Source organism: Bacillus sp. (in: firmicutes) (genome assembly GCF_031983925.1).
GTDB lineage: Bacteria > Bacillota > Bacilli > Bacillales > Bacillaceae_G > Bacillus_A > Bacillus_A pacificus.
This window is the reverse complement of sequence record NZ_DALYZR010000003.1, coordinates 572,546-629,276: the sequence shown is the minus strand read 5'-3', so window position 1 is coordinate 629,276 and position 56,731 is coordinate 572,546. Positions and strand designations below refer to the sequence as shown.

66 protein-coding genes and 1 pseudogene (1 of these 67 only partly in view) are annotated in these 56,731 nt (G+C 36.6%); 21 read left to right on the top strand and 46 right to left on the bottom strand.

Annotation, left to right across the window (positions count from 1 at the left end; all coding sequences use genetic code 11):
- Positions 1 to 341 precede the first annotated feature (341 nt).
- Both RTP99_RS14860 and RTP99_RS14855 read left to right on the top strand, forming a co-directional pair.
- Positions 342 to 1,022, top strand: a complete 681-nt coding sequence (locus tag RTP99_RS14860; RefSeq protein ID WP_000386681.1) for an MgtC/SapB family protein — start codon at positions 342 to 344, stop codon at positions 1,020 to 1,022.
- 94 nt (positions 1,023 to 1,116) lie between these two features.
- On the top strand, positions 1,117 to 2,112 hold the full coding sequence (locus RTP99_RS14855) for an ion channel (protein WP_000842332.1): 996 nt from the start codon (positions 1,117 to 1,119) through the stop codon (positions 2,110 to 2,112).
- Here the strand turns inward: RTP99_RS14855 and RTP99_RS14850 are convergent.
- Entirely contained in the window at positions 2,099 to 2,512 is a 414-nt protein-coding gene (locus RTP99_RS14850) for a YugN-like family protein (RefSeq protein WP_000612339.1), read from the bottom strand. The genes RTP99_RS14855 and RTP99_RS14850 overlap by 14 nt on opposite strands.
- A gap of 106 nt (positions 2,513 to 2,618) precedes the next feature.
- Entirely contained in the window at positions 2,619 to 3,971 is a 1,353-nt protein-coding gene (locus RTP99_RS14845; RefSeq protein WP_000103652.1) for a glucose-6-phosphate isomerase, read from the bottom strand.
- Positions 3,972 to 4,245: 274 nt separating this feature from the next.
- On the opposite strand from RTP99_RS14845, the gene RTP99_RS14840 reads away from it, so the two are divergent.
- On the top strand, positions 4,246 to 4,479 hold the full coding sequence (locus tag RTP99_RS14840; protein WP_000105788.1) for a DUF378 domain-containing protein: 234 nt from the start codon (positions 4,246 to 4,248) through the stop codon (positions 4,477 to 4,479).
- Positions 4,480 to 4,590: 111 nt separating this feature from the next.
- Here the strand turns inward: RTP99_RS14840 and yugI are convergent, their stop codons facing one another.
- From yugI to RTP99_RS14825, 3 genes are all read right to left on the bottom strand, one after another.
- Entirely contained in the window at positions 4,591 to 4,935 is a 345-nt protein-coding gene (gene yugI, locus RTP99_RS14835; protein WP_000003767.1) for a S1 domain-containing post-transcriptional regulator GSP13, read from the bottom strand.
- A gap of 253 nt (positions 4,936 to 5,188) precedes the next feature.
- Positions 5,189 to 6,379, bottom strand: coding sequence for an aminotransferase (locus tag RTP99_RS14830; RefSeq protein ID WP_000808514.1), 1,191 nt, complete (start codon positions 6,377 to 6,379; stop codon positions 5,189 to 5,191).
- Positions 6,376 to 6,873, bottom strand: a complete 498-nt coding sequence (locus RTP99_RS14825) for an Lrp/AsnC family transcriptional regulator (protein ID WP_000255699.1) — start codon at positions 6,871 to 6,873, stop codon at positions 6,376 to 6,378. Before RTP99_RS14825 ends, RTP99_RS14830 begins: the two co-directional genes overlap by 4 nt.
- 265 nt (positions 6,874 to 7,138) lie before the next feature.
- Between RTP99_RS14825 and RTP99_RS14820 the strand changes: the two genes are divergently transcribed.
- Complete coding sequence (locus RTP99_RS14820) at positions 7,139 to 8,131, top strand: 2-hydroxyacid dehydrogenase (RefSeq protein ID WP_312366066.1); 993 nt, start codon at positions 7,139 to 7,141, stop codon at positions 8,129 to 8,131.
- 109 nt (positions 8,132 to 8,240) lie between these two features.
- Positions 8,241 to 9,080, top strand: coding sequence for an alpha/beta fold hydrolase (locus tag RTP99_RS14815; RefSeq protein ID WP_001016512.1), 840 nt, complete (start codon positions 8,241 to 8,243; stop codon positions 9,078 to 9,080).
- A 31-nt stretch (positions 9,081 to 9,111) separates the two neighbouring features.
- On the opposite strand, the gene RTP99_RS14810 is transcribed toward RTP99_RS14815, so the two are convergent.
- On the bottom strand, positions 9,112 to 9,363 hold the full coding sequence (locus tag RTP99_RS14810) for a DUF1871 family protein (RefSeq protein WP_000537635.1): 252 nt from the start codon (positions 9,361 to 9,363) through the stop codon (positions 9,112 to 9,114).
- A gap of 117 nt (positions 9,364 to 9,480) precedes the next feature.
- Between RTP99_RS14810 and RTP99_RS14805 the strand changes: the two genes are divergently transcribed.
- Complete coding sequence (locus tag RTP99_RS14805) at positions 9,481 to 10,632, top strand: MalY/PatB family protein (protein ID WP_001175871.1); 1,152 nt, start codon at positions 9,481 to 9,483, stop codon at positions 10,630 to 10,632.
- A gap of 206 nt (positions 10,633 to 10,838) precedes the next feature.
- Here RTP99_RS14805 and sodC read toward each other — a convergent pair whose 3' ends face one another.
- Together sodC and RTP99_RS14795 are read right to left on the bottom strand one after the other, a co-directional pair.
- Complete coding sequence (gene sodC, locus RTP99_RS14800; protein ID WP_000746511.1) at positions 10,839 to 11,378, bottom strand: superoxide dismutase [Cu-Zn]; 540 nt, start codon at positions 11,376 to 11,378, stop codon at positions 10,839 to 10,841.
- Positions 11,379 to 11,446: 68 nt separating this feature from the next.
- Positions 11,447 to 11,623: a hypothetical protein gene (locus RTP99_RS14795; protein WP_000982762.1), complete on the bottom strand. Its 177-nt coding sequence runs from the start codon at positions 11,621 to 11,623 to the stop codon at positions 11,447 to 11,449.
- Positions 11,624 to 11,788: 165 nt separating this feature from the next.
- On the opposite strand from RTP99_RS14795, the gene kapB reads away from it, so the two are divergent.
- A complete protein-coding gene (kapB, locus tag RTP99_RS14790; protein WP_001209341.1) occupies positions 11,789 to 12,172 on the top strand; it encodes a kinase-associated lipoprotein KapB in 384 nt (127 codons plus the stop codon).
- 41 nt (positions 12,173 to 12,213) lie between these two features.
- Here the strand turns inward: kapB and kapD are convergent, their stop codons facing one another.
- Positions 12,214 to 12,837, bottom strand: a complete 624-nt coding sequence (gene kapD, locus RTP99_RS14785; RefSeq protein ID WP_001005369.1) for a 3'-5' exonuclease KapD — start codon at positions 12,835 to 12,837, stop codon at positions 12,214 to 12,216.
- Positions 12,838 to 13,126: 289 nt separating this feature from the next.
- On the opposite strand from kapD, the gene RTP99_RS14780 reads away from it, so the two are divergent.
- Entirely contained in the window at positions 13,127 to 14,452 is a 1,326-nt protein-coding gene (locus tag RTP99_RS14780) for an ArsB/NhaD family transporter (protein WP_000545221.1), read from the top strand.
- Positions 14,453 to 14,506: 54 nt separating this feature from the next.
- Here the strand turns inward: RTP99_RS14780 and RTP99_RS14775 are convergent, their stop codons facing one another.
- On the bottom strand, positions 14,507 to 14,974 hold the full coding sequence (locus RTP99_RS14775) for a hypothetical protein (protein ID WP_000390059.1): 468 nt from the start codon (positions 14,972 to 14,974) through the stop codon (positions 14,507 to 14,509).
- A 118-nt stretch (positions 14,975 to 15,092) separates the two neighbouring features.
- Here RTP99_RS14775 and RTP99_RS14770 point away from each other — a divergent pair, with 118 nt between their 5' ends.
- On the top strand, positions 15,093 to 15,806 hold the full coding sequence (locus RTP99_RS14770; protein ID WP_000553297.1) for a DNA alkylation repair protein: 714 nt from the start codon (positions 15,093 to 15,095) through the stop codon (positions 15,804 to 15,806).
- A 347-nt stretch (positions 15,807 to 16,153) separates the two neighbouring features.
- Positions 16,154 to 17,530, top strand: a complete 1,377-nt coding sequence (locus tag RTP99_RS14765) for a glycine--tRNA ligase (RefSeq protein ID WP_000287154.1) — start codon at positions 16,154 to 16,156, stop codon at positions 17,528 to 17,530.
- Positions 17,531 to 17,570: 40 nt separating this feature from the next.
- Here RTP99_RS14765 and RTP99_RS14760 read toward each other — a convergent pair whose 3' ends face one another.
- Complete coding sequence (locus tag RTP99_RS14760; RefSeq protein WP_001140611.1) at positions 17,571 to 17,954, bottom strand: hotdog fold thioesterase; 384 nt, start codon at positions 17,952 to 17,954, stop codon at positions 17,571 to 17,573.
- A gap of 95 nt (positions 17,955 to 18,049) precedes the next feature.
- On the opposite strand from RTP99_RS14760, the gene RTP99_RS14755 reads away from it, so the two are divergent.
- Complete coding sequence (locus tag RTP99_RS14755) at positions 18,050 to 18,793, top strand: DUF3298 and DUF4163 domain-containing protein (protein ID WP_000810316.1); 744 nt, start codon at positions 18,050 to 18,052, stop codon at positions 18,791 to 18,793.
- Between the two features lie 50 nt (positions 18,794 to 18,843).
- Positions 18,844 to 19,437 carry a biotin transporter BioY gene (locus RTP99_RS14750; RefSeq protein WP_001252147.1) on the top strand — a complete coding sequence of 198 codons (594 nt, stop codon included), beginning with the start codon at positions 18,844 to 18,846 and terminating at the stop codon, positions 19,435 to 19,437.
- 41 nt (positions 19,438 to 19,478) lie between these two features.
- Here RTP99_RS14750 and galU read toward each other — a convergent pair whose 3' ends face one another.
- On the bottom strand, positions 19,479 to 20,366 hold the full coding sequence (gene galU, locus RTP99_RS14745) for a UTP--glucose-1-phosphate uridylyltransferase GalU (RefSeq protein WP_011040800.1): 888 nt from the start codon (positions 20,364 to 20,366) through the stop codon (positions 19,479 to 19,481).
- 107 nt (positions 20,367 to 20,473) lie between these two features.
- Positions 20,474 to 22,198: a phospho-sugar mutase gene (locus tag RTP99_RS14740; protein ID WP_001104186.1), complete on the bottom strand. Its 1,725-nt coding sequence runs from the start codon at positions 22,196 to 22,198 to the stop codon at positions 20,474 to 20,476.
- Between the two features lie 143 nt (positions 22,199 to 22,341).
- Between RTP99_RS14740 and cdaS the strand changes: the two genes are divergently transcribed.
- Entirely contained in the window at positions 22,342 to 22,947 is a 606-nt protein-coding gene (cdaS, locus tag RTP99_RS14735) for a sporulation-specific diadenylate cyclase CdaS (RefSeq protein WP_001158738.1), read from the top strand.
- Between the two features lie 81 nt (positions 22,948 to 23,028).
- On the opposite strand, the gene pepA is transcribed toward cdaS, so the two are convergent.
- The 5 genes from pepA to RTP99_RS14710 form a co-directional block, all read right to left on the bottom strand.
- Positions 23,029 to 24,513, bottom strand: a complete 1,485-nt coding sequence (gene pepA / locus RTP99_RS14730; protein WP_000469184.1) for a cytosol aminopeptidase — start codon at positions 24,511 to 24,513, stop codon at positions 23,029 to 23,031.
- 125 nt (positions 24,514 to 24,638) lie between these two features.
- Complete coding sequence (locus RTP99_RS14725) at positions 24,639 to 25,265, bottom strand: 3D domain-containing protein (RefSeq protein WP_000920108.1); 627 nt, start codon at positions 25,263 to 25,265, stop codon at positions 24,639 to 24,641.
- Positions 25,266 to 25,351: 86 nt separating this feature from the next.
- Positions 25,352 to 25,669, bottom strand: a complete 318-nt coding sequence (locus tag RTP99_RS14720) for a YuiB family protein (RefSeq protein WP_000027013.1) — start codon at positions 25,667 to 25,669, stop codon at positions 25,352 to 25,354.
- Positions 25,666 to 26,172, bottom strand: a complete 507-nt coding sequence (locus tag RTP99_RS14715; RefSeq protein ID WP_000415312.1) for an NUDIX hydrolase — start codon at positions 26,170 to 26,172, stop codon at positions 25,666 to 25,668. Before RTP99_RS14715 ends, RTP99_RS14720 begins: the two co-directional genes overlap by 4 nt.
- A gap of 123 nt (positions 26,173 to 26,295) precedes the next feature.
- The gene (locus RTP99_RS14710; protein ID WP_000856615.1) at positions 26,296 to 27,504 is read right to left on the bottom strand and encodes an NAD(P)/FAD-dependent oxidoreductase; all 1,209 of its coding nucleotides are present in this window, start codon (positions 27,502 to 27,504) and stop codon (positions 26,296 to 26,298) included.
- Positions 27,505 to 27,966: 462 nt separating this feature from the next.
- Here RTP99_RS14710 and RTP99_RS14705 point away from each other — a divergent pair, with 462 nt between their 5' ends.
- From RTP99_RS14705 to RTP99_RS14695, 3 genes are all read left to right on the top strand, one after another.
- The gene (locus RTP99_RS14705; protein WP_000829779.1) at positions 27,967 to 28,956 is read left to right on the top strand and encodes an NAD(P)/FAD-dependent oxidoreductase; all 990 of its coding nucleotides are present in this window, start codon (positions 27,967 to 27,969) and stop codon (positions 28,954 to 28,956) included.
- Positions 28,957 to 29,080: 124 nt separating this feature from the next.
- The gene (locus tag RTP99_RS14700; RefSeq protein WP_000662716.1) at positions 29,081 to 29,557 is read left to right on the top strand and encodes a GyrI-like domain-containing protein; all 477 of its coding nucleotides are present in this window, start codon (positions 29,081 to 29,083) and stop codon (positions 29,555 to 29,557) included.
- 330 nt (positions 29,558 to 29,887) lie between these two features.
- The gene (locus tag RTP99_RS14695; RefSeq protein WP_000391919.1) at positions 29,888 to 31,135 is read left to right on the top strand and encodes an MFS transporter; all 1,248 of its coding nucleotides are present in this window, start codon (positions 29,888 to 29,890) and stop codon (positions 31,133 to 31,135) included.
- 17 nt (positions 31,136 to 31,152) lie between these two features.
- Here RTP99_RS14695 and RTP99_RS14690 read toward each other — a convergent pair whose 3' ends face one another.
- Complete coding sequence (locus RTP99_RS14690; RefSeq protein WP_000535266.1) at positions 31,153 to 32,034, bottom strand: helix-turn-helix domain-containing protein; 882 nt, start codon at positions 32,032 to 32,034, stop codon at positions 31,153 to 31,155.
- An 80-nt stretch (positions 32,035 to 32,114) separates the two neighbouring features.
- On the opposite strand from RTP99_RS14690, the gene RTP99_RS14685 reads away from it, so the two are divergent.
- From RTP99_RS14685 to RTP99_RS14665, 5 genes and pseudogenes are all read left to right on the top strand, one after another.
- The gene (locus RTP99_RS14685) at positions 32,115 to 32,576 is read left to right on the top strand and encodes a 2-thiouracil desulfurase family protein (RefSeq protein WP_000635476.1); all 462 of its coding nucleotides are present in this window, start codon (positions 32,115 to 32,117) and stop codon (positions 32,574 to 32,576) included.
- Positions 32,577 to 32,896: 320 nt separating this feature from the next.
- Positions 32,897 to 33,718, top strand: coding sequence for a helix-turn-helix domain-containing protein (locus tag RTP99_RS14680; RefSeq protein WP_270691789.1), 822 nt, complete (start codon positions 32,897 to 32,899; stop codon positions 33,716 to 33,718).
- A 92-nt stretch (positions 33,719 to 33,810) separates the two neighbouring features.
- Positions 33,811 to 34,056, top strand: a pseudogene (locus RTP99_RS14675) (LexA family protein); the annotation flags it as partial.
- Entirely contained in the window at positions 34,034 to 34,291 is a 258-nt protein-coding gene (locus RTP99_RS14670) for a hypothetical protein (RefSeq protein WP_270691790.1), read from the top strand. The pseudogene RTP99_RS14675 and the gene RTP99_RS14670, both read left to right, overlap by 23 nt.
- 75 nt (positions 34,292 to 34,366) lie before the next feature.
- A complete protein-coding gene (locus tag RTP99_RS14665) occupies positions 34,367 to 34,876 on the top strand; it encodes a hypothetical protein (RefSeq protein ID WP_270691791.1) in 510 nt (169 codons plus the stop codon).
- Between the two features lie 57 nt (positions 34,877 to 34,933).
- On the opposite strand, the gene RTP99_RS14660 is transcribed toward RTP99_RS14665, so the two are convergent.
- The 27 genes from RTP99_RS14660 to RTP99_RS14530 all read right to left on the bottom strand — a co-directional run.
- The gene (locus RTP99_RS14660; RefSeq protein WP_236837904.1) at positions 34,934 to 35,767 is read right to left on the bottom strand and encodes an N-acetylmuramoyl-L-alanine amidase; all 834 of its coding nucleotides are present in this window, start codon (positions 35,765 to 35,767) and stop codon (positions 34,934 to 34,936) included.
- Positions 35,767 to 36,186: a phage holin family protein gene (locus RTP99_RS14655; protein ID WP_270691792.1), complete on the bottom strand. Its 420-nt coding sequence runs from the start codon at positions 36,184 to 36,186 to the stop codon at positions 35,767 to 35,769. The genes RTP99_RS14660 and RTP99_RS14655 overlap by 1 nt, the downstream gene beginning before the upstream one ends.
- A 65-nt stretch (positions 36,187 to 36,251) precedes the next feature.
- Positions 36,252 to 36,413, bottom strand: a complete 162-nt coding sequence (locus tag RTP99_RS14650) for a hypothetical protein (protein ID WP_270691793.1) — start codon at positions 36,411 to 36,413, stop codon at positions 36,252 to 36,254.
- Positions 36,413 to 37,081 carry a hypothetical protein gene (locus RTP99_RS14645; RefSeq protein ID WP_270691794.1) on the bottom strand — a complete coding sequence of 223 codons (669 nt, stop codon included), beginning with the start codon at positions 37,079 to 37,081 and terminating at the stop codon, positions 36,413 to 36,415. Before RTP99_RS14645 ends, RTP99_RS14650 begins: the two co-directional genes overlap by 1 nt.
- 14 nt (positions 37,082 to 37,095) lie before the next feature.
- The gene (locus tag RTP99_RS14640) at positions 37,096 to 38,121 is read right to left on the bottom strand and encodes a BppU family phage baseplate upper protein (protein WP_270691795.1); all 1,026 of its coding nucleotides are present in this window, start codon (positions 38,119 to 38,121) and stop codon (positions 37,096 to 37,098) included.
- 59 nt (positions 38,122 to 38,180) lie between these two features.
- Positions 38,181 to 41,315 (bottom strand): phage tail spike protein, encoded by a 3,135-nt coding sequence (locus RTP99_RS14635; RefSeq protein ID WP_396161041.1) that lies wholly within the window; start codon positions 41,313 to 41,315, stop codon positions 38,181 to 38,183.
- Positions 41,315 to 42,793, bottom strand: a complete 1,479-nt coding sequence (locus tag RTP99_RS14630) for a distal tail protein Dit (protein WP_270691796.1) — start codon at positions 42,791 to 42,793, stop codon at positions 41,315 to 41,317. Before RTP99_RS14630 ends, RTP99_RS14635 begins: the two co-directional genes overlap by 1 nt.
- A gap of 41 nt (positions 42,794 to 42,834) precedes the next feature.
- Positions 42,835 to 46,662 carry a phage tail tape measure protein gene (locus RTP99_RS14625; RefSeq protein WP_270691797.1) on the bottom strand — a complete coding sequence of 1,276 codons (3,828 nt, stop codon included), beginning with the start codon at positions 46,660 to 46,662 and terminating at the stop codon, positions 42,835 to 42,837.
- Positions 46,663 to 46,929: 267 nt separating this feature from the next.
- On the bottom strand, positions 46,930 to 47,274 hold the full coding sequence (locus RTP99_RS14620) for a hypothetical protein (protein WP_270691798.1): 345 nt from the start codon (positions 47,272 to 47,274) through the stop codon (positions 46,930 to 46,932).
- Between the two features lie 41 nt (positions 47,275 to 47,315).
- Complete coding sequence (locus tag RTP99_RS14615) at positions 47,316 to 47,879, bottom strand: major tail protein (protein WP_270691799.1); 564 nt, start codon at positions 47,877 to 47,879, stop codon at positions 47,316 to 47,318.
- Positions 47,880 to 48,197 carry a hypothetical protein gene (locus RTP99_RS14610; protein WP_270691800.1) on the bottom strand — a complete coding sequence of 106 codons (318 nt, stop codon included), beginning with the start codon at positions 48,195 to 48,197 and terminating at the stop codon, positions 47,880 to 47,882.
- Entirely contained in the window at positions 48,194 to 48,556 is a 363-nt protein-coding gene (locus RTP99_RS14605; protein ID WP_270691801.1) for an HK97 gp10 family phage protein, read from the bottom strand. Before RTP99_RS14605 ends, RTP99_RS14610 begins: the two co-directional genes overlap by 4 nt.
- Positions 48,549 to 48,893: a hypothetical protein gene (locus RTP99_RS14600; protein ID WP_284994716.1), complete on the bottom strand. Its 345-nt coding sequence runs from the start codon at positions 48,891 to 48,893 to the stop codon at positions 48,549 to 48,551. The genes RTP99_RS14605 and RTP99_RS14600 overlap by 8 nt, the downstream gene beginning before the upstream one ends.
- Positions 48,880 to 49,173, bottom strand: a complete 294-nt coding sequence (locus RTP99_RS14595; protein WP_270691803.1) for a hypothetical protein — start codon at positions 49,171 to 49,173, stop codon at positions 48,880 to 48,882. Before RTP99_RS14595 ends, RTP99_RS14600 begins: the two co-directional genes overlap by 14 nt.
- Positions 49,174 to 49,183: 10 nt before the next feature.
- The gene (locus RTP99_RS14590) at positions 49,184 to 50,362 is read right to left on the bottom strand and encodes a phage major capsid protein (protein ID WP_270691804.1); all 1,179 of its coding nucleotides are present in this window, start codon (positions 50,360 to 50,362) and stop codon (positions 49,184 to 49,186) included.
- Positions 50,355 to 50,930 (bottom strand): HK97 family phage prohead protease, encoded by a 576-nt coding sequence (locus RTP99_RS14585; protein WP_270691805.1) that lies wholly within the window; start codon positions 50,928 to 50,930, stop codon positions 50,355 to 50,357. The genes RTP99_RS14590 and RTP99_RS14585 overlap by 8 nt, the downstream gene beginning before the upstream one ends.
- Complete coding sequence (locus tag RTP99_RS14580; protein WP_270691806.1) at positions 50,920 to 52,101, bottom strand: phage portal protein; 1,182 nt, start codon at positions 52,099 to 52,101, stop codon at positions 50,920 to 50,922. The genes RTP99_RS14585 and RTP99_RS14580 overlap by 11 nt, the downstream gene beginning before the upstream one ends.
- A 12-nt stretch (positions 52,102 to 52,113) precedes the next feature.
- The gene (locus RTP99_RS14575; protein WP_270691807.1) at positions 52,114 to 53,832 is read right to left on the bottom strand and encodes a terminase large subunit; all 1,719 of its coding nucleotides are present in this window, start codon (positions 53,830 to 53,832) and stop codon (positions 52,114 to 52,116) included.
- Positions 53,829 to 54,215, bottom strand: coding sequence for a P27 family phage terminase small subunit (locus RTP99_RS14570; RefSeq protein WP_270691808.1), 387 nt, complete (start codon positions 54,213 to 54,215; stop codon positions 53,829 to 53,831). The genes RTP99_RS14575 and RTP99_RS14570 overlap by 4 nt, the downstream gene beginning before the upstream one ends.
- Before the next feature lie 114 nt (positions 54,216 to 54,329).
- On the bottom strand, positions 54,330 to 54,566 hold the full coding sequence (locus RTP99_RS14565) for a hypothetical protein (protein ID WP_270691809.1): 237 nt from the start codon (positions 54,564 to 54,566) through the stop codon (positions 54,330 to 54,332).
- Complete coding sequence (locus tag RTP99_RS14560; RefSeq protein ID WP_270691810.1) at positions 54,553 to 54,864, bottom strand: HNH endonuclease; 312 nt, start codon at positions 54,862 to 54,864, stop codon at positions 54,553 to 54,555. The genes RTP99_RS14565 and RTP99_RS14560 overlap by 14 nt, the downstream gene beginning before the upstream one ends.
- Complete coding sequence (locus RTP99_RS14555) at positions 54,842 to 55,438, bottom strand: hypothetical protein (protein WP_270691811.1); 597 nt, start codon at positions 55,436 to 55,438, stop codon at positions 54,842 to 54,844. The genes RTP99_RS14560 and RTP99_RS14555 overlap by 23 nt, the downstream gene beginning before the upstream one ends.
- Before the next feature lie 137 nt (positions 55,439 to 55,575).
- The gene (locus RTP99_RS14550; RefSeq protein WP_042513454.1) at positions 55,576 to 55,962 is read right to left on the bottom strand and encodes a phage protein; all 387 of its coding nucleotides are present in this window, start codon (positions 55,960 to 55,962) and stop codon (positions 55,576 to 55,578) included.
- Between the two features lie 37 nt (positions 55,963 to 55,999).
- Positions 56,000 to 56,122 (bottom strand): DUF3983 domain-containing protein, encoded by a 123-nt coding sequence (locus tag RTP99_RS14545; protein ID WP_270691812.1) that lies wholly within the window; start codon positions 56,120 to 56,122, stop codon positions 56,000 to 56,002.
- Entirely contained in the window at positions 56,109 to 56,297 is a 189-nt protein-coding gene (locus RTP99_RS14540; protein ID WP_284994717.1) for a DUF6877 family protein, read from the bottom strand. The genes RTP99_RS14545 and RTP99_RS14540 overlap by 14 nt, the downstream gene beginning before the upstream one ends.
- The gene (locus tag RTP99_RS14535; RefSeq protein WP_270691814.1) at positions 56,294 to 56,470 is read right to left on the bottom strand and encodes a hypothetical protein; all 177 of its coding nucleotides are present in this window, start codon (positions 56,468 to 56,470) and stop codon (positions 56,294 to 56,296) included. The genes RTP99_RS14540 and RTP99_RS14535 overlap by 4 nt, the downstream gene beginning before the upstream one ends.
- 197 nt (positions 56,471 to 56,667) lie before the next feature.
- Positions 56,668 to 56,731: the final stretch of a hypothetical protein gene (locus tag RTP99_RS14530; protein WP_270691815.1), read on the bottom strand. Its footprint extends 182 nt past the window's final position; 64 of the gene's 246 nt are visible here — the last part of the coding sequence; the start codon falls outside the window, past its right edge; its stop codon occupies positions 56,668 to 56,670.

The following is a 56,731-nucleotide window of genomic DNA, read 5'->3' as shown; positions in this document are numbered from 1 at the left end:
TTCAAAGAACTACTTGGTCGCTCATTTGCGACTTCCTTATGTTAACATCTTCGTTTTTCGATGTCAACTAAGTTTTTCAATTTCTTTTTTGTCGTTTTCTGCGTTTCCGCATCAGCGACGGTTATTAATATATCATGCAAAAAAATGAAATGCAACACCTTTTATAAACTTTTTTTAAATTAACTACATTTCTTTTTTAATATCATATACTTAAACGAAATATCTCTTTCATTTCTAAGAGATTCCTACATATATTCTATATAAAGTCACTCTATCCAAAAACGTTTCTTTCTATAATAAACGTTTTATTTATATACGATACCATACAAGGAGGAATATATATGGACTATACCGATTTATTAATCAAACTAGGTCTCTCGGCTATTTTAGGGTTCGCCATCGGTTTAGAGCGCGAATTAAAACGTAAACCACTTGGTTTAAAAACGTGTTTAGTTATTTCTATAATTAGTTGCCTCCTGACCATTGTTTCTATTAAAGCAGCTTACAATTTACCACATACTGATCATATGAATATGGACCCACTTCGACTTGCCGCTCAAATTGTATCAGGGATTGGTTTTTTAGGTGCCGGTGTTATTTTACGTAGAGGAAACGATAGTATTGCCGGATTAACAACTGCTGCTATGATTTGGGGCGCATCTGGTATTGGTATTGCTGTTGGAGCTGGATTTTATATCGAAGCGATTTTCGGAATGTGTTTCCTTATGATTAGCGTTGAACTTATACCGTTAACAATGAAATTTGTAGGACCTAGGTCATTTCGTCAACGTGATATCGCAGTAAAACTTGTTGTACGAAATATGGACAATATCCCGGTTGTAATTGAAGAAATAAAAGAAATGGATATAAAAGTGAAGAATATGAAGCTTAAAACGTTAGAAAATGGTTCTCACTATTTGCATCTTAAATTATGTATCGATCAAAAAAGACATACTGCTGATGTTTACTATGCTCTCCAGCACCTTGAAAGTGTTCAACAAACTGAAGTGGAAAGTATGTAACGTAAAACAAACTCTCTTTTTAATTAGAGAGTTTTTCTTTTTTCTATAATGGCAACAATGAATGTAGTCTTGCAAAGTAAGGAGGAATAGGCAATTGAAATCCCGTCCAAATTTAGTAGATACATTTCGTGATTCCATTATTTTCCGTTTAATTTGCTTTATTGTTATACTTACTGCTTTTTCCGGCTTTCTTATACATAGATTAGAACCATCCCACTTCACTACATGGTTTGATGGAGTTTGGTGGTCAATCGTTACCATTTTCACTGTTGGCTACGGTGACTTTGCCCCTCATACACTAATGGGCAAACTTATCGGTATAGGTATTATTTTATTAGGAACCGGATTTTGTTCTTATTATATGGTACTGTTCGCTACTGAAATGATTAGTAAACAATATATGAAGATTAAAGGAGAAGAAGCTGCAACTTCTAACGGTCATATGATTATCGTCGGCTGGAACGAACGGGCAAAGCACGTTGTAAAACAAATGCACGTATTACAGCCGAACCTTGATATCGTTTTAATTGATGAAACACTTTCTTTACTGCCAAAACCATTTCATCATTTAGAATTTATAAAGGGGTGCCCCCATCACGATCAAACGCTATTAAAAGCTAATATTACAACGGCTCACACTATATTAATAACAGCTGATAAAGAAAAAAATGAAAGCCTAGCAGATACACAATCCATTTTAAACATTTTAACTGCAAAAGGGCTCAACCCAAACATTCACTGCATCGCTGAACTTCTTACTTCTGAACAAATACAAAATGCAACGAGAGCTGGCGTGTCAGAAATTATAGAAGGAAATAAATTAACGAGCTATGTATTTACCGCTTCTCTTTTATTCCCTTCCATTTCAGGTGTACTATTTTCACTTTACGACGAAATCTCTGATAATAAATTACAACTGATGGAGCTTCCCCCATCCTGTACCGGACAAACTTTTGCAAATTGTAGCTATACTCTTTTAAAGCAAAACGTTCTCTTACTAGGTATAAAGCGCGACGAACAATATATGATTAACCCAATTCATTCTTTTGTTCTCATTGAAAGCGACATACTCATTGTTATTCACCATTAGTAAAATGACGCTCTAGTTCCTGCATGAGCACTTTCCCAATATTGATATATTTTCTTTTTACATCTCCATCTGGATCTTTCGGCTCAGCAAATTGATCCAATCCACTCGTGCCGGCTGTTAACGTATTTACATGATCATCTAGTTCGTTTTGATATACGTGCGAAAGAATATACGGCGTTTCAAGACGGACTATTACGCCTGGCACATCTAATTCACCATTCACCGCTGTAAATGGCACTCGCAGAAATTGATAGCCATCTTCTTCACCAATTTTATAATCAAAGCATCCTTTATCATAATCCCAATTGCCACCAATGCTATATCCGAGTGGCTTCATTATTTCTTCTAACTTATATAACGCATATGTACGTCCTTCTAAATTTGATTGAATCGGAATCAAGTCCATCCCTCCTAGACTTTTTCCTTAGCATACCCACTCTAGTTTGAATATACTGATGGATTTTTCGATGAAATAATAAAAAGCGGCCGGATCCGGCCGCTTTTTATTATTTTAAACGCTCTTCTAATTCTGCTTTTAATTCTTCAAATCCTGGTTTACCAAGTAAAGCAAACATGTTTTTCTTGTATGCTTCTACTCCTGGTTGGTCAAATGGATTTACGCCTAATAAGTAGCCGCTCATCGCACATGCTTTTTCGAAGAAGTATACAAGGTAACCAAATGTGTACTCATTTAATTCAGGAATATTTACGATTAAGTTTGGTACTCCGCCATCGCTATGTGCAAGTAATGTACCTTCGTATGCTTTCGTGTTTACGAAGTCTACAGTTTCACCAGCAAGGTAGTTTAATCCATCTAAATCGTTTTCTTCTGATTCGATTGTTAGTTCATGTGTAGGTTTACCTACTTTTAGAACTGTTTCAAATAAGTCACGACGACCTTCTTGAACGTATTGACCTAATGAGTGTAAGTCAGTTGAGAAGTTTGCTGAAGATGGGAAAATACCTTTTTGATCTTTTCCTTCACTTTCACCAAATAACTGTTTCCACCACTCAGCGAAGTATTGAAGTGCTGGCTCATAGTTAACAAGCATTTCAATTGTTTTTCCTTTATTGTATAAAGCGTTACGAACTACTGCATATTGGTAAGCTGGGTTTTCTTCTAGTTCTGATGTTCCGAAGTCATCATGACCAGCAGCTGCACCTTTCATCATCTCTTCAATATTTAAGCCACTCACTGCGATTGGTAATAAACCAACTGGCGTTAATACAGAGAAACGTCCTCCAACATCATCTGGAATAACGAATGTTTCGTAACCTTCATTATCAGCTAATGTTTTTAATGCACCACGCGCTTTATCTGTCGTTGCATAAATACGTTTGCGAGCTTCTTCTTTTCCATATTTTTCTTCTAACAACTTACGGAAAATACGGAATGCTAGTGCAGGCTCTGTTGTTGTACCTGATTTGGAAATAACGTTAATAGAGAAGTCTTTACCTTCTAATACATCCATTAAATCTTTCATGTAAGTGGAGCTAATGTTTTGTCCAACAAATAGCACTTGTGGAGTTTTACGTTGTTCTTTAGAAAGTGTGTTGTAGAAAGAATGGTTTAACATTTCAATTGCTGCACGTGCTCCTAGGTAAGAACCACCGATACCTACAACAAGTAAAATGTCAGAGTCATTTTTAATTTTTTCTGCGCATTTTTGAATGCGAGCAAATTCTTCTTTGTCATATTGAAGCGGAAGGTCTACCCACCCAAGGAAATCGTTCCCAGCTCCAGTTTTTTCGTGGATTGCGTGATGTGTTACTTTCACTGCATCACGTAAATAAGTGATTTCATGTTCACCGATGAAGGATAACGCTTTAGAATAGTCGAACGTTACATGTGTACTCATCTTTTTCCCTCCAATTATGGATATGTATTTCTGTATTCACTTTAGCGAAACTGAAGTTGTAAATCAAGCGATTAGCCAATTGTAAACGTAACCAATATATATTTTTTAAAAAAAGTTCATTTTTTGCATAAAAATTCGCATTTTTCGGTATAGATGTATATACATCCTGTTTCAAACATTTTTTATGTATAAAAACAACATAACTACACCATTCTATAAAAGAGTTAATTAACTCATCGCTTGCTCATGCTTCACAATTAAGGGGGGCTTTTTCATGAGTACACTGCAACGTATCGCATTAGTCTTTACTGTAATTGGCGCTGTAAACTGGGGATTAATCGGGTTCTTCCAGTTTGACTTAGTGGCAGCCATTTTCGGTGGACAAAACTCAGCTCTTGCACGTATTATTTACGGCATCGTCGGTATTTCTGGGCTGATTAATCTTGGTTTACTCTTTAAACCATCAGAAAATCTTGGTACTCACCCAGAAACGAACGAAATTCGCTAGTCAGTATGTCCTTACTCACCTTCGACATACGAATATGATTGCATGCAATCATATTTGCAAATATATATCATAAGAAAAAGTAAAAGAGGAACGCTCATATGCGCTCCTCTTTTACTTTGTTAACTCGGACTCTTCAATCCATTCTGTTAGCTTTTCTCGCAGCGTATTAAATCCGTCCTTAGATGGATTCGGTATAAGAATCCGTCCTTGTTTTCTTTTCGCCGCTTTTAACGATAAACTCATTTTTCTGTGTTCTTCATCAATTGAAAGTACTTTTACTTCTACTGTATCGCCGACTTTTAAAAAGTCATGAATATCCTTTACATATCCATTTGTAATTTCTGATATATGCACAAGTCCTTGTGTTTCTGCATCTAACGCTACAAATGCACCGTAATCTTGAATCCCAGTCACTTTCCCTGTTACAACCACTCCTGTTGTATATTGTTCTGACATATGAAACACTCCCATACGTTTACCATTTTCTCTACAATTGTAGATAGCAAAGCAGATGATTTATTGTTAAATATCCGATTAGTTAATACGTACCCTAAGTAAAGCAACTCAGGATACGCATACCTTATATTAGTAAATTATACCACTATGACAGAGCTCATTCAAAATTCATGAAAAAATTTCCTTAAGTAAGTATAATTCTCCAATATTAGGATAGAATACTAACACATGGCTTTCTAGTATTCCCCCCCTTTTATGGACAAAACGTATTGTGTTTTGTCCTTTTTTTATTCTCTATAAACCGTTCCATTCTCTTCATTGCTTCCATAAGCTGTTCAAGCGATGTTGCATACGAACAACGAATAAACCCTTCGCCACTTTCGCCAAATACACTTCCAGGTACAACAGCCACTTTTTCTTCTAATAATAACTGTTCTGCAAATTCCGCTGAAGATAGTCCAGTTGAAGCGATTGAAGGAAAGACATAAAATGCTCCACCCGGCACATGACACGTTAATCCCATGTCATTGAAAGATGTCGTCATAAAATTACGGCGTTTCTTATAACTATCTCTCATCCGAATTACTTCATCATTCCCCGCACGTAACGCTTCAAGTGCTGCGAACTGAGACATCGTCGGGGCACACATCATAGAATATTGGTGAATTTTGAGCATTAATTCTGAAAAATGAACAGGAGCTGCAATCATACCAAGACGCCATCCTGTCATTGCAAATCCTTTTGAAAATCCTGAAATTAAAATCGTATGCTCACGCATATTTTTAATACTCGCGAAACTTGTATATGCTTCGTCGTATACAAGTTCTGCATAAATTTCATCAGATAATACGATTAAATTGTACTTCTCAACAATCACTGCTATTTCTTCAAGCTCGGACTTGTTTAACATTGCACCTGTTGGGTTATTTGGTGAACAAAGTAAAATTGCCTTTGTCTTCGCTGTAATAGCTGCTTCAATTTGTTCTGGTTGTACTTTAAATTCATTTTCTAAAGTAGTCGCCACAGGAACTGGAACGCCTCCAGCTAATGTCACAAGTGGGGCATAAGAAACGAAACTTGGCTCAATAATAAGTACTTCGTCATCAGGATTTATAATGGCGCGCATCGCTACATCTAACGCCTGACTTGCTCCAACTGTAACAATGATTTCATCGTTTGGATCATAAGAAACTGCAAATTGTTTTTTTAGATACTTTGCTATTTCTTGACGGAGCTCCAATAATCCTGCATTTGCTGTATATGACGTATATCCTTGTTCTAAAGAACGAATACATGCTTGCCTCACGTTCCAAGGTGTAACAAAGTCAGGCTCCCCTACCCCAAGAGATATAACACCTTTCATATTAGCTGCTAAATCGAAAAACTTTCGAATACCAGATGGTTGTAACGATTCTGCCGCTCTAGATAGTTCAAATTGCTTCATGGTGTCACCACAATTCGCTTATCATCATCGTTTTTTTCATAAATAATTCCCTCATGTTTATACTTCTTCAAAATGAAATGTGTTGTCGTAGAAACAACAGATTCAATTGTTGCTAATTTCTCAGAAACAAACATCGCTACTTCTCCCATTGTCTTTCCTTCTAACGTAATAGAAAGATCGTATGTCCCTGACATTAAATACACAGACTTTACTTCTGAATAACGATAAATTTGTTCCGCAACCGCATCGAACCCAACGCCGTGCTTTGGCGTAACCTTCACATCAATCATTGCCGTTAAACCTGTATGTTCTTTCACCTTCGTCCAATCGATATGTGTTACATAATCCACAATAATCTTTTCCGCTTCTAATTTTTCAACCATTTTCTTTACTTCTTCTACTTCTATATTTAACAGCTTCGCTAATGTATCTACAGATAATCGACTACTTTTTTCAAGACAAGCTAATAATTCTAATTCCTTTTCTGTCACCATATAAATCATCCTTCCTTTTCGTTTGTGTCTAAATTATACAAATAGCCTTTCCAGTTTGAAAAGAAGATTTTTTTAGTGAATTATGTCAAAATAAAGTGAAACTTTAATCAGCGGAATGCTTCACCCCGCTGATTATTAGTTGAACCAATCGGGCTTTTACGAGCAGTTGATCTCCCACCTCGCTTCTTTGTCTCAACCTTCTTTTTAGGTGGGAGTCTTACTGCTCGTTAAAGCGGGGTAAAGTGAAACTTTAATCAGCGGATAAATGCGTGATAAAGCGAAAGGGGATGGAACCGTGAAACCAAAAGTTTATATTGCTGAACCAGTTCCAACATTTGTAGAAAACTATTTATCAGAACACTGTGATTATGAAAAATGGGAGCAAAATGAGAAGGTACCTCGTGATGTTCTACTAGAGAAAATACAAGATAAAGATGGTTTATTAAATTTTGGATCTGCTATTAATGAAGAATTATTGGAGGCGGCTCCTAACTTAAAAGTAGTAAGCAACATTTCTGTCGGTTACGATAATTTTGATTTACAAGCGATGGAAAAACGCAATGTAATCGGAACAAATACACCTTACGTACTAGATGATACAGTAGCTGACCTCGTTTTTGCTCTTATGTTATCTGCTGGTCGTCGTGTTTGTGAACTCGACTCCTACGTAAAAAATGGTGAATGGAATGCCGAAATTGGAAAAGAGCACTTTGGGCTAGATGTACACCATAGTACAATCGACATTATCGGTATGGGCCGAATTGGTGAAGCTGTTGCAAAACGAGCGAAATTCGGATTTGATATGGATGTTCTTTATTATAACCGTCGCCGAAAAGAAGAAGCTGAACAAAAATTCGATGCTACATATTGTGATTTACAGACGCTACTCAAACAGTCTGACTTTATCGTTCTTCTTACTCCATTAACAGATGAAACGTACCATCTTATCGGAGAAAAGGAATTTTCATTCATGAAAGAAACAGCTATCTTCATTAATGCTTCTCGCGGGAAAACAGTAGATGAAGAAGCGTTAATCCATGCGTTAACAGAAAAGAAAATCTTTGCAGCAGGCATCGATACGTTTACACAAGAGCCGATTCAAAAAGATAATCCGCTCTTATCATTACAAAATGTTGTGACCTTACCACATATCGGATCTGCAACATTAAAAACTAGGCAACAAATGGCTATGACCGCCGCTGAAAATTTAGTTGCAGCGTTACAAGGAAAAACACCGCCTCATATTGTTCGCGGGTAATACTGAATATACGAAAGGCAAGATGACATCGTCATCTTGCCTTTTTTTGTTAACATATTTTTTTCTGCCTTGGAGATGATATGAACAAAAATCAATGGAGTGACAAAAAATGAATCACCAATATACTTGTCCTTATTTCACTTTTTCCACTCGCGGCACTACGATTCATTACGAATTGTATGAACATGATAATAAAACAACACATCCGACTTTCGTGCTCGTTCACGGTTTTTTATCTTCCTCATTCAGTTACCGCCGTCTTATTCCTTTACTATCGAAAGAAGGCACAGTCATTGCTCTTGATTTACCACCGTTCGGAAAAAGTGATAAGTCTCATCTATTTAAGTACTCTTATCATAATTTAGCAACGATTATAATCGATTTAATTGAACACTTATCTCTCTCAAATATTGTGTTAGTTGGACATTCTATGGGCGGCCAAATTTCACTTTACGTAAACCGTATACGTCCTGAATTAATTTCAAAGACAATTTTACTATGTAGCTCGAGCTATTTAGCACGCGCAACTTTACCTTTACTGTACTCTTCTTATTTACCGTTCTTTCATTTATACGTAAAGAACTGGATTATACGGCGTGGTATTGTTCATAACTTAATGAATGTCGTTCATGATCACTCATTAATTGACGATGAAATGAAGGAAGGTTACTCTGCTCCTTTTTATGACGACCGTATATTCCCCGCTTTAACTCGTATGATACGAGATCGTGAAGGTGACTTATCTTCAACTGAATTACAAAAAATCGAAACACCTACGCTACTCATTTGGGGTGAAAAAGATCGGGTCGTCCCTGTACATGTAGGTCATCGTCTGCACAAAGATTTACCGAATTCGAAATTTATTTCTTACGAAAACACAGGGCATTTACTACCTGAAGAAAAACCAGAACATGTTTATGAAGAAATTATCGCTTTTTCTGCGCAATAATGTAAAAAAGGCTGTCGGAATTTCCGACAGCCTATATTGAACAACTTCCGCCTTCTTTTATTACAAGTAATTCCACAGCTAACTTCTCACATTTTTCAAGCGCAGGTACTTCCTCAAAAGACATAAAGTATATATGTTGAATCTTCTTTGCGATGTATTTTGAATCATCAAACACACTTGCGACGTTCACAACATCGCTCGCTTCTGTTTCATAAAACTCCGGTCCCATTTGAAACGGATCCCAATTCTTCACAACCTCTATCATCTTTTCATATGTACCCATTCGCTTCCCGCCTTTTCACTTTTTAATACTTTTCTTTATCCTATCACATCAGCTATTCTATAAGAAGAGAGAGAACATTCATAACTTAACGGTTTTACAGAAGAAGGGAGCAAACTTATGCAACTATTTCATAACGCAGTCAATCGCCGTGGAACTCATAGTACAAAATGGGATACATATAAAAACGAAGAACTTATCCACGCTTGGATTGCTGATATGGATTTTGAAGTACCACAACCAATTCAAACTGCTTTAAAGCAACGTATCGAGCATCCTATTTTCGGCTATACACTTCCTCCCGAAAATATTGGCGATATTATTTGTAATTGGACAAAAAAACAGTACAACTGGGATATTCAAAAAGAATGGATTGTCTTTAGCGCCGGAATCGTTCCAGCTCTTAGTACGAGCATACAGGCCTTCACAAAGGAAAACGAATCCGTTCTCGTACAACCACCTATTTATCCCCCATTTTTCGAAATGGTCACAACAAACAATAGACAATTATGCGTAAGTCCATTACAGAAACACAATGATACATATGCGATAGATTTCGAACATTTAGAAAAGCAATTTCAACAAGGCGTCAAACTTATGCTTCTTTGCAGTCCTCACAACCCGATAGGTCGTGTTTGGACGAAAGAGGAATTAACAAAACTTGGATCTTTATGTACAAAATATAATGTAATCGTTGTCGCAGATGAAATTCATTCCGATATTATTTATGCAAATCATACACATACACCGTTCGCTTCTTTATCTGAAGAACTAGCAGTGCGCACGATAACTTGTATGGCTCCAAGTAAAACATTTAATATCGCTGGATTACAAGCATCGATTATTATCATTCCAAATGAAAAACTCCGTCAAGCCTTTACATCTATCCAATATAGACAAGGCTTCCACGGATTAAATACATTTGCCTATACAGCGATGGTAAGTGCCTATACAGAATGTAACGATTGGCTAAATGAAATTCGATTATATATAGAAGATAATGCTCAATTTGCTTGTAAATATATGAAAGATCACATACCTTCTCTTTCCGTAACGAAGCCAGAAGGTAGCTTTTTATTATGGATTGATTGCTCTCGCCTACAACTGTCTCAAGATGAGCGCACTAAATTGCTCGAAGAAAAAGGAAAAATTATTGTTGAACCTGGTGAGAAATACGGATTAGGCGGCGAAGAACATATTCGAATTAACATCGGCTGTCCAAGGTCTGTTTTAGAAGAAATTTTAAATAGGCTGCGCCATACGTTTTCATAATAAGAAAGGAGGCTATTTTGGACAGCCTCCTTTGTCATATTTTGTCGGTAAGTCGATATATTTTAAAAATCGCCGATATATTTTGAGTTACGGTCGATATATTCCAATAATCGCCGATATATTTTAAGTTACAGTCGATATATCCCAATAATCGCCGATATATTTTCACTTACACTACACATAAAAGCTACCGCGCACGGTAGCTTTTATTTTTTCTTCATATCCGACGCTTTTTTTACAATAACCCCACAAGCAATTCGATCACCTGATTTACCTGTCGGTTGTGTCATACCATCATCAGCATTTTCTGTAATAATAATAGACGCTCCATCTTTTCTATGAATCGTCGTTTTCCCTTCTTCAAGCGTTATATGTGGCGCATCAATTTCTGCTTTAATTTTCCCGGAACCGTCTGCAATTACGTTCGGTAAATCACCGTTTTCTGCACCCTTCGGATTAAGGAGTCCATGCTTTTTATTATCAGGGTTAAAATGATTCCCAGATGATTCAAAACGCGGTGCTTTACACTCACCAATTTCATGTACATGTATGCCGTGTGGGCCAGGTGTGAACCCTTCCCCTTTAATCTTAATTTTTACTCCGCTTGTTTGCTGCACTACTTTCGCAGTCCCCACTTCATCACCTGAAGCATTATGTAATTTCACGTCAATTTCTTTCGGCTTTCCTTGGTCACAACCTGCCATCAGAAATAGTAAACAACAACTGAAAAAAAGCCGTTTTTTCATTTTATTCCCTCCAAAATACATTCTGCCCTTAGATTGTCCGAGCATAGAGGGAAACATACAAAAATGAGTTACTGTTTCTTTTCAGCTAACAGCTTTTCTTCAACTTTCTGTAATCGATCTGCTTCTCGTTTTGATACACGAATGAACATACGCCACGTGGCAACCGCACCGATAATAAATAGAACACAAACAATCCCTGGAATAATATATTCTGTTTTATCTTCCGGAAAATATAATGGCATCATATAAATCACTCCTTATTATAGGATTCACAAGTCATCAGAATTTTCTGTTATATTATCTTAAATTATAGTGGAACCTATCCACATTCTCAAGGGGGCATTCCGAACGCGAATGATTTCTTTGACTCCTTCTTCTACTTTCCTTACTATAAACTTGAGGTGAAAAATATGAGAGAAACATTTGAAATTGGCGAAATCGTTACTGGTATTTATAAAACGGGAAAATACATTGGCGAAGTTACAAATAGCCGCCCTGGCAGTTACGTCGTAAAAGTATTAGCTGTTTTAAAACATCCGGTGCAAGGTGACTTACATAACGTAAAACAAGCTGACGTACCATTTTTCCACGAAAGACGTGCTTTAGCTTTTCGTGAACAGACGAACATTCCAGAGCAAATGGTGAAGAAATATGAAGGAGAAATTCCAGATTATACAGATTCACTCAAATTAGCATTAGAAACTCAAATGAATTCATTTTCTGAAGATGATTCACCTTTTGCAGTTCGTAGTCTAGAAACATTAGAGCAATTAAAAAAAGACTACAAACTTTAAAAAAACAAAACGACCAAATTACATACTGTGCAATTTGGTCGTTACTGTGTACTCACTTTCTTTAACACTTTTGAAAAATCAACGAGTTCCCCTAATGTTGGAGGTGCTGGTTTCACTAAATACTCTTTATCTTTTTCTACTAACTTAAAAATATTATACGTCGTCATCGCATCATCTAGCGCACAATGATGCTTACCCGTCCCTACTTTTCCATACGCCTCAATTGCTTTCCACAGTCCTGTTTGATTTCTCTCACCAAAAAACTTCTTATACTCAAGTGATAAATCACGACACTGTCCTTGGAAAGGAAAATCTACTCCCGCTTTTTCACAATTATGCTTCAACACTTTCATATCCATATTTCCCCACGTAACAATGGTCGGTTTACATCTCTTTTCATATTCTGCAAGTTTTTCAACGAGTTCTGGAAACGAAATTCCTTTATCTACGACTTCTTGTTTAATCCCTAAAAATTTCTTACATCGATCCGTTAAAGAAGGAAAAGTCTTCGGCCTAACATGAGCTGAATACGTATCTTCTACCTTACAGCCAACAACCGAAACGAGTCCTACCTCAATAATCTCCGGGAAAAATCCTTTTGGTTTTTTTCTGTGCTGGGGCATCGTAAACTCAAAATCCAAAAATAAAAATTGTTGTTCATTCATACGATCCCTTCCTTATCATCTTTGTCATTCCTTTCTATTTGACACTCCTACACGAACAAGCTCGAATGCTAATTCCATTTTAAATATTCAGATTGGATGTATCTTATATATATGTCAAATGCCCGCAAATATTTTTAAAAATAAGAAAAAGTAACAGTTGCAGAAAATATAACAAAATAAGCCCTTTCATTTACATCCGACATTTTTCTACTTTATAATGACGTTATGTGTGTTTCATCTAGTTAATTTTTGACACACTAAGAAAAGTGAATGAAAGGAGATGAGAGTTTTGCACGAAACAACGCAAGAGCTCGCAAACTGGCAGTATTATTTTGCTATCGCAGTCTTTTTAATTACATATGCCATTATTATTTCTGAAAAAATTAATCGCGCTGTCATCGCACTTCTTGGTGCAGCACTCATGGTAATTATGGGGGTTGTTGATTTACACAATGCCTTTACGAAACATATTGAATGGGGGACGATTACACTACTCATCGGTATGATGATTTTGGTGAACATTACGAGTAAATCGGGTGTCTTCCAATACGTTGCCATTAAAGCAGCAAAAGGAGCGCAAGGAAATCCAATTAAAATTTTAATTTCACTTTCCTTACTTACTGCACTTGGTTCCGCGTTTTTAGATAACGTTACAACTGTACTTCTTGTTGTTCCAGTTACTTTATCTATTACGCGCATACTGCAAGTAAATCCTGTTCCTTATTTACTTTCTGAAATTATTTTTTCAAACATCGGGGGAACAGCAACATTAATTGGTGATCCACCTAACATTATGATTGGTTCTGCCAATAAGCATTTAGATTTCAATGCTTTCTTGCTAAACTTAGCGCCAATCGTAATTATTATTATTGCTGTGACAGCAGCAATACTTTACTTCATGTACCGCAAACAATTAATCGCTGATCCTGTACAAGTTAAAAAATTAATGAGTTTAGATGAAAAACAATACATTAAAGATCCAGTATTAATGAAAAAGTCTTTAACAGTACTTGGACTTACAATTGTAGGTTTCATGACCCATTCCATTTTCCACGTTGATGCAGCTATCATCGCTTTAACTGGTGCTACTGTACTTATGTTAATCGGTGTGAAAGAACATGAAATTGAAGAAGTATTCGCAAGTGTAGAATGGGTAACAATCTTCTTCTTCGCAGGACTATTCGTACTCGTTGGAGGACTTATCGATATCGGTCTTATTAAAATGTTAGCTCAAAAAGTAATTGGCATAACAGGCGGAGATATTTCTTACGCATCTATCCTTATTTTATGGGTATCTGGTATCGCCTCTGCAACGATTGATAACATTCCATTCGTTGCAACAATGATTCCTCTTATTAACGATATGGCTGTCGGATTAGGTTTATCACCTGCTGACGCGCAAATCGACGTATTATGGTGGGCATTAGCATTAGGTGCTTGTCTAGGCGGAAACGGAACATTAATCGGCGCTTCTGCTAACGTAATCGTTGCAGGTATCGCAAGCCGAGAAGGACATAAATTTAGCTACATGGACTTCTTAAAAGTCGGTTTCCCAATTATGATCGTTTCATTAATCATTTCTCATATTTATATTTATGTACGCTACCTTATGTAGCACAAAAAGCGCCCTGCTTTCAGGGCGCTTTTTCTATCTCAAATATTACATATACTACTCGTTATACCTCACCGGCTCATTTCGAATAATGAACAAGTGAATCGGCAAGAACACCGAAAATGTGATGACATGAATAATTGTAAATAATATAGAGTTCGTTCCATATCTGTCTAAGATAGCGTAGATGAGATAAATGGATAACACAATCGATACAGCTGTTGCTAGTATACTTATAATTGGTACGAAATTAAAAATGAAACACGCGACATATATGCCGAATACTTTCCATCCTGCTTCTTCTTTCAAGAAATCTGGTAATTTATCTTTTGCTAAATCGCCCCACGTTTTACTATTTATAAAAGGAATAAAAGCAAGAACCCCATCCGTTGCACCATCATTTTTCGCCATCGTATACAGTGCAAAAGCCGTTAACAAATACGAAATAATTGCCCAAATTATGATAACAAGAATAAACGCAAAACTAAGAGCAAAGAAACCTGCTAGTACGCCTTGATCTTCCATCTTATCCTCTCCTCTCTACTTTCAACATATTTCGTTACATGGCAAGTTATGTTTTAAAATTCAACCAAACTCTCTGTATAATGAAATAAGCAAGATAATAAGAGAGGAGAATGTACTTATGCACCCATTTGTAAAAGCATTACAAGAGCACTTCATAGCAAATCAAAACCCAGAAAAAGCAGAACCGATGGCACGTTATATGAAAAATCACTTCCCGTTTCTTGGTATTCAAACTCCCGAGAGAAGACAATTATTGAAAGACGTCATTCAAATACATACTCTCCCAGACCAAAAAGACTTCCAAGTTATCGTACGTGAGCTTTGGGATTTACCAGAACGAGAATTTCAGGCAGCCGCACTCGATATGATGCAAAAATATAAAAAGCATATAAACGAAACGCATATCCCCTTCTTAGAAGAACTCATTGTAACAAAATCTTGGTGGGACACTGTCGATAGCATCGTCCCTACATTTTTAGGTAATATCTTTTTACAACATCCCGAATTGATTTCTGCCTATATTCCAAAATGGATTGCATCAGATAACATATGGTTACAACGCGCCGCTATTTTATTCCAGCTAAAATATAAACAAAAGATGGATGAAGAACTTCTTTTTTGGGTTATTGGACAACTACATTCTTCGAAAGAATTTTTCATTCAAAAAGCGATTGGATGGGTACTTCGCGAATACGCAAAAACAAAGTCCGATGTCGTTTGGGAATACGTGCAAAATAACGAACTTGCCCCGCTCAGCAGGCGTGAAGCAATTAAGCACATTAAAGAAAATTACGGAATAAATAACGAAAAAATAGGTGAGACTCTATCATAGATAGACGCGTTCCTCTATTGAGATTTAAAAAAGAACGTGTTAGAATATGTTCATTATTATTAATATAAGTAGCGATGACGGACTTATAAGTACTTGCACAAAAAGCGATTCAGGGATAGTGAAAGCCTGAAGCCGCAAGGAAACGGCAGTCTCGAGCAATACGTGATAAAGTGGATGCACCTTTTGTGTATCAACTAGGGTGGAACCGCGGGCAAACGCTCGTCCCTAGGCAATAAAGCCTTGGGATGAGCGTTTTTTTATGTTTTTTAAAGCATATACTGCTCGTTTCACAAGTTACCTGAGCACGTCATCGCCAATACGTTAACTTTCAAAAGGAGGATTTTATTATGTATTCAATGGAACAAGTAGTAAACTTAGCGAAACATCGCGGTTTCGTTTTCCCTGGTTCTGAAATTTACGGTGGTCTTGCAAACACTTGGGATTATGGTCCACTTGGAATCGAATTAAAAAATAACGTTAAAAAAGCTTGGTGGAAAAAATTCATTCAAGAATCTCCATACAACGTTGGTTTAGACGCAGCTATTTTAATGAACCCAAAAACTTGGATCGCTTCTGGTCACGTTGGTAACTTCAACGATCCAATGATCGACTGTAAAAAATGTAAAGCGCGTCATCGTGCTGACAAATTAATTGAAGATGCATTAGATGCAAAAGGCATCGAAATGGTTGTTGATGGTCTTACTTTCGACCAAATGGCTGACTTAATGAAAGAACATGAAGTAAAATGTCCTGATTGCGGTAGTGAAGAATTCACTGAAATCCGTCAGTTCAACTTAATGTTCAAAACATTCCAAGGTGTTACAGAGTCTAGCACAAACGAAATCTTCCTTCGTCCTGAAACAGCACAAGGTATTTTCGTAAACTTCAAAAACGTACAACGCTCTATGCGTAAAAAACTTCCATTTGGTATTGGCCAAATCGGTAAGAGCTTCCGTAACGAAATCACGCCTGGTAACTTCACATTCCGTACACGTGAATTCGAACAAATGGAACTTGAATTCTTCTGTAAGCCTGGTGAAGATTTAGAGTGGTTCGCATTCTGGCGTGAAACTTGTAAGAACTGGTTACTTTCACTTGGTATGACTGAAGAAAGCATGCGTCTTCGTGACCACGGTGAAGAGGAATTATCTCACTACAGTAACGCAACAACTGACATTGAATTCAAATTCCCATTCGGTTGGGGCGAACTATGGGGCGTTGCATCTCGTACAGACTTCGATTTAAAACGTCACATGGAACACTCTAACGAAGACTTTAACTATATCGATCCACAAACGAATGAGCGTTACGTACCATACTGCATCGAGCCATCTTTAGGTGCTGACCGCGTAACATTAGCATTCTTATGTGATGCTTATGAAGAAGAGCAATTAGAGAACGACTCTCGTACAGTTCTTCGTTTCCACCCTGCTTTAGCACCATATAAAGCAGCAATCTTACCATTATCTAAAAAGCTATCTGAAGGTGCTACTGAAGTATTCGCAGAACTAGCTAAAGACTTCATGGTAGACTTTGACGAGACTGGTTCTATCGGTAAACGTTACCGTCGTCAAGACGAAATCGGTACTCCATTCTGTATCACATACGACTTCGACTCTGTTGAAGACAAAGCTGTTACAGTACGTGACCGTGACACAATGGAACAAGTTCGTATGCCAATTAGCGAACTAAAAGGTTTCTTAGAGAAGAAAATCCAGTTCTAATTATAAGAAAAAGAGGCTGCTCTAATGAGCGCCTCTTTTTTTACTTTTCACGTTTTTCTTTAATTGCTACTGTACATCTTGAAATACATAATAAATCGTCATTCTCATCAATGATACGTACATCCCAAACCATCGTTGAGTTTCCTCTATGTATCGGTGTTCCGATCGCTGTTACAATTCCATCTTTCTTTGAGCGAATATGATTTGCATTAATTTCTAGACCGAAACAGATGCATTTTTCTTGATCAATTAAATTGTATGAACCGACACTTGCTACTGTTTCCGCCAACGCAACAGAAGCACCACCATGTAAAAATCCAAATGGCTGATGCGTACGCTCATCTACGGGCATCGTAGCAACCACCTTATCTTCTGTCATCTCTAACAACTCAATTCCAAGTGAATCCATTAAAGTTTTTGCCATATCGTTTCCCCCTTCTCTTACTTTAATAAAATGTATAATTTTACCTATTTATTTTCAAACTACTTATAACACTTATATAAGGAGGTTTCACCTAAATGAAACAGAAATTTTGTATATTACTGCTTATGTGCTCCTTGCTGACTATTGTACCAAATTGTGCACTAGCAGCCAAAGCATCCAACCTGACAATCGATGTTCAGACTGTCACACAAAAAGGTAAGAAACCTTATATAGAATATCAAATTAACAGACCTTCTTTTCATAACTTTTCCGATTCTAAATTTCAAAATAAGCTCAATTTCTATTACAAAAAATCTACTGACAAATTTAAAACCAAATTAGAAAAAGACGCAAAAAAATATTATAAAGAAACAGAAGGATCAAGTACACCATTTCATCCGTACGTGGCGAATGTTGATTATAAAGTCTCTTTAAATAAACCACCTTTTCTTAGCCTATATTTGAATTACTATCAATATACAGGCGGAGCACATGGTCTTTATACGTGGAAGGCAAACACATTCGATTTAAACGAAAAAAAGTTACTACACTTAGACGATTTATTTCAACAAAAAGATGCATACAAAGAAGTAATTCGTGCTGAGATTGTAAGACAAATTAAACAAAATGAAAGTATTTATTTTCCTGATGCATCTGAAAAAGTCATGAGCACGAAAAAGTTCCACTTCTTTTTAGAACCGGACAATCTCGTCATTTATTTCCCTTTATATGAAATTGCCCCTTATTCAAGTGGAATTCCGCAATTTCGTATTCCTTATACGTTGTTAAGAGACTATTTGAAGCCTTCTTATCAAAATATTTTAATTGACAACAAGTAAATCTTTTCGCTACGATAATGTTAACCTAAAAACAACAGGAGGTTAACATTATGAGAAGATTTCATGTTTTAGATTTAGCATTAGCTGCCATGTTCGTTGCTCTTATGGCCATTGGTGCAAATATTGTATCTTGGGCACCATTCTTACAAATAGCGGGCGTCCCACTATCTATGCAACCATTTTTCGCAATTTTAGCAGGGCTTCTTCTTGGAAGTAGACTTGGTGCATTATCAATGACCGTTTACATGCTCGTTGGAGTAGCAGGTGCGCCAATCTTCGCTAACTTCAAAGCTGGATTTGGAGCACTTTTAGATCCTACTGGTGGCTTTATTATTGCATTTATTATCGTTGCTTACGTATCAGGAAAACTAGTAGAACAAAAAGAACGACCGACATTCAGTACATTTACAATTGCTTCGTTCACAGGAATCATTTTAACGTATATTATCGGTACTACTTACATGTACGGAGCAGTCAATCTCTTCATGGGTGGTAATATGAGCTATAAAGCGGCTTGGATGATTATGATGTGGTTCGCAGTAAAAGATATTGCATTTACCATTATCGGTGCTATTATCGCACCTCGTATATACTATGCTGTACGTCGTTCCGCTTATCAGCATTCTCATTCGACGATTTCATAAGAAAAAGGAGTTGTTCCTACTGGAACAACTCCTTTTTTATATTAAGACTCTTGATTCGTTTGTTCTTCTAAAATTTTCTTCATCATCGTAACCATGTCATCACGTAATTCTGGGTGTTGCAGTGCCATTTCGATTGTTGTTTGAACAAATCCTAACTTTTCACCTACGTCGTAGCGCTTTCCTTCGAAGTCGTAAGCGAATACACGTTGAATTTCGTTTAAGCTTTGAATCGCATCTGTTAACTGAATTTCGCCACCAGCACCAATATGTTGCTGGTCTAAGAACATGAAGATTTCAGGTGTTAAAACGTAACGTCCCATAATTGCTAAGTTTGAAGGTGCTGTACCTGCTGCTGGTTTCTCAACGAAATTGCGAACTTGGTAACGACGTCCTTCCTGCTCTAACGGATCGATAATTCCGTAACGGTGTGTTTCATCTTCTGGAACCGTTTGTACACCAATAACAGAAGAAAGCGTTTTATCATATTCTTCAATTAATTGACGTAAACATGGTTTTTCAGCTTGAACGATATCATCACCTAATAAAACAGCGAATGGCTCATCACCAATGAATTTACGCGCACACCAAACAGCATGACCCAATCCTTTTGGTTCTTTTTGACGAATATAGTGAATGTCTACCATTTTTGAAGAAGCCTGTACTTTTTCAAGTAACTCATACTTTTTCTTTTCTAATAAGTTTTGCTCTAACTCAAATGCATTATCAAAATGATCTTCAATAGAACGCTTCGTTTTACCAGTAACGATAATAATATCTTCGATTCCTGATTTTACTGCTTCTTCTACAATGTATTGGATAGTTGGTTTATCAACAATCGGTAACATTTCTTTCGGCATCGCTTTCGTTGCTGGTAAAAAACGTGTTCCTAATCCAGCTGCTGGGATTATCGCTTTTCTTACTTTTTTCATCACAAAATACCCTCTCTCCTGTCGGAATTCATAGCAATCATTTCCTACATAAAACAAAAGGGAGGTTTCGCTCCCTTTTGTTCCTTACTACTTAAAATTACTTTATATTATAAACGATTCATAATATCTTCTTTAATAGTAAGTAACTTTTGTTCACTATTTTGTAAAGAATTATCTTGAACACCGAAGTAGAACTTAATCTTCGGTTCAGTTCCAGATGGACGTAGGCAGAACCAAGAACCATCTTCTAATTGATATTTTAACACATTTGATTTCGGCAAGTGAATCTCTTCTTTATGTCCATCTTGTAAAGATGTAATCATGCTCGCTTTATAGTCTTCAACTGCTACAACTGTTAAGCCCGCTACTTCTTTCGGAGGATTTTCACGGAATGTTGCCATCATTTCTTGAATTTGTTCCGCTCCATCTTTTCCTTTTAGCGTTAACGATACAAGATCTTCACGGAAGAAACCGTACTTCTCAAACACTTCTAATAGACCATCGTATAACGTTTTACCTTGTGATTTGTAGTATGCAGCTACTTCACATGCAAATAGAACAGATTGTACTGCATCTTTATCACGGCAGAATGGACGGATTAAATAACCATAGCTTTCCTCATAACCGAATTGGAATTCGTATTGTCCGCTTTCTTCATACTGTTTAATTTTCTCACCGATAAATTTAAATCCAGTTAACGTATCAACTGTATCTAAACCGTATGCTTTCGCGATTGTACGACCAATTTCAGACGTTACGATTGTTTTTAATACAACACCGTTCTCTGGTAGTGTTCCGTTTTCTTTCTTTTGAGATAATAAGTAATCAAGCATTAATGCACCTGTTTGGTTACCAGTTAATACTTGGAACTCACCATCGTGATTACGAACTGCTACACCAAGGCGGTCTGCGTCAGGATCCGTTGCGATTAACACATCTGCGCCTACCTTCTCACCGTCACGAATTGCATATTCAAATGCTGCATGCTCTTCTGGGTTCGGTGATTTTACTGTAGAGAAGTTCGGATCTGGTAACTCTTGCTCTTTTACAACTGTTACATCTGTAAATCCAACTTCTTTTAAACCACGGCGTACAGAAATATTTGATGTTCCGTGTAGTGGTGTGAAGACGATTTTTAAATCTTTCCCAACCTTTTGTACCATTTCTTTATTAATAATGACATTGTTCAATTCTGCAGCATATGCATCATCGACTTCTTGTCCAATAATATGTAATAAACCGTCAGCTTTTAATTGCTCCACATCAGCAACCTCAACTGTTAATTCATCTTCTACTGCGTTTACGTAGCTAATTAATTCATCAGCTTCTTTTGGAGGCAACTGCCCACCATCTTCACCGTATACTTTATAACCGTTATATTCAGGCGGATTATGACTTGCCGTAAGAACGATTCCACTCACTGTATGTAAATGACGAACTGCGAAAGAAAGCACTGGCGTTGGACGTAAGCTTTCAAACACATATGTTGTAATGCCGTGTGCACCTAGTGTAGCAGCAACTTCCATTGCGAACTCAGGTGATTTATGGCGAGAATCATACGCTACAACAACACCACGCTTCTTCGCTTCTTCACCTAACTTTTCAATAAACTTCGCTAATCCTTGTGTCGCTTTACGAACTGTGTATACGTTCAGACGGTTCGTACCAGCACCAAGTTCACCACGCATACCACCTGTGCCGAATTCTAGATTTTTATAAAAGCTGTCCTCGATTTTTTTCTCATCTTGCTTCATGTTTTCTAACTGTTCTTTTAGTTCTGCATCTAACTCTGCATATGAAAGCCAGCGACTAAATTCTTGTTTCCAGTTCATACCTCTATCCCCTCTCGCTTGTCATACCTTTATTATATGAAAAAAACAACCTGTATCTCAATATTTTTTACAATCTAACAGGATTTTACTAGGAATATTTGTATACACTATGATTAAATACTCCACTAAAGGGAATGAGGATTATGCAAGAATGGGGCTTGTCAGAAGAGCTCAAAATACAAACAAAGCAAATGATTGAAATTGCTGAAAAAGAATTATCAATTATGAGGCAGGCAATTGATAAAGAAGATGAATGTATTTTGTGCAAGATGGAAGATATTCATCATATGTTAGCAAATGTACAAACACTGGCAGCTACATACTATATTCAAGCGTATTTATCACCTTATACAGAAAGCTCACAGTTCATTACAACAGCTGTTCAACATTTAAGTGCCAGAAAACATGGTGCTCTTATTGTTGTGGAACGAAACGAGCCACTTGAATCTTGTATTCAAACTGGAACAACATTACATGCTCATTTAACCGCACCACTGCTCGAATCGATTTTTTATCCAGGGAACCCTCTTCACGACGGAGCCGTTCTCGTTAAAAATAACCATATTGTTTCTGCTGCTAATATTCTTCCATTAACGAAAAGTACAGAAGTTGATCCTGAACTCGGAACACGTCACAGAGCTGCAATTGGCTTATCAGAAAAAAGCGATGCCCTTATTTTAGTTGTCTCTGAAGAAACGGGCCGCACTTCCTTTGCTTTAAACGGGACTTTATATACAATTTCTCTATAAAGTAAAGTTACATCGGCCGTAACACCATATATCAATAAAAAAGGCTGTTCCAAAATGTAGGAACAGCCTTCTCTTATTATCCTATTCTTCTCCGAAACGTTCAACAAGCGTTGCAAGTGTACGTACCATTGCACCTGTCGCTCCAGCTGGTCCTAAATCATGCGCTCCTGATGATTCAGATGTTCCAGCGATGTCTAAGTGTACCCAAGGTGTATCTTCAGCGAATTCACCTAGGAATGTACCTGCCATAACCGCATGTCCTTCGCGGCCTGGTGAGTTATTTAAATCAGCAAACTTACTGTTTCTCACGCGCTCTTTATCACGATCAAAAATCGGTAATTGCCAAATTGATTCATCTGTTTCCATAGATGCCTCTAGTACTTGCTCGAATAACTCTTCATTGTTTGTCATTGCACCTGTCGTATGATTTCCAAGTGCAACAATTACTCCACCTGTCAATGTCGCAACATCAATAAGGTAGTTTGCACCTAATTTTTTCGCATACGTAATACCGTCAGCTAATGCTAAGCGACCTTCTGCATCTGTATTTAATACTTCAATTGTTTTTCCGCTCATAGATGTGATTACATCGTCTGGCTTAAATGCTGTACCACTTACAACGTTATCTGTTGATGGAATAACAGCGATCACATTTTGCTCTGGGCGAAGTTCACCGATAATTTCCATCGCACCTAATACAGCAGCCGCACCGCCCATATCACCTTTCATACCGACCATGCCTTCACGTGGTTTTAAAGAATAACCGCCTGTATCGTATGTGATTCCTTTTCCAACGAATCCAATAACATCTGTCCACTCTTCTTTTCCTTTATAAATAAGAGCGATCATTTTTGGTGGCTCTACACTACCTTGGTTTACTGCAAGTAGCGCACCCATACCAAGCTCTTCCATCTCTTCTTTCTCAAGAACTTTATAATCCATATCATACTTCTCAGCTAACTCAACGGCATACTCAGCAAGCTTCGTCGCTGTTAATACGTTTGGCGGCATATTTACAAGTGTACGAGCTGAATTTGTTGCACGTCCATGTACGTAGCCAACTGTTAATGCGGCTTCAATTTCTTGTGTATCTTCCGCTGTAATAGCCGTGAACTTCTCTAGCTCCACACGATCCTTTTTATCTGATTTATACGTTTGTAACTCATATGTACCAAGGCCTTGTACTTCTGCTGCGATATGAGCGACATCAATCGCGTCTAATTTCTCTGTTACGAAAGAATCAAGCAAGATTGCTGCATCTTGTACTTTTGCTGCTTGCAATGTTTTAAATGCCTTACCAAGAGCTGCACGTAATATTTCTGTCGTATAAGATTCTTTCTTACCTAAACCAACGAAATAATAGCGTTTCACATTTGTTTTTCCTAAACTATGTACTTTTGAAATAGCTTTCTTCTTCGTAGAAAGTTCTTTCTCTTCTAATAAAACTTGTAATTGTCCTTCAAACGCTTTGTCCAGTTCTTTTACAAAACTACTCGTTTTCTCTTCTTCAAATAAGGCAACAATCACCGCTTCATGGCTTCCTAATTCTTTTTGTACGTGAAACATGTTCAGACCCCCTAAATTTCTCTACTCTATCTTTATTATAACTTTATTTTCGATAAAATGCGACAATTCTAACTTCTGTTACATCCGATATAAAATTAAAAAAGTCTAGGGTAATTACCACTAGACTATCTTTGTTTTAAATATTGACCACGAAACACTTGCATCGTTTCGTCTTGATTTAACATCGTTAACTCTTCTTCTGAAAACTTACCATTTCCTAGCTTAACTATATACACATTTACTTTTTTCTTACCCCATTGGCTATAAACATCTTTCACCGTATCATAATACAAATCAAGACGGTTTCCTTTTATTGCACCGCCCTTATCAGCTACTACACCATACCCATAACCTGGTATGAATAAAATTGTTCCAATCGGGAATACGCGTAAGTCCGCTGCGATTGTGGAATATAAATCCCTTTTCGCCTTAACACCTGAATATGTAATACCATACTCCGGATGTCCCGGCCTCTTACCAGTTGACTCAATTCCCGATGTATAACCTGTTGCAGTCATTTCAATTGAACGATATTTAGACCAGTCATTTGCCTGCTCTAAAGCATTTATCACTTCTTTACTCGGAGCAACATTTCTCTTAACTTCTGCTGCATGTACTTCTTTTGCACTCGTTCCCTCATATTTCTTTACAATCTCTAATAAAGAAACTCCTGTGAAAGCATTCCATGTTACGCATAATGCGGATACAAGTAAACAAGTCATCATAATGCGAATACAATATCGTTTTAACATTTTTATATTCCACACTCCTTCATCGTTAATCATTCCCTATACGATGAAAGAATATGCAAAAAAATAATCTCCAATTGCATTGGAGATTAAAACATTTGATATCCGCTTTTCCGAAGTTTCTTAATGACGATTCCTGCTAAAACAGCACCAACCAATCCAGTAGATAAAATAAACAAATCTGCTTGTCCTAAATGCGATACACTTGTCCCAAATGAAGAGAATGTTTCTTTTGGCTTTGAAAAATAATCCCACATACTCGCCTTATTAATAATAAGCATACAAACAATCGGATATACAATAACCATTACCCATGTCGCTCGCAATATCATGTTGAGTAAAAATCCAATTCCAAAAAACAAAATGAAAAATAACATCATTGAAATAAGTAATACCGGTATACTCACTCTTTCTCCCTCTCCTTCGTACGTGCCGTAAATACGTGATAGGCTGTATAACCAAATTGCTCTCCTGGATTTAATGTTTTGTCCATTTCAAGATGTAATTCTGATTGTCTTTCTAACAAATATGTAATAAGCACAGACGTATTTGGATCGTCCGCAATCGTATCCGGATGTAGAAACGCTACTTCAGACAATTCCTTCTCCTGTACAATAATCTCTTCCCCTTCAGGCTCCAAAAGGAAAATAATCATATTATCACTAATCTCATTGCGAATCACACCCGATCTAACACCAATGATCCCCTTCACATGAGCGACAATACCTGTCTCTTCTAACACTTCACGCTTCACAGCTTCATCAACGGTCTCACCTTCATTTACAAAACCAGCCGGTAAAGACCATTTCCCCTTTAATCCACTGTATTTCTTCTTAACGAATAGCCACCTGCCATCTTTTGTAGCTACTAGGCCACTGACAGCTAACCATACTTTTCCTCGCTTCTCCATGATGTAATAACCTCCTCCATTAGAACGGACAGAATATTCTTTCTTTTTTATATATTATACTATATTTTTTAAATGAAAAAAGCAGAAACAGCTCTTAGCCGTTTCTGCTTTTTCTACTATATATTAAAAGAACTTTAATTTACCTTTTTTAAGAACTAATAAAGGTCCACCTAATAAGAATAGGTAACGGTTATCGATAACTTTCTTCATGAAGGAAGCTTTCCAACCTGTTAACTTTTTGCCCATAACAACGCCCATTGCATCGTCATGACCTAAAGAACATACAGATCCTTTATTGTCGAATACGAATTTCTTCATTTCGCCTTTACCACGAACTAACACAGTTAAGTTGTGCGCAATGTTGTAACCTTGTTGAATTGCGATCTGTGCTGTTGGTGGGTATGGACGGTTAATTTCTTCGTTAATGATTAACGCTGCGTCACCAACCATGAATACATCTTCGTATCCTGGAGCGTGCATGTACTCATCAACTTTTACACGTCCGCGCATTGCTTCAAAACCAGACTCTTCCACAATACCGTTACCACGAACACCTGCAGCCCAAACTACTGTTTCAGACTTAATTAATTCAGTGTCATCGCCATTCGCAACGATAATACCTTCTTCAGTTGCTTCTTTAATTGCTGTACCGATGCGGAATTCTACACCTTTTTTCTCAAGTTGTTTCACAGCGTATTCTACTAACGCTGGATCGAAACCTGGAAGTGCTGTTGGAGCAGCTTCTACACAGATAATACGTGCTTTTTCACGTGGTACATTGTACTGTTTACAAAGTTCAGGAACGCGGTTTGCAAGCTCACCTACGTACTCGATACCAGTAAATCCAGCACCACCAACAACGATTGTTACTAACTCATCGCGCTTTTCATCTGCATATTTAGCGAAGCTAGCTTCCATATGCTCACGAATTTGACGAGTTGCATTAATGTTAGCGATTGAGAATGCATGCTCTTTTAATCCTGTAATTCCGAATGTTTCTGATTCGAAACCAAGACCGATTACTAAGTAGTCATATTCTAACTCGCCGTCTTTTAAGATAATGCGTTTTTCAGCAGCTTTAATTTCTACTACTGTATCTTGTACAAAGTTCACTTTATTTGTATCAATAACGTCTTGAATATCTAGACAGATTTTTTCATCTTGTAATGTACCAGCTGCGCTCTCGTGTAACCAAGTCGCTTGGTAGTGATAGCTGTTGTTGTTTACTAACGTAATTTCAGCTTCATTTACAGATAATGCTTTTTGCAGACGAACAGTCGTAATCATCCCGCCATAACCTGCACCTAAAACTACGATTTTTGGAGTCTTCACCAAATCACAACCCTTTTCTTTATATAATAGTAATGAAAAATAATACCAAGTACTAAAAACTCTATTTGTCAAGAATGTGGAATTTATCACATTCTATATCATAACAAAACACAGTCAAAAAATCGTACGAATTTTGTCATAGAAATTTAACATAATACTTCCCTATATTAGTCGGTTTTATTCCAGAATTCAAGCGTCTGGAGAATTATCAATATTTTAAAATAACATAGCGTTTTCAAGGGTTTTTCAGCCTTTTTTTCATGTATTTTCCTTTCTGTATATTTTATACAATGTAAAAAACATCTATGCGAAAACTTACACACAATTCAGTCGTTTTCAGAAGTATTATGAACTCAAATATGCTATCATTTATTTGAAAGTGTCATCATTTGCAGGATTTTCGTGTACATATGAACAATATATGAAATCAATATCAAAATTCCATCTATAGGGGGAATGAAAGTGGCAGAAAATCAAAAAGTTTACGACATAACAATTATTGGTGGTGGTCCAACAGGACTATTCACAGCATTTTATGGTGGTATGAGACAAGCAAGTGTAAAAATTATTGAAAGCTTACCTCAGCTTGGAGGACAATTATCCGCACTCTACCCTGAAAAATACATTTATGATGTAGCCGGATTCCCGAAAGTGCGTGCACAAGAATTAGTTGATAACTTAAAAGAGCAAATGAAGAAATTTGATCCAACCGTTTGTTTAGAAGAAGCTGTTGATACGCTTGAGAAACAAGCTGACGGTATATTTAAACTTGTTACAAATAAGCAAACTCACTATTCTAAATCAGTAATTATTACTGCTGGCAATGGTGCTTTCCAACCACGCCGCTTAGAATTAGAAGGAACAGCAAAGTATGAAAAGAAAAACTTACATTATTTCGTTGATGATATGAATAAATTTGCTGGTAAGCGCGTCGTAGTATTTGGCGGCGGCGATTCAGCTGTTGATTGGACAATGATGTTAGAGCCAATCGCCGACAAAGTTACAATCGTTCATCGTCGTGATAAATTCCGTGCGCATGAACATAGCGTAGAAAGCTTAATGAACTCTCGTGCAGAAGTAAGCACACCATACGTTCCAGTAGAACTCATTGGTGATGACAAAATTGAACAAGTCGTTCTTCAGCATGTAAAAACGGAAGAAAAAATTATCATCGATGTTGATGATGTAATCGTAAACTACGGCTTCGTTTCTTCCCTTGGCCCAATTAAAAACTGGGGCTTAGATATACAAAAAAACAGCATTCTCGTGAACTCGAAAATGGAAACAAATATTCCTGGCATTTACGCTGCTGGTGACATTTGTACATATGAAGGAAAAGTAAAACTCATTGCTTGCGGCTTCGGTGAAGCACCGACAGCAGTAAACAATGCAAAAGCTTACTTCGATCCAAACGCAAAACTTCAACCGATGCATAGCTCTAGTATGTTTTAATATAGAAATGAAAAGAACTCCTTTTATGCGAAGGAGTTCTTTTTTATTACGCTATCGTTCCCTTCCAAAATATGTTACAATAAATAAGAACAAACGTTCTATCTAATAAGGGGGATATTTAAAAATGAAAGAACCTACTATCGTAAAAAAAGAAGCTTTCCAAGCAATCGGCATTTCGATTACGACGACCAATGAAAAAGAGGCATCTACTGAAGGAAAAATTCCCGGGCTTTGGAATCGCTACTTCCACGAACAAATCATGCATCACATCCCAAATCAACAAACGAAAGAAACATTCGCTTTTTACTCAAACTACGAATCAGATGAAACTGGTACATATCAATTCACAATTGGTATGCCCGTTTCTTCATTAGAAGACGTTCCTGAAAATATGACAACTTTAACAATACCTGCCGCTACGTATGCGGTATTTACAACGAGAAAAGGACCAGTTGCTGAAGTCGTTTGCGAAGCTTGGGAATATATTTGGAAATGGTCAAAAGGAAACAAACGTGCTTTCACAATAGACTTCGAGCTATACGATGAAAAAGCAACAGATCCAAACAACGCACAATTGGATATTTATATTGCATTAGCCTAAACGACAAAAGAGAAGATACCAAATGGTATCTTCTCTTTTGTCGTTAAATAGCCACTGTGCAAATCCAGCATAATTGTCTACAATGAGAAAGTGCAGTATAGAAATATTAGAAACTGTATAAAGTGAAACTATACTCAGTGGTGGGGGGGATTCATCCCCCACCACTGAGTATAGTTGAACCAATCGGACGTTTACGGGCAGTTAGTCTCCCACCTAACTTCTTTGCTCGAGCCAAATTTTGAGGTGGGAGTTTTACTGCCCGTTAACGCGGGATAAAGTGATTGTTAACAAGTTTTTTAGTTTAAATTTGTCGCATAGAAAGGAAGCAATATGGAGGAACTACAACAAAATAAATCTGCTTTAGAAGGAAGCGGAAAACCGTTATTAAAAAATACGAATTTCCTTTTTCTTTGGGCAGCTACTCTTTTTTCAAGTTTCGCTTTAGCCTTTTTTACTTTTTCACAAACGTGGTACATAGCAAAAACATTAAACCTTGAGGCATCACTCGGTGTTGTTTTCGTAGCTCTTAGTGTTCCAAGGCTTATTTTTATGATTATCGGCGGCGCTGTAGCTGATAAATTCCCGAAAAAAAACATTATGTTTTATTCTAATATTGTTCGTGCTATTCTTGTCGCAACCATCCTTACATGGTTTATCGTAGGTGATGTAACACTATATACATTTGCTTTATTCGCTCTATTCTTCGGGCTTGCTGATGCTTTTTTCTGGTCAGCTGATGGATCTATCTTGCCTGAACTTGTAGAAAAAAGCCGTTTAACACAAGCAAACTCACTTACACAAATGACAAACCAAGCATCGGTCATCTTAGGCCCTGTACTTGGCGGCATTCTTATCAAATTTACGAACTATGAAACGATTTTCTCAATTACAATTTTATTACTCATTATCGCAGCGATACTCGTTCAAAAAATACAATTTACGATGCCAGAGCAGCAAAATACAGACAAAGGCATGTTCACTTCTATTAAAGAAGGAATTTTATATGTAAAGGAATCGCCATTCCTTTCAACTTTCCTTATTTGTAGCGCCTTTCTAAACTTATTTTTAATCGGTCCGATGCAAGTCGGTTTCCCGCTTTTCGTTAAAAATATTCTGCATGGTGACTCGCTTCAGTTTAGTTACTTAGAAGCATCTGTAGGTGGCGGTATGGCGATAGGTGCTGTCATTGTCGGTTTAAAAAATATTAATCGTAGACGCGGTCTATTTTGCATTATCATGATGCTACTGTCTGGTGTATTCTTCTTATCCATCAACTTTAGCACTGTACTATGGCAAGCATTATTAGCTGGCATGTTTTATGGTATTACAATCGCAATGGCTATCGTTCCACTTATGGCGATGATTCAATCGACAGTAAAAGAAGAAATGATGGGACGCGTAATGAGTTTGCTTATGCTATCATCAATGGGCTTTATCCCGCTTTCTTATGCATTCACATCCATCGCACTTGCAATTGGAATTCCAATCGTAACCGTTATGAAAAGTGGTGCAATCGCCGTTATCGTCTTCGTACTATTTGTAGCGATTCGTGTTCCAGTTGTAAGAAAGTTTGATTAACTACTTGGAGTCATGTGTTATACGCATGGCTCTTTTTTAAACGGATCAAATAACGGTATCCCCTTACTTCTTCTCACGGCTGCTCCCCATTCTAATCCAACTTCTAAAAATAAATCCCGCACTGTACTATATAAAAGAGCCTTCACATTTTTACGGATTTCCCCGTATTTATAAGCTCTCACAACACTTTTCACGCGCCAAATGAAATTTCCATACACTTCTTCATCAGCTAATATTTGCTCCAGTAAAACACCTCGCTCTAGTAACCCACTCTTTTTATATGCAAGTTCCACCTTACTCCAAAATATATTAATCTTCTTCGGATTACTCGTCATCGGTAGAAGTGCATATATAAAAGGCTTCGGTATATCATGACGGCAATACGTCTCATCAAGCTCGTACGTTCCTTTTCTATTCTCTTTTATTTGTGGAAAGTTTTTAAAAAGAATTGTTTCCCCCTCATTTTTTTGCTCATTTTTACTACAGCTAGCTGCATCATTCTCACTTTCACATGCGGACATTTTCATACGGTCATCCATGCGGTCAATTGCAGATGTAAGAAAAACATATAAGTTCGCACTATATCCGCCTCGCCTATGTCTTTCTTTTGTTGCAACACGCTTTATAATTCCTAATTCCTCTAACTTTGCAATGGAGCGACGTACTGTACGAATACTTTTTCCAACATTTGTAGCAATTGTCTCCATTAACGGACAAGCAACTCCCACTGTTTTCTGTTTCTCATTCACTGCATACTTTCCTAAAAAATGAATAATGATAGCATCCGTTTTATTTAATTGAAATTGATAATGTTTCAAAACTTGTTTTTGATATGTATTAAACTCTTCTTTACTTCGAAATTCACTATATGGTTTCATTAAGTTATATAAGCTGCCCATTTTTATCACCTCATTTATAAGTAAGAGGCAGGAAGGGAATTTGGCGTGCTATTTAATATTTTTTTAGTGGAGATGAAAATATGATCGTAATTAGCGCTTGTTTAGGTGGTATTGCTTGTCGGTATGATGGAAATGACAATCTCGTTTCAAAAATAGAGGATTTGCTGCAACAAGAAGATACAGTCCTCATTTGTCCTGAAGTATTAGGAGGATTACCGACGCCTCGTCCTTCGGCTGAGATTATCGGCGGGAATGGCGATGACGTTTTGGATGGAAAAGCAAAAGTGATGACAAAAGACGGTGAAGATGTCACGGAATCTTTCGTGAGTGGCGCTTATAAAGCGCTAGAACAAATTAAAAATTTACAACCAGAATATATTATTTTGAAAGAACGTAGTCCCTCTTGTGGTAGTTCTACAATTTATACGGGAGAATTTAACGGAAATAAACAAACTGGTTACGGGGTAACAACCGCTTTATTCAAAAGACATGGATTGAAAGTCATTTCAGAAGAGGATTTTGAGAATATAAAAAGGAATTGACCCTGTTCGTCAATCAATACAGTTTGATATTGTATTATAAGATACTAAAAACGCATATATATCAACGGTTTGTACTACATGAGGAATCACGAATAAATTATAAATTTTATTCGTTTGTTACCAAAATGTGACCACAAAAACAAAAGAGCACAGCGTGTATATAAGGTGCTACCAACACTCTATATACCGTCCACCTGATTACGCCAGGTAAACACTTGCTATACTCTCATGGGTTATTTTACATCATGTAGGGTCTATTAAGCAACGTTTACCAAATTGGTGACGTTGCTTTTTTGTTTCCAAAAAGGAGACAAACCGTTATGAAAAAAGGAATCACAATTATTGCAGGGAATGAAACATACGAAAACCTAGCAACATTTAAAACAATCGATGAATTAAATAATACTGTTCGTGCATACAAAGAGAAATTCGCAGATCAGTTAAACAAAACTCAATTAGCTGTATTAAATAAACTACACAACTATTCTTCTAAGTTTTTTGGTGTATCTTTCAGAGCGAAAAAGAACATCGCTGAGGACCTTAATATTAGCCGTAGAACAGTTATTAGAGTATGCCTACACTTAGAGTCTCTAGGTATTATTAAACAACTAGAAATGAAGCGTAATAGCGATATGAGACAAACAAGTAATGCGATTGTTATTCAACCAATTATTGTGGAAGAACAGGTTGTCACACAAGCATCTATTAAAAATGATAAAAAGTGTCACACCAATAAAACAACTACTAAAACCTTAAAACAAAATATAAAAGATAAAAACAAACGTAATAGTAATGAGAATAGCAATATACCTAAAGAGAATATTGAACAAGCTGATTTTGTTGCTCATTGGGTACCAAAACGTTTTGTTTCTTTAGTTAGCTCTTTTTATCATGAATCAAAAACAATTCAAGAGTTTTGGAAGGTCGTAAGACAGTGCAATAAAGTTACAAACTTCTCTACAGGTGAGAAAGCATTTACTAAAGAACAGGAGCTCACTATCGGCTTAAATGCTATTAAAGAATTCGTTATGAAAATTAAATCCGGAACAAAAATGAACAAGGGTAAATTCGCTTATTTTAACGGGATTGTAAATAACTTAATGGACAAGTTCTACTTTGATAAAGAATTTATGGGAGCATAACACCTCTGAAAATACGAACAAGTGTTTGATTTATTTTCAACATCTTGGTATTATATGGTTAGATATTACATACATAAATCGGGGGATACACCATGAAACCATTAACAAGTAGACAAGCTGAAATTTTAACTTTTATCCAAGCAAAGGTCATAGAAAACGGATTCCCTCCTACTGTTAGGGAAATATGTAAAGCGACTGGACTTGCTTCTAGTTCCACCGTTCATGGACATTTAATTCACTTAGAAGAGAAAGGTTATATTCAGCGAGATCCATCTAAACCTCGTACAATTAAAATTTTAAAAGGAGGATTTAAACATGATTACCAATCCAGTAGCATCTGAAAAAGACAAATTGATTAGGAATGTTTATTCTAAGCAAAAAGATATTGCGGCTTTATTATTAAAGCATGGAAACCATCAAGAGGTTGCGCACCTTGTTTATAAATGGCATTCTCATAAAAACTTTCTTATCCAAAACGCTGCCATTACAAAAATACCTTTAGATGAGCTTAAAGAAAGACATAAGCAAGTTACTCAATTACTTGAGCAAGTAGAACTGTATACAATTCAGTAAAATATTGATAAATAATCCCAACATCTCCAATGTTTGATATAATGATGTAGTTATTACATCCATGGAGGTAAACAAATGAAAAAACCATTCTACAAAAAGTGGTGGGTTTGGCTTATTGCTATCTTTGTCTTATTTATTATGATTGGTGCTTGCAGCAATAAAGATAAAGATAAAAAGACTTCTGAACCTACTAAGACAGAAACAAAAAAATCTGATAGCAGCAACCCAAAAGATAAGATTACAAATGAAGCTGAATCAATTGCAAAAGGATTAATGGGAACATCCATTAAAAAGATTGAAGTAAACGAACATGCAGGAACTGATAATCCTGATGATTATATCCTTTTACTTCACTTATCGTTTGATACTAAAAACACTAAACAAACAACTAAAGAAATGATTGAAGACCATAACAATGAGATTGGTGTTAAAGTTGCGAAGGAATTGAAAAATGTTCAGGAAGTAGCAGTATTCTGGGAAGCACCATATATCAAAAAAGGAGATAATATCGTTAAAGCTAACTTAGAACGTTCTGGCGATAAAATGATGTTTAAAGAAAATTGGATTGCTCCTGTTCTAAAATAGAAAAAAGCCGACTCCTTAATTGGAATCGGCTTTCTGTTTTTCAAATATAATATCAAACTATTCTTTTGTATAGAAGTATTTAAGTCCTTTCGCATCTAACCACGTTGTTGCTCTATCTAGTTCATTCCCTTGGCGATATGCTGTTTCAAATCTAACTAATCCTTGTTTATCTCCATATGAGATAATACGAGATTCATACCCAAGAGCATCCATCATTCCTAACATCTCAGGTACTAACGCTGTACCGAACTCATAAGTAACTACTTTGCTAAATTTATTCACTGTAATTCCAACTCCTTGATTATTATTTGCGCTTCCGCTTACTGTAAAACCGAATACTTTAGCAAATGCTCTTGCATATGCTGCTGCTAATTGATCTAAGAATCCACCTTCATTAAATTGAGAAAGAAGCTTTACATGCTCCATATTATTCATAAAGCCATTCTCAAATAAGCAAGCATCCATGCTTGTATCGCGTAATACTGCATAATCTGCTTCACGTACTTCACCGTTTGTGAATACACCAAACTTAGAATAGAAATTATTCCACATTTCATTATGAAGCTTTTGAGATAAATCTCTTGTTCTTTTTGGAGCGTTTGGATGAATATACGTTGTAAACCTCTTTCCCACTGCACTGGCATCGTCCACATGAATTGAAGCAAAGAATGACGCTCCATAACGATTAGCAATATTACAACGTTCTCCTAAAGGAATGAATACGTCGGTACTACGTGTTGAATTGTGGACGACACCTTGGCACGTATCAAGGATTTGCCCTAACTTATTTGAAACATGTAATACAACTGCCTTTTCAGTTAATTTGGTTTGACCATTAACTGTACCCGAATCTTTTCCACCATGCCCTGGATCTCTAGTTAATTTAAACACTATTCAACATCTCCTTTTTTCTCTTTTTGTTTACCACCTAAAACTTCAATTGCATTCATAAATACTGAAGGTAGCTTGATACCCATTGAACCCGCATTTTCTAATAGTGATAACAACTCATTACCGATAAACAAAAATAGTGTCGCTTCACGAACTGAATTTTTAGTTCCCATAACAATATCTACTTGTGTAGCTGCTGCTACCAAAAGAAAAAGCATTACCTTTTTGGCAATGCCTTTGAATCCTATTTTGCTTTTTAATGTACCGTTAACACCTGCAGCAAGTACTCCTGTTAGATAGTCAATTACTGTCATGATTACTAAGACTTTCAATGTTGCATCCCATCCTCCCAAAAAGTACCCGCAAAAAGCTCCAAAGGTAGCTATAAATGTTTTCATTAACACATCAATACGATCCATCTTTCCACTCCTTTATGCAAAATAAAAAAGCCTGCTGCTGCACGCTTGTCTTTAAAAGCCATATTTTATACTAAATAAGCCGTTACTACGTTATCTACAATTAAATCTGCTCTTCCATTGTCAATTAGATATTTATCTATTCGCTCTTTATACGCCTTCATTTTGATTATGATGAATGTATACTTAAAAGCTTCATCAATAATACGTTGTGCCATATATTCAGCCATTAGTTACTACCTCCTTCTAGTGTTTCTGGAGTATTAGAAATGATGAGATCATCAATCGCCGATTGCATAAGGACCAAGCGTTTCTTTAACTCTGCTAATTCATCTGGAGTTGGATTTTGTATAATCATTTCATCTATAGCTTGCTGCATTAATTCCTGCTGTTTCTTAATTTTTTCTAATTCAGACGGTTCTTGTGGTTGCGGTTCTTCAGGCTTAGGTTCAACTGTTTTCACCCATTTACCTTCCTTGAATACAGGCTCGTAAGCTAACCACGGACAAACCTCTAAAGTACAGTTAGGAGGGATGTCAGGCTCATAGCCTACAATGACATCCTCCTCGTATGGTACTTTAATCGTTTCGTATTCTACCCCAAACATTACACAGTCAGGACATTCGTATTTGCTGATTGGTTCTTCATATACAGGTACATGCTCTGTTTCTTCTAAGTTATCTTCTTCTGTATCAAGGGAAGGTACATCAATTTCAACGGGTACATACGTACCATCCTCAATGGATTGGTGAAGCTCACATAGTTTTTCTTCTGTGACAACTTCTTTCTGTTCTTCTCTGTAAAACGTTTGTTTCTCGTAAATCGGTTTTTCATCGATGGGAATCATTTCTGTAAACTTTCCGTTTTCGTCATAACAATAACCGTATTGTCTAGCCATGATCTTTCCTCCTTTTAATCTACTACATACGAGATTGTGAAATTGAAATCTTTATTTACTAGAGATGGACCTACAGACGAAATCTTTACATCGCCGCTAGTCCCGATAGACAGCGCCCCCACTGTACCATCGTTAGCTATGATATTGTGTGCTACAGTCAATAGTGGTTTCATACCCTCAGGCATCATGAATACAGTATTAATTTGTTCGTTTTTTCTTCTTACGCGCGCTCGTAAAGTAACGGTGTTCCCTCTTCTATCCGCAATAACACCATCACTGGTTGTTAACTCAGCATCAGCCGTTACAGTGATTAAAGCCCGTGTATCTTTATCTTTTGTCACAATATTTGTTTTAGCCGCTTGGAGTCTAAATTCATTTGACTCGGGAACGTATAACCAAACAGTTTTCTGATTCTTCCTGTCCCACATAGCAATATTTCCAGCACTAGTTTTTTGGATAGCCACTTCTGATTTTTCATCTTTAAAATTAATCTCCGCATTCGCACTAGACAATACAAAAGTACCCGTCATAGTACCGCCTGTTTTCGGTAATGCTCCAGCTGCTAATTCTCCTGCTTTAATAATCGGGGCAAAATCTACATTTTTAAATTTTTCTCCTGCTTCGATTACCTTTTGAATAATACCAAATTCATTTGTGGACTCGACTGCTTCATCGCTTGATAGTGATTTTTTTACAGTAAAACCAAACAGTTCTGTATCTAATTTTCTGTCCTCTTCGGTAATATGAATTTGACCATTTACATAACCTGCAACTGCTAGCGTTTGAGTCTTTAATACGATTTGGTACTTCCCTTTCATTGCGTTAATCGGCTGACAGTCATCTTGAAATACCGTTGTTCCATCTGGTTTTTTAAATGTGGCGCGAACAGACTTCGCCTGACTCAAATCTAACTCTTCTCCGAATTTAGTTAGATTTAAAATTAACTTGGCAGAATTCTCATCTCCTTGGAAAAAGCTAAACTCTTTTTTACTCATGACGTTCATTAAATCTACGGTGATTTCATGTGTTTTGAATGTCATATATAGAACCACTCCTTTATGCAAAATAAAAAGAACCAGCGTTTGCTGCTCCCTCGGTTTTAACTAATTAATTTCTCTAATGCTTCAATGCGTTTAGTCATGTTTTCCATATCTATTGCATACTTCTCTTCAAGTTCAGCAATTCTCGCAGCATCTACTTTTTGTTTTTCTTTTAACATTACAATTTCATCTTTTGACTCTTGGACTTCATGATCCAATTCTTGAACAGATCCTATTGTAATAACTTGAGTGGCATATCCCTTGATTCCATCTTTCTCTAAAGATGTAAATACGTCATCTGTCTCTTCTACAACAAAACCGTAATACGTCTCTATATCCTTTATCGTATAAGGCTCTGTTCGCTCAGGAGGTTTATTCATCCGCATTTGATATAAATCGTACATATCTTTTTTCGAATAATACTTCTTCGGTTTTAAGCTTCTAATTTTTTCTAAGGCTGAAAATGGAAGATCATGTATACTTGTTTTTAATTTCTCTGAAGATCTATTAACATGTTCCATTGCATAGGATTTTTGTTCTGCCCACAAGTTTGTATCTGAACGAATCCCCCCATGTGCGGTTACCTCTGCGACCTCAATACCGCGAAAATCATTACCTGAAGAATTCATTATTTGCAATAGCTTATCATACCCAGAAGCTGTGGAAGAACGAATTCTATGATTGCCTCCCAATAACAAATCAAAGTTTACTCCATTGACTTGAATAAAATCCGCAACAGTTCTACTTTTATGATTAATAGAGACCCCATGACCACTATCTAAAACCAGAGAACCATTTGAATTCAACCACATACTTGATTGTGCGGTAATACCAACGTTTCCTTGTGCAGTTAAACGCATGCTACTTTCTCGACCTTCTAAGTCTACAAATCTATAATAAACTCCACTTCCATCCTTATAGATACTACCGAAGTTTCGCCCAGTACCATCGCCTTCACCAAGGATAATGTAAGGGTTGCGTGTTTTACTTTTAAACTCGTTCTCGAAGCCTATTACGATTTTTGCTTGACCTTGGTTCACGAACCGCATAACTTGGTTTTCTATGTGTAAATGTTCATTTTCGTTACTTGTTTTTATCGTAACACCCATGAGTAATCCAGCTTTTAACCAAGATGCTTCTACCTTACCTACTAAATCAATTAAATCTGCAGATATTTTAATTCTTTCTGCTGATTGATTTATCGATGAAATGATTTCGCCTCTTTTGACGGTACTAAGGATACTTTTCTCGGTAACTAAAATACGCCCCTCTAGATCTCTTACATATACACCTGTAGCGTATTTACCGTCAGATTCCGTAGTTGTGTATACCTCTGATTTTAAAGCCCTTAAATCTAATCCCTGCTCGTTGATAACAAATCTGTTATCAATTTGAGTCATCTTTGTATTGAATTGTTCGGTTGATATTTTATGAGCTAATTCATCTAATAAATCTTCTTTATTTTGTTTAACTATTTCCTTCAAATCAGGAATTTTAAAACTAGCAACATAGTCCTCTACTTGTTTTAACTCAACCTTTGCCCCAATTGATTTTGCCTGTTGTTCAATTTTACTATTAGCTTCAGTGAGCTTATTTCCCTGATCATCTAATATATTATTCAAATCGCGAACTGTGGACGACAAGTTATTTGCCGTTTGCTCTATTGATGTAACTTTTTTACTAACGGTATTTTGGTCATTCTTAACATCAGTAATCGTACGTGAAAATCCTTTAATAGATTCTTTCACTTCATTATATTGACCAGTGACTTCTTTTCTTACAGATTCGATATCAGGTACAACAGGGTCCCAGACACCATCTTTCCAAAGTTTTAAAATACCGGGCTTTCCGTTAGAAACATCTTGCCAAAGTGTTTTTCTATCTTTAAGATCTGTTGTCGGTGGATTCTCCGATTCGATAATTTCTACCGTATTATTTTTAATGTTTTCTTGTACTTTTTCAGCTAACCTTTTAGCGGCTTCTGATTCCTTACGTACTTGTTCCACCGTTTCCTCATTCTCTTTAAAAGCCTTCTCAAGCTGCTCTAATAATTCTTTATCCGCTTTATTACCAAGTGAACTAATTACACGATTATACAGCTTTCTTAATTCTTCATTTTGGTCAACGATTTCCCTGTAATCGCCATACATGTATTTATTTTGTGTAGGATTTTTAAATGATTCTTCACCAGCAATTGCTCTTGCCTCGAGATAAAGCTTTGGTGTAAATCCTTTATCCTTAATGCGTAATGTGTCACCTTCATTTATCAACTCATGATGGAAGCCAAAAACTTGTTCAATGGCTGCAGCCTCTACTTCATATGAAGTGGAAGTACTAGTTCGTTTCTTCATTTCTGTTTTTGCAAGAGACAATAACCTTTTAGGTGACATATCATCATCTTCTGTTTCGGGCGAATAGAATGCGAACTTATGACGACCTTGCTCATTCCATCTTTGAAATGCGTCTGGATCAACTAAATAAGGTAGTCCATTATTTACACTCTCAATAGTTATTAACTTATCGCCTTCACCACGAACAAATGGTATAAGAGCTGTACAGATATTCTGTGAGTTTTCAATACGTTTAACACCAATTAAGTCCTTACCTAAGGTAATCTCCCTGCCAGTTTCGTTACCTCTTTTTTTCACCATATCTACGTATCTACCAACGACATACGAACCGACTACTTCCACACGGTATTGAATTTCAAGACCGAATAAAGAAGCAATCCTTTTTAAAAATGCAAGTGGATCCATAAACTCATCAATAGTCATCGTGTGGAAGCCAGTATACTCTGTCTTACCGCGTTTCCATTTCGTCCCTACTAATGCCATATCTATGAATTCATTTACGGTTTTTGACTCAATCTTTTGTGGCTTAATAATCCCTGACTTAGCTAATAAAATCCATTCCCCTGAAGCATAGATAACTTTACTACGATTCTTTGAATCTTGTTCAATTTCCGTAATAACATAGGGAACAATGCGACCATCACGGACTTGCTTTAACACCAGGTTCTGTTGTTGTAAGGTAACTGAGTCTTTTGTTCCATCGAACGTTGTGAAATCTAGCTTGTCTATACTATTCTTAATTTCCCATTGACGCTTATCATCCCAGTAATCTTTCGGCTGAATTGCTGCAACAATCTGTTCTGTTTTAAAATCAACGACATGTAAGATCCCATTCAGTTTCATTATCTATATCTCTCCCTAAAACTAACAGTTGCTTTTACATCTGGGGGCATAATATCCATACGGTTATAACCTCGTATAACAGTTGGAAAATCACTAAAAATATCTTTTAGATTTATAGCGTTTTTCCCATTAATGGTTACTAAACTCCTGTCCGTATCAATCACAATTTTGTCTCCAGCCTCAAAAATGTAAGGTTTAGCATTAGATGGTACTTTATTAACTTTCCAAATCTTTAAATCGTCAATTTGCATTACATCAACAGGTTGGTTATTATCCCACTGACATATCGCAATCATAACTTGAGCAACCTTTCGATCTGTCATTGGATTTCCTACTTCATCAATCCATTTCACTGGAAGTGATGCATCATCAATTTCAGTGCCATCTTTGAAACGTGCCACATAAACAGACCATTCTTTGCCTCTTCTCGCAATACGTAACCTACCGTAAAATTGATTAAATGTATTAGGGTGCACTCCGCTTGTATCTACTAGTTTTCGGATACTGTTGGGTGTTCCAGTATTTCCAATTCGCATGTATGCTTTTGTGATTTCAGCATCCCAATATAAATCATTCATGTTGATTCGCGCGACAATATTACTTGTATCATCCAAAAGCAATACCTCCACACGACCCATTTCTCCAATATTTTTAGACTTCAAACGCACCCATGCTTCCATTTCGAAATCTTGAATAGGACCACCAGGAATATTTTTCTTGGCTATTGCTCCATGGAAGCCTTTCTCTTGTCCGTAATCTTGACAATACAACGCGTAACCATCTCTTGATTTAAAACTACCTGTACCCTTCATTTCCTCGAACTGCCCAGTGACAGGAGTCCATCCTACAGGTGTAGCCATTTCATCCCATAAGACTCTTTCCCTCTCTTTTACTATTGTTTCTTCCACACTTAATGGATAACCAAGACGGAAGTAATCACGGCCATTCGGATACTCTCCAAACCAAACATCTAAAAATGTACTTGGTTTCTTCGTTTCAATTTCAATCAAAGCAGGTACTTGCACACTTCCTTTATTTTTAAAATAAGAAGTCGTTTCAGTAGACCACTCTTGTTTAAACGCATGCTTTTGAGTTTCCCCTAATTTATAAGGCATCGGGCAAATAAACTTAATCACTCCATGCCCAAGATCCACGAGTTCATCCGGGTCAAACTCTCCGTCTACTACCGCAAGGTATGTCCTATCTGGTTCCGCATCAAAAACTAATTCTTGTTCACCTTCTGTGATTAGCCAATCTGCTAAATCTTCTTTTACCTTTTGTAGATCCATACCCCGAGAAACAATACCAATCGGAACTTCTAACACCCTGATTTCAGTCTGTGTATTTAATAAACGCGCTCCTGGATAATTGGGAACCTCCAATAAGTTACGTTTAATTGGTGCCCATGCTGGCCTTGTCCATCCTTGACGAATTACCAAATAGTTTTTTCGTTGTTTATTAAATGTAAAGGAACTCATCCCAACACCTCACTTTCATACAACAAAAAGAAACCCTACATTTAAAATGCAGAGTTTCTGTCTTCTTCTCGTTTTTGATGTTTCCTTACATAGCGGAAACTTCCCTTACCCAACGTATCAGCATCTAAATTCACCGGTACTTCGATAAGGATATCTCCCTGTTGAGCCATAATAATATTTTTATTTGTTTGCATGCCATTTGCTATATTTCCATAAACTCCATTTACAGCAGAACGAACATCCGAGAAACGGCTAGTTGAATTTGCCATTGCACTACGCATTTCACCAACTAATTGATTAATAGAGCCGGTGATACCTAATGACCTTTCTCTCGATGATAATGGCGTTACTGATACACTGTTACCTCTTTTAGTAAATAACTCAGGACCCGCCTCACCTGCTATAAATTGTCCATCTCCAAGAACATGTCCACCTGTAGCAAGCATCGGCACATGTGGAATAGTTGGAGCATCCACACCAGGGATTTTATTTAACAGATTAGCTGGTGTATTAAATCCATCTATAAATTTATTAATCATCCGAATGATTCCATTGATAGCTGTACTAATCCCTCTTTTAATTCCATCCCAAACTCCTAGTACCGCTGATTTCATTCCCTCAAATGCACCACTAACTGCACTTGTAACCCAGCGGACTGGAGTCATAATTGCCTCTTTTAATCCATTCCACACAGAAGATGCTGTAGACTTAATACCTTCCCAAATACTCGAAAGAGTAGATTTTATTCCATTCCATATACTACTGCTTGTACTACTGATCATATTCCACACAGTTGTAATTGCATTTTTTATAGAATTAAATATAGAAGTTGCCGTTGAAACGATAGAATTCCATAAGCTAGAAAGGAAACTTTTAATCGCATTCCACACCGCACTTGTTGTGGATTTTAAAGCTTCCCAAGTGCTTACTATAAAGTTCCTTATCCCTTCAAATATTGGTTTCACAAACGCCACTAATGCATTCCAACAAGAAACTAAGAAATCTTTAATCGCATTCCATAATGATAAAGTTGTAGATTTGATATTTTCCCATGTAGCTGCAATCCAATTTTTTATTGCTTCAAAAATCGGTTGCACAAATGCTACCAAGCTATTCCAACATGCTTCTAAAAATTCTTTGACTGTATTCCACACTGATACCGTGAGGGTACTTATCGTATCCCAAACTAATGTGATTGTATTTTTTATCCACTCAAATACAGTAGTAGCTAAAGTAACTATTCCATTCCAACAAATTGTTAAGTATTCAACAAGTGTCTCCCATATTAGCGTGGCGGTTTCTTTAATGCTTTCCCATACAGAAGAAATAAACAGTTTAATAGATTCAAAAATCGGAGTTGCAAAATATAAAATAGCCGTCCAAATCGCTTGTAAATATTGAACAATAAAGTCCCATACCGCTTGTACAACTGCAGAAATCCCTTCCCAAATAGTCGTAAAGAAATCTGCTATTCCTTGTAGAATTGGTGTTAAAAACTCTACAATTCCATTCCACACACTTATAATGAATTCTGTTATACCTGTCCAAATCTCAGTAGCAGTTTCTTTAATACTATTCCAGGTTTCTGTAAAGAACGTTGCAATACTAGTCCAAATTTCATTAGCTGTTTCAGTGAAACTTGTCCATAATTCAGTAAGATAATTCACAATGCTATCCCATAATTCGGATGCCGTTTGCGAAATGGTGTTCCACAGTTCTGTGAAGAAAGCTTCTACTTCCCCCCAGATCTCCTTTGCTGAATCCACAATAGAATTCCACGTCTCACTGAAATAATTCGAAATTCCTTCCCATATCTCAGATGCTGTATCTTTGATGCTTGCCCACAACTCTGAAAAGTAATCCTTCATTCCTTGCCATATCTCAATAGATGCTTTTTTGATGGACTCCCAGGTTTCTATAAAATATTTCTTTATATCGTCCCAGTACACATAAATTGCTACTATCGCTGCTACTGCTGCTATAATAGCGGCTATCACACCCCCAACAACTAAAGCACCGACACCAAGCACCGTTCCAATTGTTGCTAAAGCACCAAGGAGAGAGCCTATTATTATTAATAAAGGACCAATTGCAGCAACAATCATCCCTATAATAACGATAGCTTTTTTGGCAGAAGGAGATAGTTTAGAAAAACCTGCAGCCATTGCCGTTAATTTTTCAGCAACAGATTTAATAATTGGACCAAGTGTTTCTCCAAATGAAATGGCCAGTCCCTCTAAAGCGGATTTTAAAGAACGAAATGCACCACCAAGTCCACCTTCCATTGTTTCTTTCATATCCTTAGATGTGCCTTGGCTATTTCTCAATTCGCCTTCTAATTTCTTAACGCTATCCGTTCCTTGTTGAAGCGCAATATTCACCCCACGTATTGCCTCATCACCAAATATCGCTGAAAGGGCTGCATCTCGTTGGGCACCATTCATACCTTTAGTAGCTTTTTCAACATCTACTAAAATACTAGTCATATCGCGCATATTACCATTCGAATCATACACAGCTACTTTTGTTTTACCGATAGCAACGGCTCCATTTTCCGCATTTTTCTTTACGTCACGTAGCATCGCTGAAAGTGTTGTACCTGCAGAAGAACCTTTAATACCTGCGTTAGCAAATGTTCCTAATAAAGCGTTCGTTTGTGCTAAATCCATGTTACTGGCTTTAGCTGCAGCTCCACTATATTTCATAGCTTCACCTAACATTAGAACATCGGTATTAGTACTACTCATTGTTTTCGCGAAAATATCCGTCGCTTTTTCCGCTTCACTAGCATCCATACCAAATGCCGACATCGTATCTGAAACAATATCAGCAGCCGAACCTAGATCCATAGCTGCAGCACTGGCCAGATTTAACATCGGTTCTGTTGCAGACATAATTTGGTTTGTATTCCAGCCAGCTAAAGCTAATTTCTCCATACCAGATGCAGCATCAGAAGCACTAAATGCTGTAGTACTTCCCAGGCGCTTGGCTTCTTCAGTAAGGGTCTTCATGTTGCCTTCTACTTCTTTTGTAGTATTACCAAGCTTGGTACCCATTGTGGCTTGTACTTTTCTCATGCCATCATCAAAGCTAGCAAATACAGCCGTTGCCGCTGTACCAGCAGCTGCTACAGGTAAAGTAACGTGGGTACTCAAACTTTTCCCTACGTTACCCATTTTCTCGCCTAATTCTTTAACGGATTTATTTGCTTTCTCTGCATCTTTAGAAAGCTTTTCTAATTCTTTGCTAACATTTTTTATTGAATTTCCTCTGTCTACAGAAGAAAGTGTATTCTTTAATTTTTCTACATCAGTACTCGCCCCAAATGAATGCTTTCCTATTTTATCGATAGCTTCATTCAATTGTTTTGATGATGCTGTACCGTTTTTAATGGCGTTAGTTAATTTACTTCCTAACAGACTTGAAAACTGATCTATGCTTGTTCCAGTAGCCCTAAAGAAGGTTTGTAATTGCTTATTAGCTTCTGCAGCCTTTTTTTGTTCTGCCGTAATACTACCTAGCTTTCCCTTTAAGCTATTAAGCTGACCTTGTGTCATTACAATCTCACGATTAAACGCGCGATATTGCTCTGGCGAAATTTTACCTTCAGCAAACTTCTGATTTACCTGTGCTTGTGCAGCTTTCAATGCATTTAATTTTTCTGAAGTAACTGCTACTTGTTGTGATAATATTTTTTGTTTTTGTGCAATCAATTCAGCATTACCAGGGTTAAACTTCAATCCCTTTTCAACTTGTTTTAATTCTTGAGATAACTTAACCGATTTACTAGTAACATCTTTTAATGCATTACCCAGTTTAGTAGTATCCGCTCCAAGTTGAATTGTAATCCCCTTAATCGATTTACTCATTTACTCACCACCATAATAAAAAAGAGCGTTACACACGATGTGCAACACTCTCCTTTTAAAAGTTATCGAAATCAGATTGGGTAGCTTGTCTATCCTTTTCCCTGTCTGGATCTCTCATACTTGTATATTCATTTATATAATCAAGGCACATTCCTATGGTTAAATCATCTAAATCTGCTCTTGTTAATTTGCAACTGTAACATAAAGCAAGGAAGGTTTCGCATGTGATTTCTTCTCCACTTATGGACGTACCTTCACCATTGCTCGTTACTTTTTTCTAGTTGACATTGTTTTTACCAATAATTCTTGGATGTCCGCAACAATATCGAAAATAGGGAATTCATCGAATGAAGCTAACCAAGCGAATTGTTCAGGGATATCTGGATTTGCTGCTTTAGCAAATGTATAAATAATGTTATAGAATACCTCTGTATCTAATTTGGCTAACTTTTCATAATCCATATTTTCAACGGTTGTTAAATCTTCTAACGCTCCCAGCTTCAAGACATCAGCAAAATAATCTGTACCAAATTGCATTTTATATTGAAACGGTGTAGCTCCAGTAGTTTTTAAAGGAATATCTTTCCCATCAATTTCAATTGTTTTTTGCATTATATTAATCTCCAATCAGTTATTTTTTAAGCTGATACTTATTACTTTTCTGCTTTTTCGTACACCTTTGTATACCAATTGTTATAAATGCTATCCGGTGTGGAAGTTGTTGTAGACACTTTCGTTTTGAAATTATCTGGACGAGGTGAAGCAACAAGTTTCAATTCTGTTTTATTTGGTTCTGATTTATCACCTTTTGTAGTAGAAGCTACGCCTGGTCTAGATACAGCAACATAATACAGTAAATGACGTACTGCTTTAACATCACCATCAAATTCAAACATCATGGCAATTTTCTTAGTTTTTGTTTTAGATGATTCCGTTAGAACTTGATCCTCTTTATCTAACGTTTCTCCAAGTACTTCTGTACGGAAATGTTCAGTTAACTCCGCAATTGTGAGCGCACCCTCATACCCTTGGTTAGTAGATTCCGTGTAATATAGACCATCGTCAGCATAAAAGTCCATTTGGTCACCTTTTGGATCTAACTTTAATTCAACTGCACCTGGTTGCCTTACTACTTCTCCATAAGTGATTTTTCCGTTTGAATCCTCTTCCACAACCGAATAACGTACATTCTTTAAGCCGTATGTTACTTTGTTCATTTACATTAACCTCGCTTCGTATATTTTTTGAAATACCTTTTCTGATTGAATAAATACATCCGAACCAGAACTATAAGGAATTTCATGTTTGTCCAAAATGTTCTCGAGGGCTTCCTCTGCTTTTAAATCTTTTTTAGTTGTATAAAGCTCTATATTGATGTCATTAATTTTTTGATAGATCTTATTGTCAGCTGCCATATTGGGTGAGCCATCCACAAGGAAACAGATAAAAGGTGGATTAACCGATTTTGCGAAATGCGAATAAGCCACAGGATAACCTGTAGCTTCAAGTATTTTCATTAATTCAATTATCGTCATCGCCTTACAACCACCCCTACTTTCCTTTCGTACTCCTGAATAGCCTTTTGTTCTACGGGCTGAATATGTGGAGTACCAGGAACCCTACCGCCACCATTTACTTTTGCATGACCTTTTTCTAGCAAGTGTGTTAATTGGTAGTGCGTAGCATTGTGGATGAACACATCACCATCTACTTCTTTAACTCTCCAACCCTTTCGGTATTTTCCTGTTAATTTAGGCTTGTTAAGCTTTTTCAAGGTACTAACACCTTGTTTAGCCACTTCCTTCTGTATTTTCTTCACATCATCTTTTACTTCTTGGGTATATGTTTCTACCTGTTTTGTAATTTCATTTGCCAAATCTTCAATTCTAATCACCAATCTTCACCTCACAATATAGTTCGGTAAAGCCATCCATGCGTGGAAATGTTCGATAGATTGAATACTTTTGGCTCTCATATTTTAAAGATGTTTCATCATCATACTCGTCAGAATCTACAAGAAATAATAATTGTGGCTTAAATCCAAGTTGGCCACCTACTAAAAACTCCTGACGATTAATGCTCATTTTAGAACAAAATATTTGTCTTGGTATTTCCTCCACAACTTCTTCCTGGTCCAGTTCATCTTTAATGGTTTTTACGGAAATCAAAAAGCACACATCGTCTAGTGATATGTGCTTTGAATTTCCTATATTCGATTTAATTGACGGCATTTTCATTACCTGCCTTTTGGATAACCCTATTATTAATTCTAAATTGTAGGTTACGAGATAAAGGAATATCTTCTTGTCTTTTTCGATAAGACCATGCTGCATAGTCCACGATTAACATCTGGTCATCTATGCTTTCAAAATCTAGGACTATCCCCATTCTCTTAAGTTCATGTTGAGAACTAACTATTAAATTATTAAAATAGGCATCCCTCAAATCATGAGTAATGCCTAAATCCAGTTTCAAAAGATCTAATAGATTCTTTTTGATTTGTTCATTCATTTGTTACACCTTATGATGCTGTTGTTTCTGGTGCTGCTGGTTTAAAAGTAATGTAATATCCAGCTTCGTGATCTACAGATTGCGTGTCAAATCGAACATAACCAGCCAATAACTGTCCGTAAATATCATTATCAATCCATTTCACTGAAGCTTGCTTACGGTTAAATAGTGTACAAAATTCATAAGCATCACCAACAAATCCGACTAAATCACCTTTCTTCTTACCGATGATTTCATCATCTAATACTACTACTTCGCGGCCTTTAATACGTTTTCCAGATGCTACTGTAATATCATCTTGTAATAAGTAACGGCCATTTTTATCTTTCAATAGATCTAATTCATTAAATAATGAAGATGAAACGTAGAATTTAACGTCATATACCTGCTTAAATCCTGTATTTAGTAATGTGACAATTCCATCTAAACCAGTTACATTCTTAGGTTTTGCTGTTTTAAGGATTTCAGCAATTTGAGCATTTTTTGTGTTTAAATCTTGATCCTTAATATCCTCAGCAATTAATCCTGTAATATCATAATCCGCATCATCGATTGCCTCTTGCGAAACAGGAATATAACCACGAAACGTTAAAATATCATATTTTACTTCATCAAAAGTAGGATGTGCTAACTCAGGGTTTTTTGCAAGTTCTGCAACAGATACCATTTTTCCATTTGATTTTCTAATGATTGGGTATTTACCTGAACCTCGATTTACCGGTACTACGCGAACATACTTTGTTAAATCGACTGTATCAACTTTTTCTTTTTGTGGCGCTAATAACTCTTCTGGAATTAATGCTCCACCTTCCACAGATGTGAAACCAGAACGAGTTTCATCTTTTGTACGCACGTAAGCATTAATAGCTTCGCGAGCTTCCATATTTTTTGGCATTTTACGTTTCTCTCCTTTATCTGGTGATCTGCGATTAGATGCTTCCAGTTCCTTTTCAAGTTCCTCAATTTCTTCTGCTAATGCTGTTTTTTCGTCTTCCTTGGAAGTAATATTATCATCATTTTCCTTAATACTTGCCTCAAGTGCTGTTAAGTCGTCTTCATTATCGATTCCTTCAATAGACGCTTCTAACTCACTTCGTTTTGCAAGTAATTCGGTTAACTTTCCTTCCACAGTCTTTAAAGAATTGCGTTTCATATTTAACTTAGCACCAATTAATACTGGATTAGGCATTTGTTAATCTCTCCCTTAATTGTTTTTTTCGTTGTTCTAACCTTTGTTTCTTCATAACTTCAACGTCTTTTTGTCTGGCCATAATATCTGTTTGTGGATATGCTGGAAATGCTGTAATGGAAACTTCGTGCAATTCAGCTTCAGTAATTCTCCATTTCATCGTTCCATCATCACGTGTGATTTGCTCTTCTTTTGTTGGATAAAAACCAAATGAACAGCCACGGACTTTACCAGTCTGCACTTTACGATAAGCACTTTTTGCATTTGGATCTTCTAAATCGATAATCGCTTTTCCCCATAAACCATGGTTGTCGGACTTTAATTCAAGTGTGTTACTACCAAAACTAGCTAAGACCATTCTTGAATCGTGATTATCCAGACACATAATGTCATTGTTACGTAAACTATTTTCAAATGCTGCTGGAGCCACTTCTTCAAATGCTCCTGGCCATAATTCAGTTTCTTGATTGTAGACGACAAAGTAACCTTCAATAATTGCTTCATTTTCGTTTTCGCTAGCCCTAGTTTTTAAATCAGAAGTAAATTGCATGTGACGTTTATTCCCCATCAGTACCACCTCCTTTCAATTTATTTTGATTTCCAATCTTATTAGCTGGAATATAGTTTTCCAGGATGATAAGTTCCTGCATTTCCTTATCCGGATCTAATCCAACCCAGTCGCGCAACTCATTTCTTCTCATTGCATTTCGGTCAACCATCTTTGTACCAGCTTCCACCATTTCGCTTAAATCGTATGAATATAAGCTTCTTGGGTTTAAACGGAAGAACCAATTTGGGTGGAATAGCAAGTCACGCGTTAAAGTTTGAGCTATAATTTGTCCAATTGAAAAAATACGTGTATTAACGAAATTGTTGTATTCGTCCTTATTGAATTCACCAATGCCCAAGAAAAAAGCCGGAATCCCAAAGAGACCAGCAACAGTTTTCTTATCTAACTCAACACCTTCATTAATCGCTATATCCTTTAACGATAAAGGCTTAACTTGTTCCACATTTATTAAATTGGCTGGAATAATCCAGGGCTTTCCGCCTTCTGTTTCATCAAAATATTTGGCCATGATATTTTCACGACCTTCTTTGCTTGAAAGTTCTTCCGTCATGGCATCAACAGAAATAATTAATGAAGGCATATATTTACCACTCATAAAGTTATTTTTTGTCTTAGTTGCTTGATTTAAATTCCTTATGATTTCTTTCAATGCAACCCTATAACCAGTACCACGATACGGATAATTCGGATGTGGGTTAATGACAAAATGAATTACTTCTTCGGGCTTGTACCTGATGCCGTTGAAGTTGATGAGGTAGTCGCCGTCCACATCTTCATAACTAACAGCTTGCATCTGAAATGGTGTTAAATTATCAATCAATCCTGTTCCTGGATTAACTCCAATATGTACGACTGAATTTCCATCACCATAAAGTAATAGATCACTAACGATTTTATAAATCCAAGTTTTACGTGTCATATTTTTATGTGGTTCCACATCGATTTTTCGAGATAATCCATTCTTAAGTCTCTTATCTCCTTCATCTGTATTTTCCATAAGATGAATTGTCATATTAGAAACCAAATCCGCAATTTTATCAACTGCAATTAAAACATCCGGATTATCCGAAAGCCTTGTATAACCAACGGTTTCTACGTTTCCAATTGCTACTGGAATTGTCACAGATGAACGTGTTTTCTTTTTTCTCCAAAACTTCAAGTCCTGCACCTCCTATCTCAATTAGTTATTAAGCCATGTGGAAGCACTTACTGATGAATCTAGATTTTCAAGCATCCGAATCGCTCCAAAAACGGCTGCATCGAAAATATCAATACGCTGATTCGGCATAACTTTTTCATATTGAATCATGTCGTCAGTTTTCTCTATACCTGCTACATTTTGCACACAATATTCAAATGCTTGGGAATGTAAGTAATAAAACTTGCCATCCTTTGTTTGTTTCTCAATTCGTCTAAATCCTTCTGACTTCTTGTAAAAATATTGCGGTTGGTCCACTATAGCAAATCCTTTTTTCTTCATTTCAAGGAAGAATTCTCTACCAAATTTTCTATCAAAACCAACCTGTTTAATCTTGAAGCCCTTTTGTTTCATCTGAACAAACCAATTCACAATATCACTGTAATTAACAGTTGGTGTATTACACATAGTAAGCCATCCATCATCTTGCCAACCGAATAAAGGTATATTATCCTCTTCAGCTTTTTGAGCCGCTGCTACTATCGGGAACCAAGCATGTGGAATGACAATATCGACACCTTGATAATTTCCATATAAAGCGGCTGCCGTTAAATCGTGCATTTTAGAAAGGTCGGCCCCAGCAAACCAATTTATATTTAATTTAAGTAACTCTTCAATCGTCCAATTGTACTTTTTATCCGAACTTTTAAATTCATCTACGTTGAAATACGCTCGAATAGACGATGTATAAATATTTAAGGACTTCGCTAAGAAGTCTTTTCTTTGCTGCGGATCATTCTGCGCTTGCAATGAATCATTTAACATATCGTCCGGACGAATTGAAACACCATATGCTGGATTGGCTTTTTGATGCTCAATCGGGTTCGTATAATCAACATTCCCTTTTTCGTCTTCATCAGCCTTCGCAATAAACACAAAATAAGCTTCGTCCTTTACAGTGCCATCCAGTATCTTTTTACAATACTGTAGACGCTGATAACAAAAGCTTGTCATATTATCTCCGGCTGTCGTAATACCAATCATTAGCTTGTTTGTGTATGCCTTCATGGCTTCTTTAATGATGTTATATTGCTTAGGTGTCTTATAGGCATGTAATTCATCAGCAATCCCAATATTACAGTTTAATGAGTCTTGTTTATCAGGATTTGCGGCTAAAGCTTGAATATATATGGAACCATCTTCTAATTCACCCGAAATTGAGTGCTCCTGGTTATTATCAATGACTCGGAAATTCTCTTTTTCTCCCATTTGCCCTAAGTTAAAGTTTATGAAATTAAAACTTTCTAGCGATTGTTTCAGTGCTGCTGAAGTAATATAAACCTTACTACCAGATTTTCTATGCAAAAGCCCTAATGCCCATGCAAGAGCTGCTGCAAAGGAAGTTTTAATATTTTTCCGCGGAATATAAATAAACGCTTCTTTAAAGCGTCTAATTTTCGTTCCTTTATGATAAAAACCTAGCAAATTATATACCTGGTATTTATGAAATGGTTCTAGCAAAAACGGCATACCTCTTAATGGAGTTCCATCTAAAGTTTCACCTTGAGCATGTACGAATGTTTTTTCAATGATTTCTATAACAAATTCAGCATCTTTTGGGTTGAAATCATATTCAGGATTCTCTAAATCTCGTAAAAATCTCTCGCATCCTTGAATTTGCTCTTTATTCGCAAGCTTTCTGCCTTCCACAATCGATGCTGCATACTCCATAACTAAATCGTAATTTTCATATTTACTCATGATGAACCACTCAATGTTTTCATTAATTTAGATTTAGGCTTTTCTGGCTCTTTTTTACGAACTGGCACTTCTGGTTTCTTTATCCGTTCATATGATTTCGGATTTAGACATAATAAATTCGAATAATTCGCCAGGTCTTTCCGCAAGGCTTCCATAGCTGTATAGATGGGGGTCTTTCTTTCATTTGTAGCCCCGGCTTTGTTTGTATATGAATCTGTTATTTTGAAGCCAGATCCCTCAAATTGACGCTCAAAAGCTTTATATTGAGCCAACATACCAACATAAATGTCAATTGTATGCTCAAAATCATCACGATAGACACCTAAATGCTTCATATTAGCAATTACACTTTCTTTCAATTCTGCTCTTTCCTGCTGATCCATCCGGGCACCACACCCCCCTTCTAAAAAAATAAGGTCGCTCTATTGGAAATGCCTCCCCCTCTCGGTCCCCATAGGGCTTTTTGAATTGTTTTTAAAGTGGGGGGATTGTTTCTTTTATGATTGATTTGGATTTGAATGATTTTCCTTCAAAAATACATCAATCGTTTTTTCTAACAAACTAATAGCCGATTCTCTTCTTTGCTTTGGTGTTGTATTATCTTCCATTTCATTAAAGATACGAATGGAACGTTCTAACTTTTGTTTATCGATGCGTTCGTTTACGATGTCTTGTCCTAACATTGAAACGAATGTACCAATCACAACCGCTTGTTCTTGTTTAGTTAGTTTCATTTGCTATCATCCTTTCCCTACGTTCTACCCATTGCATACCCAATGCAGTTAGTGCATCGCTTATACGGTCATGCATCTTATCGTGACATCTTCCACACAGGCTAACCAGATTACTTGATGTGAGTCTCAGCTCTGGTCTATTCCTTAGTGGATGGATATGATGTACAGTTGTTGCTTCTGTATTCTTGCCGTATCGTTTACACTCCTGGCATTGATATTGGTCACGCCTTAATACTGTTGCACGTTTACCCTTCCAACGTTTTGTTTTGTAGAAGTTAGTCACAACGAACACCAGCATACTTAATCATTTCATTATCTAAAGCTCTCCTTCGATGTTCTACTAATTGAGGATTACAATTGTTTATTATCAACACATGCTTCTTTACTTTCATCAAGTCCATACTTACTTTGTGTGTATCCTCAGTTGTTTCATGAGCTTGTACATCTTCCTTAAGCTTTAATGCTTCAACCAATTCCTCTGTTGAGAACTTAGATAGAACTTCCATAACATCTTTATGTTCCACCTTTTTTAAATCAACTCCATCAGATTGAGGTAACATATACAAACTACCAACCGTACATTTACAACATGGAACTACATCAACTACGCATACAAAAGAACTAAACGAATACTTACAGTTACTACATTCATAATTGTATAAGTCTCTAGCCATCTCTTCTCGTTCCTCCTCTTCTTTTATAGATTTCAATTGTGCCATTTCCTTTTCAACCATCTTATCGATGGAATCGTGAAATTTCATTGAAACTATAGTTACTTTTTCTTTTTCATAATTCCACTCTTTGAACAATCGAATTACATCATGAACATAAGCCTTAACATCATGTGCAAATAGTTTAAATCTCTTAAACACATGGAACACCACCTATGTAATTTTTACATAATAAAAGAGCAACCATGCATCAGTTGCCCTTTCGTCGATTTCTTATGTTATTACTATAATTCATATTTTCAATGGTTAGTATAATGAGAACTTACCTTAAGTAAATGTTAAGTTCTATTTGAGTACTCAACCTTCCCTCTCATTTCAGCATGTTTATTGTAAATATATTGCGGACTGTAATTGAGATGTTCCGCAACCTTCTCCAATGTCATGCCTTCCACATACTTGAAATATGCAATTCTATGTTCCAATCCTTTGAATGTACGAATAAGCTTTTTCAATTTGTACATATCATTCATCTTATGTGCTAATTCATATTCAATTGCTTCAATACGTTCTTCTACCTTCGCGCCTTCCGATTCAGCAGTTAAACGTACCTCTCGCAAATCACCACTTACCCAGCGTTTTAATTCAGCTTTTGTTTTATCTAAGTTGTAATCTAAGTATGCGATTCGTTCTTCTAATTTCTGATAGTCTTTCAGCCAGTCAAACAAATGATGATTCACCTACTTTCTTTGGTCCTTCCACAATCTAATTTACAATACCAGCTTTAACAAAGATGTTTCTCCACGCTTTATTAGTTTGGTGTTTATCAACGGCTTTCGCACGTTTAGCAAGGCGTTTCTTTAATTTCTTTTTCTTATGATTGTTCATCGCTATCACCATGCACTTTCAAATAGTTTTGAGCAAATCGTAATTGTTGACCAATATATTCATCATCCTCATTACCACCACTTACAATCCAATCTCTAATACGATTATTGATATCTTGTAGCATACATAATGGTAATTTAGATGCTATTTCATTAATTTGTTGTAAATAAGTCATTCAATCACCTCACGCTTGAAGAACTTGTATTTTGCAATTGTTTTAAAGAACCAACTAGATTCATCCGCTTTTGAAAGTTCTTTATTTCCATTTTGGTAATAGATATTACTGATTTCACCCTTCAGGATTAACTCGAACACATCAGCTAGTGAAATTTCTTTATATCTTTCCATTAAAACTACCTACCTTTCTTCTTTAAAACTACAAATCTCATAAAACACGTTTATTTTCGATTCTAAGACGTTTTAACACTTGCACACCTATTTGTATTAAGAAAGAAATCAAACTTCAAATTACTATATTTCTGACGGTAATTTATATGTCGAAACGTGTCGATTATGTTCAAATGAAAGTTTTATTAAGTCTTCCTTTACATTCCGAAGAATCTCTTAACTAATTTATCTATACTTATTTTTTGGACACAAAAGTTAAAG

Coding starts and splice junctions, on each gene's coding strand:
- RTP99_RS14860 (WP_000386681.1), top strand. CDS start 342: ATGGACTATACCGATTTATTAATCAAACTAGGTCTCTCGGCTATTTTA.
- RTP99_RS14655 (WP_270691792.1), bottom strand. CDS start 36,186: ATGGATCGTATTGATGTGTTAATGAAAACATTTATAGCTACCTTTGGA.
- RTP99_RS14615 (WP_270691799.1), bottom strand. CDS start 47,879: ATGAACAAAGTAACATACGGCTTAAAGAATGTACGTTATTCGGTTGTG.
- RTP99_RS14650 (WP_270691793.1), bottom strand. CDS start 36,413: ATGGCTGAATATATGGCACAACGTATTATTGATGAAGCTTTTAAGTAT.
- RTP99_RS14685 (WP_000635476.1), top strand. CDS start 32,115: ATGATCGTAATTAGCGCTTGTTTAGGTGGTATTGCTTGTCGGTATGAT.
- RTP99_RS14575 (WP_270691807.1), bottom strand. CDS start 53,832: ATGAGTAAATATGAAAATTACGATTTAGTTATGGAGTATGCAGCATCG.
- RTP99_RS14825 (WP_000255699.1), bottom strand. CDS start 6,873: ATGGTGACAGAAAAGGAATTAGAATTATTAGCTTGTCTTGAAAAAAGT.
- cdaS (WP_001158738.1), top strand. CDS start 22,342: ATGCAAGAATGGGGCTTGTCAGAAGAGCTCAAAATACAAACAAAGCAA.
- RTP99_RS14770 (WP_000553297.1), top strand. CDS start 15,093: ATGCACCCATTTGTAAAAGCATTACAAGAGCACTTCATAGCAAATCAA.
- RTP99_RS14620 (WP_270691798.1), bottom strand. CDS start 47,274: ATGCAAAAAACAATTGAAATTGATGGGAAAGATATTCCTTTAAAAACT.
- RTP99_RS14640 (WP_270691795.1), bottom strand. CDS start 38,121: ATGACATTCAAAACACATGAAATCACCGTAGATTTAATGAACGTCATG.
- RTP99_RS14635 (WP_396161041.1), bottom strand. CDS start 41,315: ATGAAACTGAATGGGATCTTACATGTCGTTGATTTTAAAACAGAACAG.
- RTP99_RS14840 (WP_000105788.1), top strand. CDS start 4,246: ATGAGTACACTGCAACGTATCGCATTAGTCTTTACTGTAATTGGCGCT.
- RTP99_RS14830 (WP_000808514.1), bottom strand. CDS start 6,379: ATGAAGCAATTTGAACTATCTAGAGCGGCAGAATCGTTACAACCATCT.
- RTP99_RS14625 (WP_270691797.1), bottom strand. CDS start 46,662: ATGAGTAAATCGATTAAGGGGATTACAATTCAACTTGGAGCGGATACT.
- RTP99_RS14560 (WP_270691810.1), bottom strand. CDS start 54,864: ATGCTGGTGTTCGTTGTGACTAACTTCTACAAAACAAAACGTTGGAAG.
- RTP99_RS14610 (WP_270691800.1), bottom strand. CDS start 48,197: ATGACGATAATTGAATTAATGAAAATACTTGAAGCTACAGGTTATCCT.
- RTP99_RS14725 (WP_000920108.1), bottom strand. CDS start 25,265: ATGTTAAAACGATATTGTATTCGCATTATGATGACTTGTTTACTTGTA.
- RTP99_RS14765 (WP_000287154.1), top strand. CDS start 16,154: ATGTATTCAATGGAACAAGTAGTAAACTTAGCGAAACATCGCGGTTTC.
- RTP99_RS14535 (WP_270691814.1), bottom strand. CDS start 56,470: ATGGAAAGATATAAAGAAATTTCACTAGCTGATGTGTTCGAGTTAATC.
- RTP99_RS14670 (WP_270691790.1), top strand. CDS start 34,034: ATGATTACCAATCCAGTAGCATCTGAAAAAGACAAATTGATTAGGAAT.
- kapD (WP_001005369.1), bottom strand. CDS start 12,837: ATGAATGAACAACAATTTTTATTTTTGGATTTTGAGTTTACGATGCCC.
- RTP99_RS14810 (WP_000537635.1), bottom strand. CDS start 9,363: ATGGGTACATATGAAAAGATGATAGAGGTTGTGAAGAATTGGGATCCG.
- RTP99_RS14775 (WP_000390059.1), bottom strand. CDS start 14,974: ATGGAAGATCAAGGCGTACTAGCAGGTTTCTTTGCTCTTAGTTTTGCG.
- RTP99_RS14820 (WP_312366066.1), top strand. CDS start 7,139: ATGCGTGATAAAGCGAAAGGGGATGGAACCGTGAAACCAAAAGTTTAT.
- RTP99_RS14750 (WP_001252147.1), top strand. CDS start 18,844: ATGAGAAGATTTCATGTTTTAGATTTAGCATTAGCTGCCATGTTCGTT.
- RTP99_RS14540 (WP_284994717.1), bottom strand. CDS start 56,297: ATGACTTATTTACAACAAATTAATGAAATAGCATCTAAATTACCATTA.
- RTP99_RS14740 (WP_001104186.1), bottom strand. CDS start 22,198: ATGAACTGGAAACAAGAATTTAGTCGCTGGCTTTCATATGCAGAGTTA.
- RTP99_RS14590 (WP_270691804.1), bottom strand. CDS start 50,362: ATGCCTAATCCAGTATTAATTGGTGCTAAGTTAAATATGAAACGCAAT.
- RTP99_RS14690 (WP_000535266.1), bottom strand. CDS start 32,034: ATGGGCAGCTTATATAACTTAATGAAACCATATAGTGAATTTCGAAGT.
- kapB (WP_001209341.1), top strand. CDS start 11,789: ATGAGAGAAACATTTGAAATTGGCGAAATCGTTACTGGTATTTATAAA.
- RTP99_RS14570 (WP_270691808.1), bottom strand. CDS start 54,215: ATGGATCAGCAGGAAAGAGCAGAATTGAAAGAAAGTGTAATTGCTAAT.
- RTP99_RS14680 (WP_270691789.1), top strand. CDS start 32,897: ATGAAAAAAGGAATCACAATTATTGCAGGGAATGAAACATACGAAAAC.
- RTP99_RS14805 (WP_001175871.1), top strand. CDS start 9,481: ATGCAACTATTTCATAACGCAGTCAATCGCCGTGGAACTCATAGTACA.
- galU (WP_011040800.1), bottom strand. CDS start 20,366: ATGAAAAAAGTAAGAAAAGCGATAATCCCAGCAGCTGGATTAGGAACA.
- RTP99_RS14645 (WP_270691794.1), bottom strand. CDS start 37,081: ATGGCTAGACAATACGGTTATTGTTATGACGAAAACGGAAAGTTTACA.
- RTP99_RS14585 (WP_270691805.1), bottom strand. CDS start 50,930: ATGGGGAATAAACGTCACATGCAATTTACTTCTGATTTAAAAACTAGG.
- RTP99_RS14695 (WP_000391919.1), top strand. CDS start 29,888: ATGGAGGAACTACAACAAAATAAATCTGCTTTAGAAGGAAGCGGAAAA.
- RTP99_RS14815 (WP_001016512.1), top strand. CDS start 8,241: ATGAATCACCAATATACTTGTCCTTATTTCACTTTTTCCACTCGCGGC.
- RTP99_RS14755 (WP_000810316.1), top strand. CDS start 18,050: ATGAAACAGAAATTTTGTATATTACTGCTTATGTGCTCCTTGCTGACT.
- pepA (WP_000469184.1), bottom strand. CDS start 24,513: ATGTTTCACGTACAAAAAGAATTAGGAAGCCATGAAGCGGTGATTGTT.
- RTP99_RS14760 (WP_001140611.1), bottom strand. CDS start 17,954: ATGGCAAAAACTTTAATGGATTCACTTGGAATTGAGTTGTTAGAGATG.
- RTP99_RS14700 (WP_000662716.1), top strand. CDS start 29,081: ATGAAAGAACCTACTATCGTAAAAAAAGAAGCTTTCCAAGCAATCGGC.
- RTP99_RS14715 (WP_000415312.1), bottom strand. CDS start 26,172: ATGGAGAAGCGAGGAAAAGTATGGTTAGCTGTCAGTGGCCTAGTAGCT.
- RTP99_RS14545 (WP_270691812.1), bottom strand. CDS start 56,122: ATGAACAATCATAAGAAAAAGAAATTAAAGAAACGCCTTGCTAAACGT.
- RTP99_RS14630 (WP_270691796.1), bottom strand. CDS start 42,793: ATGAGTTCCTTTACATTTAATAAACAACGAAAAAACTATTTGGTAATT.
- RTP99_RS14795 (WP_000982762.1), bottom strand. CDS start 11,623: ATGATGCCATTATATTTTCCGGAAGATAAAACAGAATATATTATTCCA.
- RTP99_RS14595 (WP_270691803.1), bottom strand. CDS start 49,173: ATGAATGAACAAATCAAAAAGAATCTATTAGATCTTTTGAAACTGGAT.
- sodC (WP_000746511.1), bottom strand. CDS start 11,378: ATGAAAAAACGGCTTTTTTTCAGTTGTTGTTTACTATTTCTGATGGCA.
- RTP99_RS14565 (WP_270691809.1), bottom strand. CDS start 54,566: ATGAAACTAACTAAACAAGAACAAGCGGTTGTGATTGGTACATTCGTT.
- yugI (WP_000003767.1), bottom strand. CDS start 4,935: ATGTCAGAACAATATACAACAGGAGTGGTTGTAACAGGGAAAGTGACT.
- RTP99_RS14665 (WP_270691791.1), top strand. CDS start 34,367: ATGAAAAAACCATTCTACAAAAAGTGGTGGGTTTGGCTTATTGCTATC.
- RTP99_RS14600 (WP_284994716.1), bottom strand. CDS start 48,893: ATGCCGTCAATTAAATCGAATATAGGAAATTCAAAGCACATATCACTA.
- RTP99_RS14845 (WP_000103652.1), bottom strand. CDS start 3,971: ATGAGTACACATGTAACGTTCGACTATTCTAAAGCGTTATCCTTCATC.